Annotated in this window: 48 protein-coding genes and 3 pseudogenes (1 of these 51 running past the window's edge); 25 read left to right on the forward strand and 26 right to left on the reverse strand. The window is 68.4% G+C overall.

From position 1 onward, the window contains the following. Positions 1–134: 134 nt before the first annotated feature. From ACIBK3_RS08210 to ACIBK3_RS08250, 9 genes are all read right to left on the reverse strand, one after another. Positions 135–830, reverse strand: coding sequence for a DUF402 domain-containing protein (locus tag ACIBK3_RS08210; RefSeq protein ID WP_399363079.1), 696 nt, complete (start codon positions 828–830; stop codon positions 135–137). Between the two features lie 83 nt (positions 831–913). Then, positions 914–2,299 (reverse strand): class II fumarate hydratase, encoded by a 1,386-nt coding sequence (locus ACIBK3_RS08215; RefSeq protein WP_399363081.1) that lies wholly within the window; start codon positions 2,297–2,299, stop codon positions 914–916. Between the two features lie 243 nt (positions 2,300–2,542). Continuing rightward, entirely contained in the window at positions 2,543–5,002 is a 2,460-nt protein-coding gene (locus ACIBK3_RS08220; protein WP_399363084.1) for a glycosyl hydrolase family 95 catalytic domain-containing protein, read from the reverse strand. A gap of 116 nt (positions 5,003–5,118) precedes the next feature. Next, complete coding sequence (locus ACIBK3_RS08225) at positions 5,119–6,786, reverse strand: ABC transporter substrate-binding protein (protein WP_399363086.1); 1,668 nt, start codon at positions 6,784–6,786, stop codon at positions 5,119–5,121. Between the two features lie 75 nt (positions 6,787–6,861). Beyond that, positions 6,862–7,869: a carbohydrate ABC transporter permease gene (locus ACIBK3_RS08230; RefSeq protein ID WP_399363088.1), complete on the reverse strand. Its 1,008-nt coding sequence runs from the start codon at positions 7,867–7,869 to the stop codon at positions 6,862–6,864. After that, the gene (locus ACIBK3_RS08235) at positions 7,866–8,825 is read right to left on the reverse strand and encodes an ABC transporter permease (protein WP_399363090.1); all 960 of its coding nucleotides are present in this window, start codon (positions 8,823–8,825) and stop codon (positions 7,866–7,868) included. The genes ACIBK3_RS08230 and ACIBK3_RS08235 overlap by 4 nt, the downstream gene beginning before the upstream one ends. Before the next feature lie 340 nt (positions 8,826–9,165). Next, positions 9,166–9,369, reverse strand: a complete 204-nt coding sequence (locus ACIBK3_RS08240) for a hypothetical protein (protein WP_399363092.1) — start codon at positions 9,367–9,369, stop codon at positions 9,166–9,168. Next, on the reverse strand, positions 9,366–10,673 hold the full coding sequence (locus ACIBK3_RS08245; RefSeq protein ID WP_399363094.1) for an enolase C-terminal domain-like protein: 1,308 nt from the start codon (positions 10,671–10,673) through the stop codon (positions 9,366–9,368). Before ACIBK3_RS08245 ends, ACIBK3_RS08240 begins: the two co-directional genes overlap by 4 nt. A 429-nt stretch (positions 10,674–11,102) precedes the next feature. Further along, positions 11,103–12,767, reverse strand: coding sequence for a fumarate hydratase (locus tag ACIBK3_RS08250; RefSeq protein ID WP_399363096.1), 1,665 nt, complete (start codon positions 12,765–12,767; stop codon positions 11,103–11,105). A gap of 190 nt (positions 12,768–12,957) precedes the next feature. On the opposite strand from ACIBK3_RS08250, the gene ACIBK3_RS08255 reads away from it, so the two are divergent. Both ACIBK3_RS08255 and ACIBK3_RS08260 read left to right on the forward strand, forming a co-directional pair. Then, a complete protein-coding gene (locus tag ACIBK3_RS08255; RefSeq protein ID WP_399363098.1) occupies positions 12,958–13,665 on the forward strand; it encodes a DUF1707 domain-containing protein in 708 nt (235 codons plus the stop codon). 174 nt (positions 13,666–13,839) lie between these two features. Then, positions 13,840–14,217, forward strand: a complete 378-nt coding sequence (locus ACIBK3_RS08260) for a WhiB family transcriptional regulator (RefSeq protein ID WP_399363100.1) — start codon at positions 13,840–13,842, stop codon at positions 14,215–14,217. 208 nt (positions 14,218–14,425) lie between these two features. Here the strand turns inward: ACIBK3_RS08260 and glpX are convergent, their stop codons facing one another. Then, positions 14,426–15,460: a class II fructose-bisphosphatase gene (gene glpX / locus ACIBK3_RS08265; protein ID WP_399363102.1), complete on the reverse strand. Its 1,035-nt coding sequence runs from the start codon at positions 15,458–15,460 to the stop codon at positions 14,426–14,428. 126 nt (positions 15,461–15,586) lie between these two features. Between glpX and ACIBK3_RS08270 the strand changes: the two genes are divergently transcribed. Continuing rightward, positions 15,587–16,108 carry a DUF4245 domain-containing protein gene (locus ACIBK3_RS08270; protein ID WP_399363104.1) on the forward strand — a complete coding sequence of 174 codons (522 nt, stop codon included), beginning with the start codon at positions 15,587–15,589 and terminating at the stop codon, positions 16,106–16,108. A gap of 166 nt (positions 16,109–16,274) precedes the next feature. Here ACIBK3_RS08270 and ACIBK3_RS08275 read toward each other — a convergent pair whose 3' ends face one another. The 3 genes from ACIBK3_RS08275 to xseA all read right to left on the reverse strand — a co-directional run bounded on the left by ACIBK3_RS08275 (position 16,275) and on the right by xseA (position 18,515). Beyond that, complete coding sequence (locus tag ACIBK3_RS08275; RefSeq protein WP_399363106.1) at positions 16,275–16,865, reverse strand: malonic semialdehyde reductase; 591 nt, start codon at positions 16,863–16,865, stop codon at positions 16,275–16,277. Between the two features lie 141 nt (positions 16,866–17,006). Then, positions 17,007–17,297, reverse strand: coding sequence for an exodeoxyribonuclease VII small subunit (locus ACIBK3_RS08280; RefSeq protein ID WP_399363108.1), 291 nt, complete (start codon positions 17,295–17,297; stop codon positions 17,007–17,009). A 9-nt stretch (positions 17,298–17,306) separates the two neighbouring features. Next, positions 17,307–18,515, reverse strand: coding sequence for an exodeoxyribonuclease VII large subunit (xseA, locus tag ACIBK3_RS08285; RefSeq protein WP_399363110.1), 1,209 nt, complete (start codon positions 18,513–18,515; stop codon positions 17,307–17,309). Positions 18,516–18,801: 286 nt separating this feature from the next. Between xseA and ACIBK3_RS08290 the strand changes: the two genes are divergently transcribed. Beyond that, positions 18,802–19,839 (forward strand): 4-hydroxy-3-methylbut-2-enyl diphosphate reductase, encoded by a 1,038-nt coding sequence (locus tag ACIBK3_RS08290; protein WP_399363112.1) that lies wholly within the window; start codon positions 18,802–18,804, stop codon positions 19,837–19,839. Between the two features lie 29 nt (positions 19,840–19,868). Continuing rightward, on the forward strand, positions 19,869–20,612 hold the full coding sequence (gene ppgK, locus ACIBK3_RS08295; RefSeq protein WP_399363115.1) for a polyphosphate--glucose phosphotransferase: 744 nt from the start codon (positions 19,869–19,871) through the stop codon (positions 20,610–20,612). 207 nt (positions 20,613–20,819) lie between these two features. On the opposite strand, the gene ACIBK3_RS08300 is transcribed toward ppgK, so the two are convergent. Then, positions 20,820–21,446 (reverse strand): DUF6542 domain-containing protein, encoded by a 627-nt coding sequence (locus tag ACIBK3_RS08300; protein WP_399363117.1) that lies wholly within the window; start codon positions 21,444–21,446, stop codon positions 20,820–20,822. 221 nt (positions 21,447–21,667) lie between these two features. Here ACIBK3_RS08300 and ychF point away from each other — a divergent pair, with 221 nt between their 5' ends. Then, positions 21,668–22,756: a redox-regulated ATPase YchF gene (ychF, locus tag ACIBK3_RS08305; RefSeq protein ID WP_399363120.1), complete on the forward strand. Its 1,089-nt coding sequence runs from the start codon at positions 21,668–21,670 to the stop codon at positions 22,754–22,756. A gap of 445 nt (positions 22,757–23,201) precedes the next feature. Here ychF and ACIBK3_RS08310 read toward each other — a convergent pair whose 3' ends face one another. The 6 genes from ACIBK3_RS08310 to ACIBK3_RS08335 all read right to left on the reverse strand — a co-directional run bounded on the left by ACIBK3_RS08310 (position 23,202) and on the right by ACIBK3_RS08335 (position 28,469). Further along, positions 23,202–23,393 (reverse strand): hypothetical protein, encoded by a 192-nt coding sequence (locus ACIBK3_RS08310; RefSeq protein WP_399363122.1) that lies wholly within the window; start codon positions 23,391–23,393, stop codon positions 23,202–23,204. Beyond that, on the reverse strand, positions 23,390–24,490 hold the full coding sequence (locus ACIBK3_RS08315; RefSeq protein ID WP_399363123.1) for a PDR/VanB family oxidoreductase: 1,101 nt from the start codon (positions 24,488–24,490) through the stop codon (positions 23,390–23,392). The genes ACIBK3_RS08310 and ACIBK3_RS08315 overlap by 4 nt, the downstream gene beginning before the upstream one ends. 23 nt (positions 24,491–24,513) lie before the next feature. Next, positions 24,514–25,425: a metal-dependent hydrolase gene (locus ACIBK3_RS08320; RefSeq protein WP_399363125.1), complete on the reverse strand. Its 912-nt coding sequence runs from the start codon at positions 25,423–25,425 to the stop codon at positions 24,514–24,516. A gap of 71 nt (positions 25,426–25,496) precedes the next feature. Further along, complete coding sequence (locus tag ACIBK3_RS08325; RefSeq protein ID WP_399363127.1) at positions 25,497–26,420, reverse strand: alpha/beta fold hydrolase; 924 nt, start codon at positions 26,418–26,420, stop codon at positions 25,497–25,499. Then, on the reverse strand, positions 26,417–27,553 hold the full coding sequence (locus ACIBK3_RS08330; protein ID WP_399363128.1) for a hypothetical protein: 1,137 nt from the start codon (positions 27,551–27,553) through the stop codon (positions 26,417–26,419). Before ACIBK3_RS08330 ends, ACIBK3_RS08325 begins: the two co-directional genes overlap by 4 nt. 4 nt (positions 27,554–27,557) lie before the next feature. Further along, positions 27,558–28,469: an SDR family oxidoreductase gene (locus tag ACIBK3_RS08335; protein ID WP_399363130.1), complete on the reverse strand. Its 912-nt coding sequence runs from the start codon at positions 28,467–28,469 to the stop codon at positions 27,558–27,560. A gap of 153 nt (positions 28,470–28,622) precedes the next feature. On the opposite strand from ACIBK3_RS08335, the gene ACIBK3_RS08340 reads away from it, so the two are divergent. The 7 genes and pseudogenes from ACIBK3_RS08340 (at position 28,623) to ACIBK3_RS08370 (ending at position 35,510) form a co-directional block, all read left to right on the forward strand. Further along, the gene (locus ACIBK3_RS08340) at positions 28,623–29,264 is read left to right on the forward strand and encodes a TetR/AcrR family transcriptional regulator (protein WP_399363132.1); all 642 of its coding nucleotides are present in this window, start codon (positions 28,623–28,625) and stop codon (positions 29,262–29,264) included. A 474-nt stretch (positions 29,265–29,738) separates the two neighbouring features. Further along, positions 29,739–29,819, forward strand: a pseudogene (locus ACIBK3_RS08345) (ATP-binding protein); the annotation flags it as partial. 498 nt (positions 29,820–30,317) lie between these two features. Next, positions 30,318–31,130 carry an oxidoreductase gene (locus ACIBK3_RS08350; protein ID WP_399363134.1) on the forward strand — a complete coding sequence of 271 codons (813 nt, stop codon included), beginning with the start codon at positions 30,318–30,320 and terminating at the stop codon, positions 31,128–31,130. Between the two features lie 50 nt (positions 31,131–31,180). After that, a complete protein-coding gene (locus tag ACIBK3_RS08355) occupies positions 31,181–31,693 on the forward strand; it encodes a nuclear transport factor 2 family protein (protein ID WP_399363136.1) in 513 nt (170 codons plus the stop codon). A gap of 297 nt (positions 31,694–31,990) precedes the next feature. Next, positions 31,991–33,148 (forward strand): L-dopachrome tautomerase-related protein, encoded by a 1,158-nt coding sequence (locus ACIBK3_RS08360; protein ID WP_399363138.1) that lies wholly within the window; start codon positions 31,991–31,993, stop codon positions 33,146–33,148. Between the two features lie 315 nt (positions 33,149–33,463). Beyond that, complete coding sequence (locus ACIBK3_RS08365) at positions 33,464–34,762, forward strand: DUF3533 domain-containing protein (RefSeq protein WP_399363140.1); 1,299 nt, start codon at positions 33,464–33,466, stop codon at positions 34,760–34,762. Positions 34,763–34,940: 178 nt separating this feature from the next. Beyond that, complete coding sequence (locus ACIBK3_RS08370) at positions 34,941–35,510, forward strand: TetR/AcrR family transcriptional regulator (protein WP_399363142.1); 570 nt, start codon at positions 34,941–34,943, stop codon at positions 35,508–35,510. An 86-nt stretch (positions 35,511–35,596) separates the two neighbouring features. On the opposite strand, the pseudogene ACIBK3_RS08375 reads toward ACIBK3_RS08370, so the two are convergent. Continuing rightward, positions 35,597–36,155: pseudogene (locus ACIBK3_RS08375) on the reverse strand (TetR/AcrR family transcriptional regulator). Between the two features lie 354 nt (positions 36,156–36,509). Here ACIBK3_RS08375 and ACIBK3_RS08380 point away from each other — a divergent pair. From ACIBK3_RS08380 to ACIBK3_RS08395, 4 genes are all read left to right on the forward strand, one after another. Next, complete coding sequence (locus tag ACIBK3_RS08380) at positions 36,510–37,211, forward strand: SDR family oxidoreductase (protein WP_399363144.1); 702 nt, start codon at positions 36,510–36,512, stop codon at positions 37,209–37,211. 147 nt (positions 37,212–37,358) lie between these two features. After that, positions 37,359–37,574, forward strand: a complete 216-nt coding sequence (locus ACIBK3_RS08385) for a hypothetical protein (RefSeq protein WP_399363146.1) — start codon at positions 37,359–37,361, stop codon at positions 37,572–37,574. Next, a complete protein-coding gene (locus tag ACIBK3_RS08390; RefSeq protein ID WP_399363148.1) occupies positions 37,555–37,911 on the forward strand; it encodes a hypothetical protein in 357 nt (118 codons plus the stop codon). Before ACIBK3_RS08385 ends, ACIBK3_RS08390 begins: the two co-directional genes overlap by 20 nt. Positions 37,912–37,977: 66 nt before the next feature. Next, on the forward strand, positions 37,978–38,958 hold the full coding sequence (locus ACIBK3_RS08395) for an NmrA family NAD(P)-binding protein (RefSeq protein ID WP_399363150.1): 981 nt from the start codon (positions 37,978–37,980) through the stop codon (positions 38,956–38,958). Positions 38,959–39,627: 669 nt separating this feature from the next. Here ACIBK3_RS08395 and ACIBK3_RS08400 read toward each other — a convergent pair. Together ACIBK3_RS08400 and ACIBK3_RS08405 are read right to left on the reverse strand one after the other, a co-directional pair. Further along, positions 39,628–39,798, reverse strand: a pseudogene (locus tag ACIBK3_RS08400) (DNA-binding protein); the annotation flags it as partial. Between the two features lie 122 nt (positions 39,799–39,920). Then, on the reverse strand, positions 39,921–40,577 hold the full coding sequence (locus ACIBK3_RS08405) for a class I SAM-dependent methyltransferase (RefSeq protein ID WP_399363152.1): 657 nt from the start codon (positions 40,575–40,577) through the stop codon (positions 39,921–39,923). 287 nt (positions 40,578–40,864) lie between these two features. Between ACIBK3_RS08405 and ACIBK3_RS08410 the strand changes: the two genes are divergently transcribed. After that, positions 40,865–41,356 (forward strand): nucleotidyltransferase domain-containing protein, encoded by a 492-nt coding sequence (locus ACIBK3_RS08410; RefSeq protein ID WP_399363979.1) that lies wholly within the window; start codon positions 40,865–40,867, stop codon positions 41,354–41,356. 559 nt (positions 41,357–41,915) lie between these two features. On the opposite strand, the gene ACIBK3_RS08415 is transcribed toward ACIBK3_RS08410, so the two are convergent. From ACIBK3_RS08415 to ACIBK3_RS08425, 3 genes are all read right to left on the reverse strand, one after another. Then, a complete protein-coding gene (locus ACIBK3_RS08415) occupies positions 41,916–42,518 on the reverse strand; it encodes a sugar O-acetyltransferase (protein ID WP_399363154.1) in 603 nt (200 codons plus the stop codon). A gap of 202 nt (positions 42,519–42,720) precedes the next feature. Beyond that, on the reverse strand, positions 42,721–43,638 hold the full coding sequence (locus ACIBK3_RS08420; protein ID WP_399363156.1) for an aminoglycoside phosphotransferase family protein: 918 nt from the start codon (positions 43,636–43,638) through the stop codon (positions 42,721–42,723). Positions 43,639–43,924: 286 nt separating this feature from the next. Beyond that, complete coding sequence (locus ACIBK3_RS08425) at positions 43,925–46,483, reverse strand: GH32 C-terminal domain-containing protein (protein WP_399363158.1); 2,559 nt, start codon at positions 46,481–46,483, stop codon at positions 43,925–43,927. Positions 46,484–47,019: 536 nt separating this feature from the next. Here ACIBK3_RS08425 and ACIBK3_RS08430 point away from each other — a divergent pair. From ACIBK3_RS08430 to ACIBK3_RS08460, 7 genes are all read left to right on the forward strand, one after another. Next, positions 47,020–48,027 (forward strand): LacI family DNA-binding transcriptional regulator, encoded by a 1,008-nt coding sequence (locus ACIBK3_RS08430; RefSeq protein ID WP_399363161.1) that lies wholly within the window; start codon positions 47,020–47,022, stop codon positions 48,025–48,027. Between the two features lie 402 nt (positions 48,028–48,429). Continuing rightward, on the forward strand, positions 48,430–49,728 hold the full coding sequence (locus ACIBK3_RS08435; protein WP_399363163.1) for an extracellular solute-binding protein: 1,299 nt from the start codon (positions 48,430–48,432) through the stop codon (positions 49,726–49,728). A gap of 43 nt (positions 49,729–49,771) precedes the next feature. Further along, positions 49,772–50,749, forward strand: coding sequence for a carbohydrate ABC transporter permease (locus ACIBK3_RS08440; RefSeq protein WP_399363166.1), 978 nt, complete (start codon positions 49,772–49,774; stop codon positions 50,747–50,749). 6 nt (positions 50,750–50,755) lie between these two features. Continuing rightward, a complete protein-coding gene (locus ACIBK3_RS08445) occupies positions 50,756–51,643 on the forward strand; it encodes a carbohydrate ABC transporter permease (RefSeq protein WP_399363168.1) in 888 nt (295 codons plus the stop codon). Between the two features lie 247 nt (positions 51,644–51,890). Next, on the forward strand, positions 51,891–54,113 hold the full coding sequence (locus ACIBK3_RS08450; RefSeq protein WP_399363171.1) for a glycoside hydrolase family 3 N-terminal domain-containing protein: 2,223 nt from the start codon (positions 51,891–51,893) through the stop codon (positions 54,111–54,113). A 123-nt stretch (positions 54,114–54,236) separates the two neighbouring features. After that, a complete protein-coding gene (locus ACIBK3_RS08455) occupies positions 54,237–55,709 on the forward strand; it encodes a glycoside hydrolase family 32 protein (RefSeq protein ID WP_399363174.1) in 1,473 nt (490 codons plus the stop codon). A gap of 92 nt (positions 55,710–55,801) precedes the next feature. After that, on the forward strand, positions 55,802–57,529 hold the 5' portion of the coding sequence (locus ACIBK3_RS08460; protein WP_399363176.1) for a discoidin domain-containing protein. The gene runs 1,206 nt beyond the window's last position; the window shows 1,728 of its 2,934 coding nt (coding positions 1–1,728); it begins with the start codon at positions 55,802–55,804; its stop codon lies off the right edge, out of view.

The following is a 57,529-nucleotide window of genomic DNA, read 5'->3' on the forward strand; positions in this document are numbered from 1 at the left end:
TTCGTACCCCTCGCTCACGTCCTGCCGCCCCTCGGTGACGATCGGTCAAGCCCAGCGCGTGCTCCGGTGATTGCCACTGCGCGCCCTTGCGGAGGACGATCCTACGTTTCTTGCCCGGGGGCGCATCAAGGGTCTCACGAGGACAGATGCGCGGGCGTACGGTCCCAGTCCGGCGGCAGAGAGGGGACGGACCAGGACGGATCGGGGCGCCAGTGCTGCCAGCCGTCCGAGAACGGCGACCCCCAGGCGCGGATCACCCGCACCGCCGAGTGACCGGCTTCCCGTACCTTCCGCGCCAGTTGAGGGTCCATCAGCCCGTCCCGCTGGGCCTGCGCGAACTCGTCCTCGTCCCGCCACTGCCACCTGCGGTCCCGGTCCACGGTGATGTCGAGGAAATGGTCCTCGGAGTCGACCCCGCCCGACCAGCGCGCCAGCGGCTCCTCCAGGTTCACGTACCAGTTCTTGAACTGCCAGCCCGACTCCCAGAACAGCCACACCGACCACGGCTCACCGGGCCGCGCCAGTTTCAGCACCCCCGTCCCGAACCAGCGGTCCCGGATCACGGACCGCGGCTTGGTGTAACGGCTCTCCAGCGGCTCGACATGCACCGGCGTGCCGTCCGCCAGCACCGGCTTCACGCACTCGGTGCCCGGCGCCATCCACACGGCGAGCAGCTCGCTGTCGTCGCGTACGACAGTCACGGGGCGCGCGATATGGAAGCGCGCGCCGCCGTTCTCCCGGTAACGCCACAGGATCTGACTCCCGGGCGCCCAGTACACCGCCGACCCGCCCGCGTCCGCTTCGGCTCTCACCGCTCCACCGTCTGCCATGCACAGATATTAGGTGCCGTAGGCATACGACGCTGCGGTGCGCGTCACGGTTCACATGCGGGCCGTGATGACGTCGCCGGCGGTTACGGGTGCGTCATCCGCAGGACATCCAGCGCCTCGTCGAGCTGCTGCTCCGTCAGGTCGCCGCGCTCGACGTACCCGCTCTCGACGACGACCTCGCGGATGGTCTTCCGCTCGGCCAGCGACTTCTTGGCGACCTTGGCGGCCTCCTCGTACCCGATGTACTTGTTGAGCGGCGTCACCACGGACGGCGACGACTCGGCGTACTCCCGGGCCCGGTCCCGGTGGGCGACGATCCCGTCGACGGTCCGGTCGGCGAGCAGCCGGGAGACGTTGGCGAGCAGCCGGATGGACTCCAGCACGTTCTTGGCGATGACCGGCAGCATGACGTTGAGTTCGAAGTTGCCCGCGGCGCCGGCCGTGGCGACGGTGGCGTCGTTGCCGACGACCTGCGCGGCGACCATGAGCACGGCCTCCGGGATCACCGGGTTGACCTTGCCCGGCATGATCGAGGAACCCGGCTGGAGGTCGGGGAGACTGATCTCGGCGAGCCCGGTCCGGGGGCCGGAGGACATCCACCGCAGATCGTTCGCGATCTTCGTCAGTCCGACGGCGATGGTCCGCAGCTGCCCGCTGGTCTCCACGATCCCGTCCCGCGCGCCCTGCGCCTCGAAGTGGTCGCGGGCCTCGGTCAGCGGCAGTCCGGTGGCGCGGCCGATCTCCTCGATGACGGCGGCGGAGAAGCCGGGCGGGGTGTTGATGCCGGTGCCGACGGCCGTCCCGCCGAGGGGCAGCTCGGCGAGCCGGGGGAGCGAGGCGTTCAGCCGCTCGACGCCGTACCGGATCTGCGCCGCGTAGCCGCCGAACTCCTGCCCCAGGGTCACCGGAGTGGCGTCCATGAGGTGGGTGCGCCCCGACTTCACGACATCCGCGAACTCCTCGGCCTTGCGCTCCAGCGAGCCGGCGAGGTGGTCGAGGGCCGGGATGAGATCCCTGGTGACGGCGGCGGTGGCCGCGATGTGAATGGAGGAAGGGAAGACGTCGTTGGACGACTGCGAGGCGTTGACGTGGTCGTTGGGGTGCACGGCCCGCCCCAGCCGCTCGGTGGCGAGGGTGGCGATGACCTCGTTGGTGTTCATGTTGGACGAGGTCCCGGACCCGGTCTGGAACACGTCCACCGGGAAGTGCTCGTCCCACTGCCCCCCGGCGACCTCGGCCGCCGCCTCCTGAATCGCGTCGGCGATGTCCTTGTCGAGCACACCGAGGCCGGCGTTCACCTTCGCCGCGGCGCCCTTGATGCGCGCCAGCGCCTCGATGTGAGCGCGTTCGATGCGCTGCCCGGATACCGGGAAGTTCTCCACGGCCCGCTGCGTCTGCGCCCGCCACTTGGCGTCGACGGGGACCCGGACCTCGCCCATGGAGTCGTGCTCGATGCGGTATTCGCTCATGCCCAGTACAGCGAACGGGACGCCCGGGATGTTCCGGAAGCTGGGCCACCCGGGTGCCGTTTGCCATGTGACCCAGGTCTCAGAGCGGCCGTGCAGCAGAACGCCCGCCACCGACGCGGCCACCGCCCGCGGCCGAAGGGTCTCCTGCGCCGACGGTGACAGCTGCCGTGCTGCGCCACCGGTTCACGGTCCACGGGCGGTCCGCTTCTCCACGGCCTGCCGTTACCGGGGTGTGAGGATCACTCAGGTGTCCGAGGGGCGGCGTGTACCGGCCGTCGGCAGGGAGATCGTGATCCGTGTGCGTTGCCCGGCGGTGAGGGAGATGTTCCGGGCGTGCGGGCCCAGCACGGAGCGACCGACCTGTGCGGAGGTGGTGACGGCGGTGACGCCGCGGCGGCTGATCAGCGTGACGTCCTGGGTCCGCTCCGAGGTGACGGTCACCGTCGTGGTGCCGTCGGACAGATCCCAGTCCAGGCTGTGCGCGCGGATGCCGCCGCGGCCCCGGATGCCGGTGATCGTGCCCTTGTCCCACTGCTCGGGCAGGGCGGGGAGGAGTTCCAGGACGCCCGGCCTCGTGCAGAGCAGTGCCTCGGCGAGTACGGCGGGCAGGGCGTTCGCCGCGTCGGCGTTGTAGATGTGCCGCCCGGGGTTGTGGGAGGTCATCAGCGACCGGAAGAGCATGTCACCGCCGATGATCTTCCGGAGGTTGTCGTACACCTGGGCGCCGTCCTTGAGCCGGGCGGCCGCCAGGGCGCGATGGAGGCTGCCGTGGGCGGAGAGGTTCTGGTCGCCGCGCAGTTCGAGCGCCTTGAGCGCCGGGGGCACCAGGTCGGGCCGTTCCTCCGGGTTGATCTCGTGCAGGGGCCAGGCGCCGTACAGGTGCTGGATGTGGCGGTGGTCGTAGTGGTCGGTCAGTCCGGGCCAGGACCATTCGGCGAGCGCGCCGTCCTCGTTGATCCGGTAGTCGGGGATCCTGTCGAGCAGTGCGCTCCAGCGTTCGACGCCCTCGCCGCCGCCCTGTTCGACGCCGAGGGCGCCCGCCGCGTCGATGGCGGCCTGGAGGGCGTGCCGGCCGGCCGTGATGTCGCCGGTGGCGTTGACGGACAGGGGTTCGCCGGTGCTGCCCGGGGCGTTCTCCATGGAGAAGGACGGCACGAAGACCGCCTTGCCGTTCGCGTCGGTGCGGGTGAGGAAGTCCTCGTAGAACAGGGCCAGTTCCATCAACGCGGGGCCGAGCCTGTCGCGCAGGAACGCCTGGTCGCCGGTGACCTCGTAGTACTCCAGGAGCGGCTGGAGCAGCCAGTCGGCACCGCCTGTCCAGCAGTGGCCGGGGAAGTCGCCGCCGTCGAAGTGCAGCATGTGGCCGTACTCGCCGTCGGTACGGGAGGGGGCGAGGAAGCCGCGGGCGCCGTAGAGGTTCCTGGCGTTGGTGCGCCAGTGGTCCAGCTGGCCGAGGATCAGGTCGAAGTAGCCCTCCATGGCCTCGGTGAGGTCGAGGATGTTGCCGCCCGCGACCTGGAGGTTGACGTTGGCGTCGGTGGTGAAGTCACCGGCCCAGGCGGCGGTCCACGCGCCCGTCCAGATGCCGGTCAGGCGGGGTGGCAGGATGCCGCTGGAGCTGAGGAGGAGATAGCGGCCGCTGTCGTAGAGCCGCTCCAGCAGCGCGGGGTCGATGACGCCTCGGTCGGCGTTCTGGCGGGCGATCAGCTCGGTGGTCGGCAGCCGGCGGTCCGCCTCGGGGACGTTCAGGTCGAGGCGGGAGCGGTCGTACAGTTCCGAGTGGATCTTCGTATGGCGGGCGAGGAGCACCTCGTAGTCGGTTTCCAGGGCGGCCAGCCCCGCGTGCAGGGGCCTGGCGTCCCAGGCCGTGGGCGTCTCGTACCTGTCCAGTCGGGTCAGGAGGGTGAGCCTGGCAGCCCCCGTGACGACGACGGTCGAGCCGCTGACGGCGACCGTGCCGCCGGTCGGCACGACACGGGTGACGCCCTCATAGCCGTAGGCGCCCAGTCCCTCGGGGTAGGTGCCGCGCAGGTTCAGCCACCCGGAGCCCTCACCGACGTCGGCCAGGGTGGTGAACGTCATGCGGGTGTGCAGGGTGTCGCCCCCGCCGTGGTCGGTCGCGGTGTCGTCGAGCGCGGTGTGCACGCCCAGGGTGACGTCGACGGTACGGCCCGGGGCCGGCGCCAGTTCGTGGACGACGACCCGGTCGGCGCGGGAGACGAAGACCCGCCGGGACCAGGCGCCGTGCCCGTCGGTCCAGGCGGAGGTGACCTCACCCGTACGGAAGTCGGTGACCCGGACGTACTCGTCGGCGCCAGGGTCCGCCGCGCTGGCGATCCGGAGCTCGTAGGCGGGGTGGTACGTCTGGGTCCAGCGCAGCTCCCACCCGTCGGCGAAGTCGCGGCTCGCTCCGGCGCAGTCCCCGGCCAGCGCCTTGTCCCGCACCGCTTCCAGCCGGTCGGCGAGGACCGGCGGGGCGACGTCGCGGGTGCCGTTCGGCAGGACGAGGCGGTGGTGGTTGAGGACGATCTTCTCGAGCGCCGGGTCCCCGTACACCACGGCCCCGTGCTCGCCGTTACCGGTGAGGAAACCGTCGGTCCACGAATCGGCGGGGGCGGTGTCATGGATCCCGCGGTCGGGGAGCGCGACCAGGGCCGGCGAGGGCGTGGTCGTGTCGCCCGCTGGGGGGTGTGCGGGGTGCATCGCTTTTCCCTAGTCCTTGTGGTGAGTGTGGTGGAGGGGTCACTGTCGGCAGGGGACGGTTCACGGGTGGGCGGCCGGTACCGTCTGCCGCGCTCGGCGGTACCGGCCATCCCCGATCAGTGTGTCTTGTCGTATGCCTGCTGGTAGATCTCCAGGAAGCGCTTCAGCCCGAGCTGGTCGAGGTTCTTGAGGTACGAGTCCCAGTCGGAGTCGAGGGACTTCTTGCCGGTGATGAACTGCACGGCGCTCTGCTGTACGAAGGTGCCGATGTTCGTCTGGAGCGTGGCGAGTTCGCCTGCCCGCGCCGGATCGATCCACGTCTCCCCGTAAGGGAACGGGATCGACGACTTGGACTCGTGTCCCTCGTAGAGCTTCGTGGCTTCGAAGAGCCGGCGCTCCCATCCGTCCGGCGTCTTGGGGTCCTCGGCCACCGCTTGCGTGTTGCGGAACTGCTTGGTGTTGTTGTACTGCGTCAGAGCCCCCCAGTTGCCGTTGGCGGGTGCGGTGGTTCCGCGCTTGTACCTCGCCTTCACGCTGTCGTCGAGTGCGATGTCCTTCGGGCCGGGCGTGGCCCACCCCGGGCCCTCCGGGCCGAACATGCCGTTCAGCTCACCCTCCTCGCTGAAGATGTAGTTCAGCATCTTGATCGCCTGGATCTGCTTGGTCTGCGAGGCCTTGGTCGTGAGGACGAAGGTCGCTCCGGGCACCGACGACGAGGCATACGTCGCGTAGCTCTTGCCCTCCGGGCCGGTCAGCGGCGGCAGCGCGTCGTACTGCAGGTCGCGGCCGTCCTTCTGGCCCCCGGTGACGAAGATGCCGGGGTGCATCACCGTCGCCGAGCCCAGGATCACTCCACCCGCGTGGTCGCCCAGCTTCATCAGGGCGTCGCCGTTCTGGGTGAAGACGCTGCTGTCGATCAGGCCTTCGTCGTAGAGCGACTTGATGTACTTCAGGCCCTCTCGCCAGCCCGGCTTGTTCGCCTGGATGTCGGCCTTGCCGTCGTTCAGGGCCAGGGTGGGATTGGTGTCGGGGGAGGAGTTGCCGGTCGGGGTGTCGATGAACGCGTTCATCAGGTACGGAATGATCGTGTCCCCGGTGTCCCCGCTCAGCGGAACCTCGTCGGCCTTGCCGTTGCCGTTGGGATCCTTCGTCTTGAAGGCGCGGAGCACGTCGCGGAACTCGTCCGTGGTCGTCGGCTGCTTCAGCCCCAGCTTCTTCAGCCACGCGCTGTTGATCCACAGCTTGGACGGGTACGAGCAGTGGAAGCAGTCGACCCACTGGGGCATTCCGTAGATCTTGCCGTCGGGCGCGGTCGCCATCCGCTTGTACGCGGGGACATCGGCGAATGTCTTCTTGATGTTGGGGCCGTACTGGTCGATCAACTGGTTCAGCGGCTGGATGACGCCCTGGGTGGACAGCTTGAGGAGCTCCGTCTGGCTGAACTGGTCGACCCAGGGGATCAGCAGGTACAGGTCGGGCAGGTCACCGCTGGCCAGCGAGATCTGGCGCTTCTCCTTGGCCGGGCCGCCGTCCTGGGTGGTCGTCTGCCAGTTGATGGTGATGTTGAACTTCTGCTTGATCAGCTGGGTGAACTTGTTGGTCTTGAGGTTCTGGTCCGCGGCCTGGGGGGCGAAGACGTTGAGGGTGACCGGCGGGTTCCCGGTGATCTTGGGGAGCGGCTTGGACGTGTCGTTGCCGCCGGACGAACCACTGGTGCAGGCCGCCAGGGTCGCGAGCAGCGTCCCGGCGACCGCTGCTCTGGTGAGCAGAGGTGAACGAGGCATGGGGAAGTCCCTTCTGGTGACAGGGGGGATGGCTGGGGGGAGGTGAGGGGCGAGCGTGGGTGAGGCGGGGTCTGCTCAGCCCTTGATCGCGCCGATCATGATTCCCTTGGTGAAGTAGCGCGCGACGAAGGGATAGATGAGCAGGACGGGTACGCTCGCGATGACGATCAGGGAGTACTTGAGCAGGTCCGCGAGCTGCTGGCGTTCCAGCATCTGGGTGGCATCCGTCATGCCGCTGGGGCTGGTGTTGAGGATGAGGATGTTCCGCAGCACCAGCTGGATCGGGTAGAGGTCGGCGTCCTTGAGGTAGAGCAGGGCGTCGAAGTAGGAGTTCCACTGGGTGATGGCGTACATCAGCGCCACCACGGCGATCATCGGCTTGGCCAGGGGCAGGGCGACCTTCCACAGGAAGCGCAGATCACCGCAGCCGTCGATTTGCGCGGCCTCGTACAACTCGTCGGGGATCATGGTGCGGAAGTAGGTGCTGGCGATGACGACCTGCCAGACGCCGATGGCCTGCGGGATGATCAGTGCCCAGCGGGTGTTGATCATGCCGAGTTCCTGGACCACCAGGTAGGTGGGGATCAGCCCGCCGGAGAACAGCATGGTGAAGACCACGACGGCCATCACCGGGCCCCGCCCGAACAGGCTCTTGCGAGACAGGGGGTAGGCCAGGGCGATGGTGAAGCCGACGCTGACGACCGTGCCGACAGCCGTGTAGAAGAGCGAGTTGAGGAATCCGGTGACGATCTGCGGGTCGCTGAGGGCGACTTCGTAACCGCGCAGGGAGAAATCGACCGGCCAGAGCAGCACCCGGCCGGACGAGACGGCTATCGGGTCGCTGAGGGAACTGGCGACGATGTTCAGCAGCGGAAGAAGGACGACGGCCAGGAACGTGCACAGCAGCAGGTAGGTGCAGAACAGGAACATCCGGTCGACCCGGGTCTCCTGGATCCGCCGGCTGCCCCGCCGCCGGAGGAGTGGGAGCCGGCGCAAAGAGCCCGCACCCTGGCGTGTGTCGAGCACTGCTGGGCGGTCCTGGCTGTCTGGGCCGGCGACCGCTGCCATCTGGGAGCGGCTCATGACCACACCCCGCTTCCGGTGAGTCGTTTGGCGACGAAGTTCACGAAGACCAGCAAGGCCAGATTGACCGCCGAGTTGAGCAGCCCGATCGCGGTCGCCTGGCTGAAGTCGGCGTTGATCAGACCGGTCTTGTAGACGTAGGTGGCGATGATCTCCGATGAGCTGAGGTTCAGCGGGTTCTGCAGCAGGTAGGCCTTCTCGAAGCCGATGGCCATGATGTTGCCGACGGCGAGGACGAGGATGATCACGGCGGTCGGCATGATGCTCGGCAGGTCGACGTGCCAGATCTTCTGCAGCCTCGTGGCGCCGTCGACGCGTGCCGCCTCGTACTGCGACGGATCGACACCCGAGAGGGCCGCCAGGTAGATCACGGCTGAGTAACCCGCGGTCTGCCAGATGTCCGACCAGACGTAGATGTGCCGGAAGTAGTCCGCGTCCGCCAGCAGGTCCCTCTTCTCAACGCCGAAGAAGCCCGTGACATGGCTGACGAGACCTGTCTGGGGAGAAAGGATCATGATAGTCATCGAGACGACGACAACGGTGGAGATGAAGTACGGCGCGTACGTCACCATCTGCACGGTCCGCTTGAAGACGCCCTGCCGGATCTCGTTCAGCGCCAGCGCCAGGATGATCGGCACCGGGAAGCTCGCGATCACGGCGTAGAACGACAGCAGGAAGGTGTTCTTCACCAGCTGCCAGAAGACCGGGTTGCTGAATATCTGCTGGAAGTTGCGCAGGCCCACCCAGTCGCTTCCCCAGACGCCCTTGATGATGTTGTAGTCCTTGAAGGCGATGACCCCGTTGGCCATGGGGATGTACTTGAAGATCGCCAGGTGGACGAGCGGCACCAGCAACAGCAGGTAGAGCGTCCAATGCCGGGTGACGCTGCGCCGGGCCCTGCGCCGCATGCTCACCTTCGGCAGGCGGAGCGGCTGCGCCGCACTGTTCTGGGACATCTCTAGGCTCCAGATGCCGGGCGGCGCTCGCGGACCGGGCGGCAGGCGCGCCGCGACAGCCCTGCCGGCGGATGGGTCCAACTGCCCATTGCGGTGTCTCCTTGTTGGCGGTGAGGGGATGGGCGCTGACGAAGGCCGGACCCGCGAGTGGATGCGTGGTCCGTGCGTGCTGCCGTCCACGGCGAGGGGGTGCCGGTGAGGGAACGGGACAGCGGGCTCGCGAGGCAGGCGGTGGCCGCGTCGGCGGTGGCCCGGCTCCGTGGGGATGGCGGGCGTGCGGGCGGCGCGCACTGCCTCGGGGTCGGCGGCGCACTCCAGCAGGCGCCCGATCCACGAAGTGTCAGCGGTGCCGGGGGAGGAAACGGTCGACGCGGATGCCGAAGGGTAAGAGGCCGGCGGCGGTCGCCCGGGTGAGGGAGAGGACGGCGCCCTTGGTCGCCGAGGACAGCGCCCGCTCGGGCAGACCCGTGGTCGCCGCGGTGGAGCGGGCGTTGACGGTGGCAACCGCTCTCAGGACCGCGAACTCGGGTGGATCATCGCTCATGCGCCGGCCTCCTCCTGCCACACGGGACCGTCCGGGTAGCGGTGGGCCGCCACGGAGGCCGGGTGCAGTTGAGCGCTGATGCCGGGAGCGGTCGGTGCGAGGTAGTGGCCGTCGCGGATGCGCACGGGGTCGGTGAAGTGCTCGTGCAGGTGGTCGACGTACTCGATCACACGGTTCTCGGTGCCGGCGCTGACGGCGACGTAGTCGAACATCGCCAGGTGCTGCACCATCTCGCAGAGTCCGACTCCGCCGGCGTGCGGGCAGACCGGGACCCCGAACTTGGCGGCCAGCAGCAGGATGGCGACGTTCTCCGTGACCCCGGCGGTGCGGCTGGCGTCCATCTGCAGGACGTCCAGCGCTCCCGCCTGGAGGAACTGTTTGAACATCACCTGGTTGTGGGTGTGTTCGCCGGTGGCCACCTTCACGGGCGCCACCGCCCTGCGGACCGCGGCATGTCCGAGGACGTCGTCGGGTGACGTGGGTTCCTCGATCCAGTACGGGTCGAAGGGGACGAGCGAGCCCATCCAGTCGATCGCCTGCTGAACTCCCCAGGCCTGGTTGGCGTCCACGGCGATCCGGATGTCCGGACCGACCGCCTCGCGGGCCAGCCGCAGCCGGCGGACGTCGGCGTCGAGGTCGGCGCCCACCTTCAGCTTGATCTGGGAGAAACCTTCGGCGACCGCCTCCTTGGACAGGCGTACCAGCTTCTCGTCGTCGTAGCCGAGCCAGCCCGGTGTCGTCGTGTACGCCGGGTAGCCGTGCTCCAGCAGGTGGGCGGTGCGTACGGCGCGGCCAGGCTCGGCGCGGCGCAGGATCTCCAGCGCCTCGTCGCGGGTCAGCGCGTCCTCCAGGTAGCGGAAGTCGACCAGGTCGACGAGCTGCTCCGGGGACAGTTCGGACAGCAGCCGCCAGACCGGCTTTCCCGTGCGGCGCCCGTACAGGTCCCACACGGCGTTCACGATCGCCGCGGCGGCCATGTGGATGGCACCCTTCTCCGGTCCCAGCCAGCGCAGTTGGCTGTCTCCGGTCAACCGCCGGGAGAAGCCGCCGAGATCATCCAGGACCGCATCCACCGGCAACCCGACCACCAAGGGGGCCAGGGCCCGTACGGCGGCGACCTCGACATCGTTGCCGCGCCCCACGGTGAAGGCCAGCCCGTGTCCCTCGTCACCACCGCTCGTACGGATCGTCACGTAGGCGGCCGAGTAGTCGGGTTCGGGGTTCAAGGCGTCGGAGCCGTCGAGTTCGCGCGAGGTCGGGAACCGTACGTCCACCGCTTCGAGGGCGCTGATCAGTTCTGTCATGGTGCCTGGCCATCCCGGCCCGCGGGCCGTGGTGTCGGTGCGGAGTCCAACCACCTGTCGTCAGGCGTCTATTGCGGTCCCTGCAGAACAACAGGTATCGGACATGGGATGGATTTAAAGGCCGACGGAAGGTTCCTGTCCATACCTGCGGCGGAAATTTATGCATGTGCCCGCAGCGCCTGCGGGTTCTCCGCTTCACCGACCGTGGCGGCCGAAGATGAACCTCCCTTGTCTTCGAGGTCATGGGATGTCCTGTCACGGTGCCGCCGCGCACGCGCCATGAGGGGACGGCGACGCTTGTCGTTGGCTGACAAGCCGCAGCGCACGGTCGTGGCGCGCTCGTGCGCGGCGGCTCGTGCACCGCACACAGCAACAGACCCCCCGGCGTCCGCCGAGGGGTCTGTTGCTGGACGGCTTCTGGACGGCGGCTCAGGCCAGGCCAGGACCCCGGACCGGGATGCTGGTGAACGTCGGCTGCGGGGCCGGGTCCTGGAAGAAGTCGTTGCCCTTGTCGTCCACGACGACGAACGCCGGGAAGTCCTCGACCTCGATCTTCCAGACGGCCTCCATGCCGAGCTCCTCGTACTCGACGACCTCGACCTTCTTGATGCAGTCCTGGGCGAGCCGGGCGGCCGGGCCGCCGATGGAGCCCAGGTAGAAGCCGCCGTGCGCGGAGCACGCGTCGGTGACCTGCTTGCTGCGGTTGCCCTTGGCGAGCATCACCTTGGAGCCGCCCGCCGCCTGGAACTGCTCGACGTAGGAGTCCATGCGGCCGGCCGTCGTCGGCCCGAAGGAACCGGACGCGTACCCCTCGGGCGTCTTCGCCGGGCCCGCGTAGTACACCGGGTGGTCCTTCAGGTACTGCGGCATCTCCTCGCCCGCGTCCAGCCGCTCCTTGATCTTGGCGTGCGCGATGTCACGGGCCACGACCAGCGGGCCGGTGAGTGAAAGCCTCGTCTTCACCGGGTACTTGGTCAGCTCGGCGAGGATGTCGTCCATCGGCTGGTTCAGGTCGATCTTGACGACGTCGCCCTCTTCGAGGTGCTCGTCCGTCGTCTCCGGCAAGAAGCGCGCCGGGTCGGTCTCCAACTGCTCCAGGAAGACGCCCTCGGCGGTGATCTTCGCGACGGCCTGGCGGTCGGCGGAGCAGGAGACGGCGATGGCGACGGGGCAGGAGGCGCCGTGGCGGGGGAGGCGGACCACGCGGACGTCGTGGCAGAAGTACTTGCCGCCGAACTGCGCGCCGATCCCGATCTTCTGCGTCAGCTCGAAGACCTTCTCCTCCAGCTCCTTGTCCCGGAAGCCGTGGCCGAGCGGCGAGCCCTCGGCGGGGATCTCGTCCAGGTAGTGCGCGGAGGCGTACTTGGCGGTCTTCAGGGCGTACTCGGCGCTCGTACCGCCGACGACGATCGCCAGGTGGTACGGCGGACAGGCGGCCGTACCCAGCGAACGGACCTTCTCCTCCAGGAACTTCATCATGGAGGCCTCGTTCAGGACGGCCTTCGTCTCCTGGTAGAGGAACGACTTGTTGGCGGAGCCGCCGCCCTTCGCCATGAACAGGAACTTGTAGGCGCCGCCGTCGGTCGCGTACAGCTCGATCTGCGCCGGGAGGTTGGAGCCGGTGTTCTTCTCCTCCCACATGGTCAGCGGAGCCATCTGCGAGTAGCGCAGGTTGAGGTTCAGGTAGGCGTCGTAGATGCCTTGGGACAGGGCCTTCTCGTCCTCACCTTCGGTGAGGACGTTCTGTCCGCGCTTGCCCATGACGATCGCCGTGCCGGTGTCCTGGCACATCGGCAGCACACCCGCGGCCGCGATGTTCGCGTTCTTCAGCAGGTCCAGGGCGACGAACTTGTCGTTGCCCGACGCCTCCGGGTCGTCGATGATCCGGCGCAGCTGGGCCAGGTGGGCCGGGCGCAGATAGTGCTGGATGTCGTGGATGGCCTCCTCGGCCAGCTTGCGCAGCGCCTGAGGCTCCACCTTGAGGAACGTCCGCCCGTCGGCCTCGAAGGTGGAGACACCCTCGGAGGTCACCAGCCGGTAGGGGGTGGTGTCCTCTCCCATGGGGAGCAGATCCGTATACGCGAACTCAGGCATCTCAGCCCATTCCTCACTCGACAGACGACGCCCGCCTCCGTCGGCGGGCGTCCACCAGCGTAGAACCTGCCGGGGACGCCGAGGTTGTGAGGTAGTCCTCAATCGGCGGGCCGGTCGGCAGGCCGCTTGGCGGGGTCAATGTTGTCCACAGGCCTAGTCGCGATCTATCGCGTTTCGGTACGCTGCTGTCGTGGACCTTCAGAAGCACACCGAACCGCAGGTGCAGGACCCCTCCGCTCCGCGCCCCGGCGACGTGCGCGCCTCGGACGCGGAGCGCGACCGTATCGCCGACATCCTGCGCGAGGCCCTCGCCGAGGGGCGCCTGACCGCCGACGAGCACGCGGAGCGCGTCGAGGGGGTGCTGAGCGCCAAGACGGTGGGCGAACTGGAGGTCTTCATACGGGACCTGCCCGCCGCCCACGCGCGCCGGTCCGCCCCCGCCTACACCCCGGCCCCCAGCCGCCCCACGGACACGCTCCCGCACGACCCGGACGACAACGTGGTCGCGGTCTTCAGCGCCGCCGTCCGCAAGGGCCGCTGGCGCGCGGGCCGCCGTATCCACGCCTACGCGGTCTTCGGCAGCGTCGAGATCGACCTCAGTGAGGCGATCTTCGAGTACCAGCAGGTGGTGATCAAGGCGATCTCCGTCTTCGGCAACGTCGAGGTGCGCGTCCCGGAGAACGTCTCACTGCGCGGCACCGGTGGCGGAGTCCTGGGCAACTTCGAGGTGGACACCCTCGACTCGGGTGATCCGGAGGCCCCCGTCGTCTACGTGGACGGCTGGGCGGTGCTCGGCAACATCGAGGGCAAGCCCAAGCGCGGCAAGCTCGTCGCGGACATCCTCGAACGGGTTCAGCACAAGGTCGACAAAAGTTTGCGCAAGCATCTGGATCGTTGACGGTTGTGAATTCGACCCCCGGGGAAAGGTGCGGAGGGCGCCCGGGGTCCGGCCGTACCGGCACCCTCGAGCCCCGGAGTCCAGCGGTTCGGAACTCAGTGCATAGGCGCGCGCACAGCGGGTAGGCCTTGCTGCATCGTCTCTCGCTCGCGAAGCCGTCGTCAGGAGTAGACCGTGCTGCAACCGCCGCATTCGTCCCTGCAGGTAGCTGCCGTTCCGGCCCAGCGGGTGCCAGTGCGGGACAGGGACCAAGACGCACCCTGGCACACCGAGGCGGTGTGCCGGCGCGACGAGGCCGGCCTGTTCTTCGCCCCGTCCAAGGAACCCACCGCCGCCCGTCTCTCCCGCGAGGAGGCCGCGAAGCGTGTCTGCGGCGGCTGTCCCGTCATGGTCGAGTGCCGCGAGCACGCGCTCCTGCAACCGGAACCGTACGGCGTCTGGGGCGGGCTCACCGCCGCCGAGCGCCGCGTGGTCCTGGCCAGGCGCCGCCGCCGCGAGCTGGAACTCAAGAAGGCGGCGAGGCCGGCCGACCGCATAGCGGCCGCGGGCTGAGCCGCGTCAGACACGCCAGAAGGGCGCCCCCACCGCACCGGGGGCGCCCGTCAGACACGCCAGAAGGGCGCCCCCACCGCACCGGGGGCGCCCCTCTTTTCGGCCGCTGGATTCTCGGCCCGCTGGATTCTCAACCTGCTGGATTCCCGGCCCGCTGAATTTCCGGTCTGCGGAATCCTCGGCTACGGAAACGGGCTCCCGCCCGTGCCTACTTCGCGCGGTCGAAGTCGATCGCGCTGTACGCCCGCAGCTTGCTGAGCCGGTGCTCGGAGTCGATCCTCCGCACGGTCCCGGACTTCGACCGCATCACGATGGAGTCGGTCGTCGCGGTCTCCGAGCGGTACCGCACGCCCCGCAGCAACTCACCGTCGGTGATGCCGGTGGCGACGAAGAACACGTTCTCCCCGGACACCAGGTCGTCGGTCATCAGCACCCGGTCCAGGTCGTGCCCCGCGTCGATCGCCCGCTGCCGCTCCTCGTCGTCCTTCGGCCACAGCTTGCCCTGGATGGTCCCGCCCAGGCACTTCACCGCACAGGCAGAGATGATGCCCTCCGGCGTACCGCCGATGCCCAGAAGCAGATCGACACCGGTACCGTCGCGCAGCGCCAGGATCGAGCCCGCCACATCACCGTCGGAGATCAGCTTGATGCGCGCGCCGGTCTCCCGGATCTCGTCGATGAGGCCCTCGTGCCGCGGCCGGTCCAGGATGACCACGGTCACGTCCTCCGGCGTGGACCGCTTGGCCTTGGCCACCCGGCGGATGTTCACCGACACCGGCGCGTCGATGTCGACGAAGTCGGCGGCTTCGGGTCCGGTGACCAGCTTGTCCATGTAGAAGACGGCGGACGGGTCGAACATCGACCCGCGGTCGGCGGCGGCCAGCACGGCGATCGCGTTGGTCATGCCCTTGGCGGTCAGGGTGGTCCCGTCGATCGGGTCGACGGCGATGTCGCACTCGGGCCCGGTCCCGTCACCGACGCGCTCACCGTTGAAGAGCATCGGAGCCTCGTCCTTCTCGCCCTCTCCGATGACGACGACGCCGTTCATCGAGACGGTGTGGACGAGGGTCCGCATGGCGCGCACCGCGGCACCGTCGGCGCCGTTCTTGTCGCCGCGACCGACCCAGCGGCCCGCGGCCATGGCCGCGGCCTCGGTGACCCGGACCAGCTCCAGAGCGAGGTTGCGGTCGGGAGCCTCGGAAGGAACTTCGAGCTCGGACGGCAGATGATGATGCTCGGTCATCGGAGCGCACCTTTCTGATACGACGACGGCCGGATGAGGGTATGAGCCCGACTCTATCGTCAGGCGGACAAAATGAGCAGGGGGCCCCACGGATGAGCGGACCAGGGCACCTGCGACGATAGGGACGTGGCAGGTTCGAACGGTAAGCAGAAGACGGTCCGGGACATGATCCTCTCCCTGGTCCTGATCGGGATCGCGGCGGCGGTCATCTACATCTTCATCCCGCACGACGACTCCGCTCCGGACCTTCCGAAGGTCGACTACCGTGTCGAGTTGCTGACGGCGCGCCGCGCCGCGCCCTACCCGGTGGCCGCGCCCGAGGGTCTGTCCGGCAACTGGAAGGCGACGTCCGTCCGCTTCCAGGGCGACCAGTTCGACGCCTGGCACCTCGGCTTCCAGGCTCCCGACGGGGAGTACGTGCAGATCGAGCAGTCGACTCAGAAACCCTCGACGTTCATCGACGCGGCCAGCCAGGGCGGCAAGGAGACGAAGACCACCCAGGAGATCGACGGCCGGACCTGGACCCGCTACACCGGCGGCCGCTACGACGCCCTGGTGCTCACCGAGAAGGGCGCGACGACGGTGGTGGCCGGCACGGGCTCGTTCGCCCGGCTGACCCAGATGGCCGAGGCGCTGAAGACGGCCTGAGCGGCCGTACAGGAGAGCGAGCCGGGACGGCGGCCGTACGGGGCAGCCCTGCGGGGCGGCCGCAAAAGACAACGAAGGCAGCCGCGAAGGGCAACGAGGGCAGCCGCGAAGAACAACAACAAGAGGCCCCCGGTGTCGGTCCCGGGGGCCTCTCGCACGGGGGCACTCAGACGGTGGTGACGACCTCGTCGTACGCCAGCCGCGGGGAGCGCGGGAACCAGGCGTCGTCGCCCGGCTTGCCGATGTTGACGACCATCAGCGGGGTGTGGTCGTCGTCCAGGAACTCCTTGCGGACGCCCTCGAAGTCCAGACCGGTCATCGGTCCGGCGGCGAGACCCGCGGCGCGGACGCCGATGATGAAGTACGCGGCCTGCAGTGCGGCGTTCAGCGTGGCCGCGCCCTCGCGGGCCGAGCGCTCGCCGAAGAAGAGGTCCTTGGCCTGCGGGAAGTGCGGGAACAGCGTCGGCAGTTCCTCGTGGAACTCGTTGTCCGCGGAGAGGATCGCCACCAGCGGGGCCGTGGCGGTCTTGGGCTGGTTGCCCTCGGCCATGTGCTGGACCAGACGCTCACGGGCCTCGGCGGAGCGGACCAGGGTGATGCGCAGCGGGCTCTGGTTGAACGCCGTCGGGCCGTACTTGACCAGGTCGTAGATGGCCTGCAGCTGCTCATCGGTCACCGGCTCGTCGGTGAAGGTGTTCGCGGTGCGGGCCTCGCGGAAGAGCAGGTCCTGGGCGGCGGGGTCAAGGACGAGAGACATACGTGAACCTTCTCGGAGATGTACGTCGGATCCGGGGGCACCGGACCGGTTGACGTCTCCGACCGTACGCCAATGAAGTTCAACGTTCAACAAAAAGCGGGGCGTGGTGATCCGCTTCACATCCCCGGTCGCCCGGGGCGGCTACTCCTCGCCCTCTGCCTCGCGGTCCGCCCTGCCGCCCTTGCCGCCGCCCGTGTCCCGGCCGTCGCCCTCCTCCTCGGCCAGGGCCGCGTCCAGCCGCGCGCGTGCCCCCTCGAGCCAGCGCCGGCACACCTTGGCCAGCTCCTCGCCGCGCTCCCACAGCGCGAGGGACTCCTCCAGCGTCGTACCGCCCGCCTCCAGCCGCCGTACGACGTCGATCAGCTCGTCCCGCGCCTGCTCGTACCCGAGACCCTCGGTCACCGCGGCCGTCTCCTCCACCTTGCTGGTCATCCGCCCACCCTATGCATCGACACGGACCACGAACTCGCCCTCGGCCACCCGCGCGCGCAGCACCTCGTCACCCGTGACCTCGTCCGGACCGTGGACGACATGCCCGTCGGTCTTCTGCAGCACGGCGTACCCCCGCTCGAGGGTCGCGGCGGGGGAGAGGCCCACCACGCGCGCGTGCGTGTGCGTCAGCTCCGAGTCGGCGCGGTCGAGGAGATGCCCCAGGGTGCGGCGCCCCCGGTCGATCAGCGAGGCCACCTGGTCGGCCCGCTCGTCGATCATCCGGTGCGGATCCTCTATCGACGGCCGGGCGAGCGCATGGGCGAGTCCGCGCTCCTCCCGCTCGATGAACGCCCCGACACACCGCCGTGCCCGGTCCCGCAGCAGCCGCACCCGCTCGTACTCCTCGCCCACGTCCGGTACGACCTTCTTGGCCGCGTCGGTCGGGGTGGAGGCGCGCAGGTCGGCGACGTGGTCGAGGAGGGGGTTGTCCGGTTCGTGCCCGATGGCGGACACCACAGGCGTACGGCACTGGGCGACCGTCCTGATCAGCTGCTCGTCGGAGAACGGCAGCAGATCCTCCACGCTGCCACCCCCGCGGGCGACGATGATGACGTCCACGTCGTCGAGCGCGTCGAGCTCCTTCACGGCCTGCACGACCTGCGGCACGGCGTGCACGCCCTGCACGGCGACGTTGCGCACCTCGAAGCGGACGGCCGGCCAGCGGTGCCGGGCGTTCTCCAGGACGTCCCGCTCGGCGGCCGAGGCCCGCCCGCAGACCAGCCCGACGAGCTGGGGCAGGAACGGCAGCGGCTTCTTCCGCTCGGCCGCGAACAGCCCCTCCGCGGCAAGGGACTTCTTCAGCTGCTCCAGCCGCGCGAGGAGCTCCCCGACCCCGACGGGCCTTATCTCGGCGGCCCGCAGCGACAGTTGCCCCCGCGGCGCGTACCACTCGGGCTTCGCCAGTACGACGACCCGGGCCCCCTCGCTCACCACGTCCGCCACGGCGTCGAACACCTGGCGATAGCAGGTGACGCTCACGGAGATGTCGTACGACGGGTCACGCAGGGTCAGGAACACGACGCCCGCGCCGGGCCGCCGCGACAGCTGGGTGATCTGCCCCTCGACCCACACGGCCCCGAGCCGGTCGATCCACCCACCGATGAGCCGCGACACCTCACCGACGGGCAGAGGAGTTTCCGCGGACGTGTTGAGAGCCATGCCGCGAGAGTAACGGCCGGGTCCGACAACGCCCCGCGAGCGGGCGCCGCCTGGTGAACCCCGGCGGCGGGGTTCAGGGTGCCCGCATCACCCGCGACGTGGGCGCAGGCGGTCTGCGGCCCGCCCCTGCCGCTGAGGTGCACAGGCGGTCTGCGGCCCACCCGTGTCACTGAGGTGCGCAGGCGGTCTGCGGCCCACCCGTGTCACTGAGGTGCGCAGGCGGTCTGCGGCCCACCCCCGTCACTGAGGCGCACAGGCGATCTCGGCCCGCCGAGGCGGCCTTACGATGGGACGCATGACTGCTTCTCCTGGCCGCCGTGTCCTGCTCGCCGCCCCCCGTGGCTACTGCGCGGGCGTAGACCGCGCGGTGATCGCCGTCGAGAAAGCCCTGGAGCAGTACGGCGCTCCGGTGTACGTCCGGCACGAGATCGTCCACAACAAGTACGTCGTGCGGACCCTGGAGAACAAGGGCGCCATCTTCGTCGAACGGACGGAGGAGGTCCCCCCGGGGAACATCGTCATGTTCTCCGCGCACGGAGTGGCCCCTGTCGTCCACGAGGAGGCCGAGCGCGGCCGCCTCGCCACCATCGACGCCACCTGCCCGCTGGTCACCAAGGTCCACAAGGAAGCCGTCCGCTTCGCCGGCGAGGACTACGACATCCTCCTGATCGGGCACGAGGGCCACGAGGAGGTCATCGGCACCTCCGGCGAGGCCCCCGACCACATCACGCTCGTCGACGGCCCCGGGGACGTGGACAAGGTGGAGGTCCGCGACCCCTCCAAGGTCGTCTGGCTCTCCCAGACCACGCTCTCCGTCGACGAGACCATGGAGACCGTCGACGCCCTCAAGGAGAAGTTCCCGCAGCTGATCTCCCCGCCCAGCGACGACATCTGCTACGCCACGCAGAACCGTCAGCTCGCGGTGAAGCAGATGGGCGCGGAGGCCGAGCTGGTGATCGTCGTCGGCTCCCGCAACTCCTCCAACTCCAAGCGGCTCGTCGAGGTCGCCAAGCTGGCCGGCGCCCGCGAGGCGTACCTGGTGGACTTCGCGAGCGAGATCGACGAGGCCTGGCTGCGGGGCGTGACGACGGTGGGCGTCACCTCCGGCGCCTCCGTCCCCGAGGTGCTCGTCGAGGAGGTCCTCGAGTGGCTCGGCGAGCGCGGCTACGGCGACGTCGAACTGGTCAAGACGGCCGATGAGTCCATCACCTTCTCGCTGCCGAAGGAACTGCGCCGCGACCTGCGCGAGGAGGCGGCGTCGCTGGTGGCCCAGCGCGGCGGCTCCGGCTCGGCGTCCGGCCCCAAGGGTGCCTCGGTGGAGTGACTGTCAGTCGTTCGTCGTAACGTAGGGCCATGCAGATCTTCGGCGTGGACATCGGCGGATCCGGGATCAAGGGCGCCCCTGTGGACCTGGACAGGGGCGACCTCGCCCAGGAGCGCTTCAAGGTGCTGACCCCGCACCCGGCGACCCCCGACGGGGTGGCCGACGGCGTGCGGCAGGTCGTCGAGCACCACGGCTGGACGGGACCGGTCGGCCTGACCTTCCCGGGCGTGGTCACCGACGGATCCCATATCCGTACGGCGGCCAACGTCGACAAGAGCTGGATCGACACGGACGCGCGCACCCTGTTCAGCGAGCGCCTGGGCGGCCTTCCGGTGACGGTGGTCAACGACGCGGACGCGGCGGGCGTCGCCGAGATGAACTTCGGCGCGGGCCGGGACCGCCGGGGCACGGTCATCCTGCTCACCTTCGGCACCGGCATCGGCAGCGCCCTCTTCGTCGACGGCGTCCTCGTCCCCAACACCGAACTGGGCCACCTCGAACTGCACGGCCACGACGCGGAGAAGCGCGCCTCCAGCAAGGCCAAGGAGGACGAGGACCTGACGTGGGAGCACTGGGCCCACCGCGTCCAGAAGTACCTCGCCCATGTCGAGATGCTCTTCTCGCCCGAGCTGTTCATCATCGGCGGCGGCGTCAGCCGCAAGTCCGAGAAGTTCCTCCACTACATCGAGGGCATCACGGCGGAGATCGTCCCCGCGCAGCTGCAGAACAACGCGGGGATCGTGGGGGCGGCGATGAGAGCGGCGAAGGCGTAGCTCGACCGAGTAGCTCTTCCCGGGGGCGTCGTGCCGACAGCACGTCCGCACGGGCGGGCCGAGCGGACAGGTCGAGCGGGCAGGCACGGGTGGGCAGGCACGGGTGGACAGGCACGGGCGAGCTGGTGGGAAACCGGTCGGACCCCGGAGCCCGGCCCCGGACCCCGGCCCCGGACCCCGGCCCCGGCCCCGGACCCCGGAATCGAGTTACGCGGGCGGGCGGTTCCGGGCGGACCGGCGGGCCATCAGGCGGATCTTCCGTACCGTCGTGATCAGGCCGGTGATCAGTGTCCCGCCGTAGAGCCACCCCGCCTGGGTCGCGAGGGCGGTGAAGAGGCCCATCAGCCGGTCCCCGAGCCCGCTGCCGCTCTCGGCCACCGGAAGCAGCCCCACGGAGAAGGCGATCGGCACCACGATCGGCGCGGTCACCAGATCGATCCGGCGGATCCAGAGCGCGGTCAGTGCGCACACGGGGAGGAACAGGACGCCATACACCGTCAGCGAGGACCCGAACAGCAGGTCGTCGAGGCAGCCGAGCAGGAACATCAGCGTTCCGCAGAACAGTCCGCCGCCGAGCCCGGTGAGCCGCGGGTTGGGCATCCGCCGCCGGGCCTGGCCCAACGGCGGCCCGGAAGGCCGTACCACCCCGGGCGGACGCAGCGGCACCGCACCGCCCCGGACGCCCGCACCGCCCCGGCCCGCACCGCCCGGCGAACCGGATCTGCCGGGTCGCGCCGGGCGGCCGTTCGCCCCGCGGGCCGCCTGCGGGGGCAGGGGCGGGGTCGTGCCGCGTCGCGGTCCGTACTGCCGGGGGCGCGTCCTGTGTTGCTCCACTGGACCAACTTAGGTCGGTTAATGTGCCGAATCGCTCCTCAGACACGCCGTCGACGGGACCTTGGCCAAGCGTTCGATACGTCGCCGATGCGGGCGCGGGCACGCCGTAGACTGGTGGATCGGCCCAGGGACTGTTCCCGGGAGCCTCTCCTCAGGGGCCTGTCCGACAGACCCAGGCCCCGTCCTCTCACGCCAGCCCTCTCACTCCGGGAAGTCGCACCGTGTCGCTCACGATCGGAATCGTCGGTCTGCCGAATGTCGGCAAGTCGACCCTGTTCAACGCCCTGACCAAGAACGACGTGCTGGCGGCCAACTACCCGTTCGCCACGATCGAGCCGAACGTCGGCGTCGTGGGCGTCCCCGACCCGCGCCTGGCGAAGCTGGCCGAGATCTTCAAGTCGGAGCGGGTCCTGCCGGCCACGGTGGACTTCGTCGACATCGCCGGCATCGTGCGCGGCGCGAGCGAGGGTGAGGGCCTGGGCAACAAGTTCCTGGCGAACATCCGTGAGTCCGACGCGATCTGCCAGGTCATCCGCGCCTTCCAGGACGAGAACGTCGTACACGTCGACGGCAAGGTCTCGCCGAAGGACGACATCGAGACGATCAACACCGAGCTGATCCTCGCCGACCTCCAGACCATCGAGAAGGTCCTGCCGCGCCTCCAGAAGGAATCGCGCATCAAGAAGGACGTCGCTCCGAAGGTGAAGGCCGTCGAGGAGGCCAAGGAGATCCTGGAGAAGGGCGACACCCTGTTCTCGCAGGGCATCGTCCAGGGCAGCGAGCGCGCGGAGCCCCTGCACGACCTGCACCTGCTGACGACGAAGCCCTTCCTCTACGTCTTCAACGTGGACGAGGACGAGCTGATGGACGACTCCTTCAAGAACGAGCAGCGCGCCCTTGTCGCCCCCGCCGAGGCGATCTTCCTCAACGCCAAGCTGGAGGCGGACCTCGCCGAGCTCGACGAGGAGGACGCCATGGAGCTCCTGGAGTCGGTCGGCGCCGAGGAGCCCGGCCTCGCCACCCTCGCCCGCGTCGGCTTCAACACCCTCGGCCTGCAGACCTACCTCACGGCCGGCCCCAAGGAATCCCGCGCCTGGACCATCAAGAAGGGCGCCACCGCCCCCGAGGCCGCCGGTGTCATCCACACCGACTTCCAGAAGGGCTTCATCAAGGCCGAGGTCATCTCCTTCGACGACCTGGTGGAGACGGGGTCGGTGGCCGAGGCCCGCGCCAAGGGGAAGGCGCGCATGGAGGGCAAGGACTATGTGATGCGGGACGGGGATGTCGTGGAGTTCCGCTTCAACGTGTAGCGGGTGAGGTACCACCACGTCGCTGATCTCGCAAACAGCAGGTCAATAGGGGTCTGGCCCTTCAGGGTCAGGCCCCTGATTTTTACCGCGCTGGATAGGTGCTGGATTTTCTGACCTCTCGTCACCTGTCATCACCCCTGCTCATCCCTACCGTGCTGGGTTCGTGCTGGGAGGAATGAGAGCGCCCGTGCTGGAGCGTGCGCTGTCCAGAACGTGGCGGTGGGAAGTGCACGGGCGAACGACCTCCCCACGCCTTCTTCGAGACTCCGAGGCCGAAGCGGATCTGCATCCGTCCGACATCCTCAATCACCTGGCAGAGGAGGGACGTCGGGTTTGCGGGAGCATAGTTCCGGATGAAGACATCGGCTCGTTCGACCAAGCGGTCCATGGTCTCCTTCGAGGCCGGATGCTTCTGAGTCACCGGTTTCGGGCCGCCCGACCTTGATCACTTGCGCCGTTCGTCGCCGACGGCTTCGATGCGGTGCAGCGCGTGCAGGGTCTCCGACTGGTGGGCGGCGGTATGCAGCGTCGGGTTGAAGACGGCGGCGGTCAGTGCCGAGTCGATGCCGACGGCGAAGGTTGCGGAAGATCTTCTTGGCGGCCACTGGCCGTTGACGGGCGCTCGGCCATCGCTCACACCTCCAGCACCAACCGCTCTCCTTCCGGTGCACGCGAGACGCAGGGCAGCATGGCGCCGGCCGCACGTTCGGTGGCCGTGAGCCGGCGGTCACGGTGATCGACTTGGCCCTGGGCCACCCGTATCCGGCAGGTGCCGCAGAACCCCTGGCGGCAGGAGAACGGCAGGTCCGGCAGGGCCTCGTGGAGAACATCCAGGGCGGAGCGGTCGTATGGCACTGGCAGAACCCGTCCGGTGTCGCCCAGTTGAAGTTCGAAGGGACGGCCGTCCGTGATCGGGGCCGGGGCGAAACGCTCGAAGTGCAGGGCTGACGCGCGGCTACCACCGAACGCGCGCCGAACGCCGTCGATCATGGGCGCGGGCCCGCAGCAGTACACCGCACCCGCCGCCGGGCTCAAGCTCAAGAGATCGGCTGCTTCGGGCGCGCCGGACTCGTCGTCAGGGCGGATGGAGACCCGGCCAGGGGCTGCGGCTGCGAGTTCGGCCAGCTCTGCCGCGAAGGGCATCGAGGCGCGGCTGCGGCCGGTGTGCACGAGCCTCCAGTCCAGCCCGCGTCGGGCGGCTTCCCGGGCCATCGGCAGGATGGGGGTGATTCCGATGCCGCCCGCGATGAGCAGGACGGATGCTTCGGCGGCGAAGGGGAAGGCGTTCCGGGGCCCGGTGATGGCGACCCGCATACCGTCTGCGAGGGCGTCGTGTACCTCGGCAGAACCGCCTTTGCCGTTGGCGATGCGACGCACCGCGATGCGGTACCGGTACCGGTCGGCAGGGTCGCCGCACAGGGAGTACTGGCGCTTGCGGCCGGAGGGCAGGTGCATTTCGATGTGGGCGCCGGGCTGCCAGGGCGGGAGTACGCCCCCGTCGGGTGCTGCCAGCCGCAGGGAGACGACATCCTCGGCCTCTTGGTGCTTGGTGGCGACCACCAGTTCCCGGATCACGGGCATCTCGGTGGCCGGCGGGCGCCTGGGAGGAGTGCTGCGCCGCGCGAGGCGTGTGACCGCGTTGTCGCTGAAAGCCGCCAGCTTCTGCATGAAGGAGTCGCTGCGCGGCCTGCCGTACAGGTCCGGCGGCCGGGTGACTGGTGTGCTGATGTCCATGGGATGCCTTGCCGGTTGCTGGGTCATTGGGCAGCAGCTCGGGCAGCGGGGGACGCCGCCAGGTAGGCGACCGCCTGCTGGGTCGAGCCCTCCTGGGTCGGGTGGTAGCCGGGGCGGAAGTAGCGCAGCACCGAGCGGGCGAACGCGCCCGGCAGGGGCAACAGGTCCTTGCGGGCCGCGGCCAGGTAGTCGCGGAAGCGGACCTTGACCCGGTCGTCGAGTTCGGGGTCGGCGCTCATCAGGAAGCGGACTCCGCGGATCCACAGCCGGGTCAGCACCGGAGCGGTGACGAGCATGCCGACCACTCGGCGCCGGTACCGGGGATCGAGGTGCACCAGCAGGTCGAACGCGACCGAACGGTGTTCGACCTCCTCCGCGCCGTGCCAGCGGAACAGATCGAGCATCGCGGGGTCCGCGCCGGCCTGGTCCAGGTGTCCGTTGCTGAGAATCCAGTGACCCATGTACGCGGTGAAGTGCTCGAAGGCCGCTATGAGGGCGAGCCGTTGGAGGAGGTGCGTGTGTGCGGCGGCCGGAGTCAGCTCCGGCCGGTCTCCGAGGACCCTGCGGAAGATCCATTCGGACTGCAGGGTGTACGGAGCCGGGTCCAGCCCCTTGGCGAGTAGGTGCTCCAGGACCTCCTGGTGCGCTTCGGCGTGCATCGCTTCCTGGCCGATGAAGCCGCGTACGTCCTCGCGCAGCCGGTCGTCGGTGATCAGTGGCAGTGCCTGCTCGAAGGTGCGGACGAACCAGCGTTCGAGTTCGGGGAGCATGAGGTGGAGTACATCGAAGGTGTGGGTCGCGAAGGGCTCACCGGGCAGCCAGTGCAGCGGGGTGGTGCTCCAGTCGAAGGTGACGTCCCGGGGTTGCAGTACCAGGTCGTGGTGGTCGATGGGCTCGGACGGACGCTCCCGGTGGGCATGTGCGGCTCGGAACATGACAGGTTCCTCCATCAGCGATGGGTGTGTGCGAAGGGGCGGTCAGGCAGTCGTCCAGTACTGCTGGTCTGTCAGATCGGGTGCGCGGTGTGGTCCGTATTGCGGTGGGAGCCCTCTTCGACGCGGTGGGCGAATTCCGCGATCCGGGACGCGACCTCCTCGGGGTGGCTGAGCTGTACCCAGTGCCCGGCGTCGATCGGGCGCCGTTGTATCCGGCGCGTCCAGTGCTCCACTCCGTACGACAGCACCGGGGTGACGCAGAAGTCGCGGGTGGGAATGATGAGTTGAACCGGGACGGTGGTCGGGCGGTCGCGGGGACGCAGCAGGCGGGGCACCATGTTGGCGCGGTACAGCGCGGTGCCGGACATGGCGTCGCGGGCCAGCGTCGGCGCGGGGTAGGGGGTGTGCCCGGGCACGCCTTGGGAGCCGGTGAGGAAGGCGCGCCAGCGGTGTCCCAGTGCTCTCCAGGTCAGGGCGGGCAGGAGCGGAAGATGGAAGTAGGCGATGTACCAGGACCGTGCGGCCTGCTGCAGCATCTTCGGCAGATCCGGATGCCGCGGCCGGAGGCGGGCACGGATCAGGTGGCCGACGTGGTCCAGGCAGGGTCCGGAGATGGAGGTGAACGAGGCGATCCGCCCGGCCAGGCGGGTGCCGGTTACCGACTCCCAGGAGTGGATCGATCCCCAGTCGTGTCCGACCAGGTGCACCGGGCGGTCGGGGCTCACGGCGTCGAGAACCGCCTCCAGGTCGGCTTCCAGGCGGGACATCCGGTAGGCGCGCAGACCCCTGGGCCGGTGGGAGGCACCGGCTCCCCGCACGTCGAAGGCGGTGACGTGGAAGCGGTCGGCCAGGCGCTCGGCGACCGGGTGCCACACGGCGCTGGTGTCCGGATAGCCGTGGACCAGCACCACCGGAGGAGACGTGGACGCTCCCCACTGGTAGGCGGCCAACTCCACGCCGTCGGCAGCGATCCGGCGGGCGGCCGGGCCGGTCATCGGCCACCACCGGCAGGGGACAGTTCGCCGTAGTTCAGCCCGCCGTGGAAGAAGCTGGGCAGCACCGGCCAGTGCCGCTTGAAGGGGGCCAGCTCCGAGGAGGGCAGAATCTGCAGCCAGCGCGGATCGCGCCGGCTGGGGTCGGCGAGGGTCTTCTCCTTGACCATGGAGTCGTACTGGTCGAGAGAGTCCTCCAGGGTGTTGGCGTTGGGCACCACCTCATGGCCGTAGAACGCTGCGTGGCGGCGCACCCCGGGGATGCGGGAGAGCTCGGGCTGCCAGTTGTCGGCCGAGATGCCGTTCTCGGAGGAGACCCACACGCCGTCGGGGGTGTTCAGCACCAGGGAGTGGTTGCCGTCCGTATGGCCGGGGGTCCACAGCAGGCTGACGCCGACACCGAGTTCGACATCGCCGTCGAAGGCGGTGACGCGCTCGTCCGGTACCCCGTCCATGCCTCCGTCGACGTACCAGGCCCACTGCATCGGATGCACCGATTCGAAGGTGCCCAGCTCCCTGCGGTGCACCAACAGCCGGGCGCGCGGGAACAGGGCTTCGCGGGGCGCCCGCTCGCCCGGAATCGTGCTGGTACTTCCCATGATCATGCGCACGTCCTGGACGTGCAGGTGGTCGAAGCTGACGAAGTCCACGTCCTCGGGTCGCAGACCGCAGGAGGGCAGGACGGTGTTCGGGTCCTGGTAGTAGCGGGCGAAGACGTGGTCGGTGAGAAAGTCCCCCGCCAGCCGCTTGAGCTGGGCGTAGAACGGTGCTTGAGCCGTTCCGGCGGCGACGGTCGGCTCCCACACCAGTGTTTTCGGCTCACCGTCGAAGCCGTCGAACTGCACGACGAGCATCCGGTTGACGATGCTCACGAACGGGTTGACGGCGAGCGCGGCGCCGTGGAAGCCGAACCGGGTCGGGTACGGGGCGGCGGCGATGTCGAAACTGCGCACGGCGTGGATGCGGCCCTGCTGGACGAACCGCTCACGGTAGGTGGCCGCGGCGCTGCGCACGGCGCACAGCCGGTCACCGCGGGGCCATACGTCGTGGACACCTTCGAATTCGGGGATGGGACGCGGAGCGGCGGCGTCCTGGGCCTTCTTCGCGCCGGGCGCCGGCTTGGGCGTGGTGGTCACGGGCTCATCCTTCGGGCAGGCGGGCGGTGCGAGTGCGCTGCTCGTAGGCCGCGCGGACCGACCGGTCGGACAGGGCGGCGAGCTGGTCGGGGACAAGGAGGTGATGCAGGGCGTCGCGGGCACGGCCCGGCAGCACTGCGGCCAACCGGGTCAGGGCGGCTACCTGGCGGGGAATGAAGACCTCGAACCGCGGGCGCAGCACGACATCGAGCACCGCGCCGGCCACCTGATCCGTCGTCAGGCGTCGGGTGGGGCCGGTCGCGGTGCCCACGGCCAGATCGGTGTCCACGACGCCGGGCATCACCAGGGACACGTGCACGCCGGTGCCGCGCAGTTCAGCGCGGACGGCTGTGCTGTAGCCGTGGACGGCGTGCTTCGTCGCCGCGTAGGTCGCCTCGCCGGCCGGGGCGACCTTGCTGGCGGCGGAGGCGATGTTGACCACGTGGCCGCGACCGCGTTTCCGCATCCGCGGGATCACGAGTTTCATCCCACGCAGTACGCCGTGGACGTTGACGTCGAATTGGCGCAGGGCGGCTTCCTCCGGTTCCTCCCCGAAGGGGCCCACCCACATGATTCCGGCGTTGTTGATCAGTACGTCGATCGGCCCCAGCCGGGTCTCGACGGTGCGCAGGAAGTCCTCGAAGGAATGTGTGTCGGTGACGTCGAGAGACAGCCCGAGCAGTCGGCCACCGGAACGTGCGCCGATGGCACCAGCCGTCTCCATGGCGAGCTCCGCGTCGAGATCACCGATCGCCACGGCGGCTCCGGCCGCGGCGAGCCGGGCTGCGACGGCACGCCCGATTCCGCGGCCCGCCCCGGTGACCGCGATCACTCGGCCGGTCAGCGGTTGCGTGCGGGGGAGCCTGTCGCGGTCTCTTCGGCTGAACGTGTACGGGTCTTTGGGCGGTGCTGCCACGGTCGAGCCCTTCCTTCCCTGCCCTGAACATGAGCGGAACGCTGAGCGGCAAGCGGCCCCCGCGCTTCTGACACGATGACGTGTCAGATGAACTGACAAGCTAGAGTGTCAGTTCGGAGCACACCTGTGTCAACACCTCTGCGAAGGGGAGAAATGACCGGCGCACAGACCGCAGGGCGGCGCTACGGCGGACGCGATGCGACGCAACGACAGCAGGAGCGCCGTACCCGCCTCATCCAGTCGGGCCTCGATCTGTTCGGCACGGCCGGATACGCCTCGGTCTCCGTCAAGCAGGTGTGCTCGCATGCCGGACTGACCGAGCGCTACTTCTACGAGTCGTTCCGCGACCGCGAAGACCTTCTCGCCGGGGTCTACAACGAGCTGATCACTACGATCAGTGCCGAAACCGCGCAGGCCGCAGCCGCCGCCGCACCCGATGTCGACGCCCAACTGCGCGCCGGCCTCGAGGTGTTCATCCGCACACTGGCCGGCGACGCCCGCAAGGCCCGCCTGGTGCTCATCGAGGTCGTAGGCGCCAGCCCCCGCCTCGAAGTACGGCGCCGTGAGGTCCTGCACGAATTCGCCGCCATGGTCGGCGCCGTCGTCGGACCGCTCCCTGGTCCGGAAACCTCCTCCAACCGGCTCACCATGACCACGATGAGCCTGGTCGGCGGAGTCAACGAACTCCTCGTGGACTGGACACTCGGCCACCAGAATGCCACCGTCGAAGAACTGATCGACCTGTGCCACACCCTGTACATCGCGGCCTACCGAGCCATCAGCGATCAGCCCTGATCACACAGGCCCGGATCCCCTCAGGAGCCTTGCGTACCGGACGGCAGCCCACGGCCCCCGTTCAACGGCCCGGCGCACTCGGCGGCCCTGTTCCGATCGGGCAGGCCGACGAGAAGCATTGCGCAATGAACGCAAGGTGCGGCGCACCTGCTGAATGTCGACTGCCGGACGGGTTGCATATCGATCATCCATCCGGAAGCGACGCCAGGCGATCGGGCTGAGCGGCCGCGAACCATGACGGGCCCGTCGTGTCGGGGGAGCTGCTGAACGGCGGGGGATCACCCGCCGCCTGCGCCACCCCCCGCTGGCGCACCTGCCCCGGGGTCCGGCCCGCGCGGGACCCGTCCTGCCGCGCTATCGCCGGGTGCCGACAAATGCCGAGGCTCGCTAAGTGCCGGTGTCTCTCGACCCCAGTCACTGTCCGTATTCGCGCGGTGGACGCATTCGGCAGAATCGAGTACCTGCGCCCCGCCAATGATCGTCGTCGCCGACATCGGGCTCCTGCCCGTCTCACCGGACGCCGCAGAGGGCTTTTACCGCCTGGTGGCTGCCGCGACGGCGTATCTGCATCTGAGGCGTTCGAGGTGCGCCGAGATCGGCCGCGTGTAACCGATCGCCATTGGGCTGCCCATGGTGCGGGAGGCCCGCTCGTGCCCGTCATCCTTTTGCCCATGCTCTCGAACGCCAGGCGGGCCTCTTCCGTGCTCCGTGCCATGGCGGCGGCGACGATCGCCTTCTCGCCCGGGAGGAGTCGGAAGAGGTACGGCTGCGTGACACCGACACGCTTCCCAATCGCCTCGGCAGAGGTGCCGTAGTAGCCCTTGAGCGCGAACTCGCGATCGCAGTGCGCGGATGGCGCTCTCACGTCTCTCCTGCCTGCTCATCCGGCGCGTGTCGCCATGCCGGCGGGCACCGGTCAGCTCAACCCGAAGCCGGCCGGTGACGCGGCGCGGGATCAGTTCTGTGCTTGAGCTTGCACATTGGAAACCGATCGGTTTACAGTGAGGGGCAAGGGGAAACTGATCGGTTTCCAGGCGAGTTCGGGAGTGCACGATGACGACAAATCGGCCAGTGGCCCTCGTGACGGGTGCCTCCTCCGGCATCGGCAAGGAAACCGCGCTCGCGCTGGTCGCGGCGGGGTTCGAGGTGGCCGGCACAGGCCGCGACACCTCACGCGTCACCCCGCTCCAGGGTGTGACGTTCCTCGACCTCGACGTGGTCAGTGACAAGTCGGTCACCACCGTGGTCCAGCAGGTGATCGACCGGTTCGGACGGATCGACGTCCTGGTCAACAATGCCGGTATCGGCTCGATCGGCGCGGCCGAGGAGACCTCCCTCGCGCAGGCCCAGAGCGTCTTCGACATCAACGTCTTCGGGGTCATGCGCATGGTGAAGGAGGTCCTGCCGCACATGCGCGCCCAGGGGCGCGGGCGCATCATCAACCTCTCCTCAGTGCAGGGCTTCATCCCCGCCCCCTACATGGCCGTCTACGGCGCGTCCAAGCACGCGATCGAGGGCTACTCCCAGTCCCTGGACCACGAGGTCCGAAAGTACGGCGTCCGCTCGCTGCTCGTCGAACCCGCCTACACCAACACCGGCTTCGAGGCCAACAGCGCCAAGCCCGACACCCCCCTGCAGACCTACGCCGACCAGCGGCACATCTTCGACCGTCTTATGACGGAAGCGATCAAGGACGGCGACGACCCCGCCGTCGTCGCCAAGGCGATCGTCACGGCCGCCACCGACACCAAGCCGAAACTGCGCTACGCCGCCGGCCCCATGGCCGGACGCGCACGCATGCTCCGCTTCGTTCCTGCCTGGGTCCTGGACAAGCAGGTCCGCACGATGAACAAGCTCACCGGCTGACACCCGCCACCCCACGCACCCCGTCGCGCCGCCGAAACCGGGAGAGACCCATGTCCGAGCCCCTGCACTCCGCCGCCGCTACCGTCGCGAGATGGCGCTCCGCCGAGGAGCGCGGTGACGTCGACGCCGCGGTCGCCTGCCTGAGCCGGGACGTCGTGCTCAGCTCGCCGCTCACCGAGCAGTTCCGCTTCGAGGGATCTGACCAGCTGCGTGACTTCCTGACCTCGGCGTTCACGGCGGTCAAGGACGTCCGTTACCACACCCAGACCGGCGAGGGCGACACCTACGCGCTGGTCTACCGGGCGCGGGTGGGGTCCCAGTCGTTCGAGGAGGTGCAGTTGCTGCGGCTCGACGACGAGGCACGGATCAAGGAGATCACGCTCTTCGGGCGTCCGATGCCGGCCCTCACCGCCCTGATGACGACTCTGGGGCCGGAGCTCGCCCGCCAACAGGGCCGCCGGGGCCTCGCCGCGCTCATGCGCGCCAGCACCATACCCATCCACGCGATGGTCACCTTCGGGGACCGCAACATGGTCGCGAAGACCCAGCCGGCAGCCCGGTAGACCTGAGAGCACCAGGTCCACCGGCCGTTTGCCGCCGTTCCCCTTCGAGGAGTTGGCGGCAGCCGCGGGCGATGTCCCCGGCGGACAGCTTCAGGTCGCAGGAACGCACGAGGTACCTGCCGTCCAGGTGGGCTCCGGCTCGCCCTGACCACACGGGCGAAGCCGACTCCCGAGAGCGGCTGCTGGAGGCACCGTGCTCCACCGGCCACGGCAAAGTCCGGCCAATCCCCCCAGGCGCCGAGGTGATGCGGCAACTCGCCGCGTTTCCAGCAACTTGATCCAGCAGGAGACGCTCCCATGAAGCGACGTACGTTCCTTACGGCGACCACCGCGTCGCTGGCCGCCACCCCACTCGCCGTCCCCGCCTACGCCTCCGCGTCCCCCTCCGGCTCAACAGCCGGTCACTACGAGGTCGTTGCCCGCTTCTGGGGCGCGATGCCGACGGGTGTCACCGTCTCGCGCCGCGGCCGGGTGTTCGTCAACTTTCCCCGCTGGGGCGACGACGTCCCGTTCACCGTCGCCGAACTGCGCGGCGGGAAGCCGGTGGCCTACCCCGACGCCGAGGTGAACCTTCAGGACGCCTCCGACCTGGCCGGGCACTTCCAGTCGGTGCAGAGCGTCGTCGTCGACCCGGCCGACCGGCTGTGGATCCTCGACACCGGAAGCCCGCTGTTCGCCGGGTCCTCCTACGGCGGTCCCAAGCTCGTGGCGGTCGACCTGCGCACCGACCGGATCGTACGGAAGATCCTCTTCCCGCTCGAGGTGGTGCCGGCGAACAGCTACCCCAACGACGTGCGCTTCGACCTGCGGCGCGGCGCCGAAGGCACGGCGTTCATCACCGACTCGGGCGGCTCCAACGGCATCATCGTGGTCGACCTCGCCACGGGCCGCTCCTGGCGGCGACTGACCGGGCATCCCTCGGCGCTCCCGGACGCGCAGTTCCTTCCGGTCATCGAGGGCGAGCCCTTCATGGTCCGCCCCGCGGGCGGCGAGCCCACGTACTACGAGACCGGCTCCGACGGCATCGCCCTCAGCGCCGACGGCACGCGCCTCTACTACTGCCCGCTGTCCAGCCGCCGCCTGCACAGCGTGTCCACCGACGCCCTCGCCGACCCGGACGCCACGGACGCCGAGGTGGCGGCGACGGTCGAGGACCTCGGGTTCAAGCCGATGGCCGACGGCCTGGAAAGCGACGACAAGGGGCGGCTCTACGGCGGCGACCTGGAACACAACGCGATCTGGCGCAGGAGCCCGAACGGCACCTACCGCACCCTCGCCCAGGGACGCGATCTGCTCTGGGTCGACACCCTGTCCGTCGCCTCGGACCGGCACCTGTACGCCATCGCCAACCAGCTCAACCGGCTGTCGCCGTTCCACGAGGGCAAGGATCTGCGCCGCAAGCCCTATCTCCTGGTCCGCCTGCCGATCGACGCCGGGCCGGTCAGGCTCATGTGAACGACCGTCAGTAGATCGACGTCCGCCGCCTGTCCCACCCCTTGGCGACGACATCCGGTCCGGGTTCGGTCGCCGCTTTGCGGACACGGGCAGGCTCCTCGGCTTGAAATGTGGAAACCGATCGGTTTACGATGGCCGTGAAACCGACCGGTTTCATCGCCACGGAGTCCGGGCGGGGCACTGAATCCGTACCTCCGGTTCCCCGTCGCGGCGGTGTGTGCCGAGATCGAACGTTCCGAGGGTCGCCGCTCCGCAGCGAAGCTGTCCGGCCGTCTCCGGATGCGAGTGGGTTGACCGAGACCGGAGTAATGAGCCATGAGTGGGATTCCCCCCTTCCGCGTACTGCGCGCCAAACCCCTGTGGATCGCCAACGGCGTGATCACGGGCGTCCTCGCGCTGCTGTTCACCGTGTTCTACGTCGGCGCCAACATCGATCCCGTGGACCACATGAAGAATCTGCCCGTCGGTCTGGTCAACGCCGACAAGGGCGCTGCTGTCGGTGGCAAGCAGGTGAACCTGGGGGCACAGATCTCCGAGTCGATCACGAAGTCCACCGTGAGCGGAAACAAGATCGACTGGAAGGTGATGGACGAGAAGGAGATGAAGGAGGAACTCGGCAAGGGCAAGCTGTTCGGCGCGCTCGTCGTTCCCGCCGACTTCACCTCCGCCACCACCGCACTCACCGGCACCGCGACCGCCGGGGCCCCGACCCGTCCGACGCTGACGGTGCTGACCAACCAGTCCGCCGGCAGCGTGGGATCCAGCCTGGCCCGTACGGCAACAACGCAGGCGGCCGAGAACGCCTCGCTCCAGGTGGGCAAGGAGCTCACGTCCCAGGGCGGGACCGGGCAGGCGAAGCTGCCCGCCGCGGCACGCCTCCTCCTGGCCGACCCGGCCGCCATCACGGTCAAGGACGGCCATCCCCTCGACTCACACAGCGGCCTGGGCCTGACGGCGTTCTACTACGCGCTGGTCCTGGTGGTCTGCGGCATGCTCTCCGCCAACGTCATCAGCGGCCAGGTGGACCACGCCCTCGGCTACACCCACAACGACATGGGCCCGCTGCGCCTGCACCGCCCGCTGATCCGGGCCACCCGAGCGCAGACCCTCGCCATCAGCAGCACCCTCATGGTCGGCCTGTCCCTGCTGATGGGCACGCTGGTCATGGCGGGCGCGGTCGGCCTCATGGGCATGGACGCCTCCCACCTGCCGCTGCTGTGGTTGTACTCGGTGTGCGCCATCGCGGTCTCCGGGATCGGTGCGCTCACCCTCCTCGCCGTGTTCGGCACGCCCGGCATGCTGGTGGTCACACTGGTCTTCATCGGGATGGCGGTGCCGACGGCCAACGCCACCACGCCGATTCAGGCACTGCCCGGCTTCTACCGCTTCCTGGCGGAGTTCGAGCCGCTGCGGCAGATCACCGGCGGCATCCGCTCGATCCTCTACTACGACGCCCAGGCCGACGCCGGCCTGACCCGGGGCTGGATCATGATGGCCGTCGGCCTCGCGGCAGCCGTCCTCTTCGGCTTCGGCATGACCAGCTGGTACGACCACAAGGGGCTGCACCGCATCCCCGCCGGGACGGAGCCCGAGAAGACCGCCGCCCCGGCGTAGCGGAAGGCGGCTCACCCAAGAGAGGCGCGTGCACCATCAGGGCTCGGCAGCGGTCTCGCCCCAGCCGTCACCGAGCCTCTGAGGGGCCATCAGGCGTCCGCCCGGCGGCGGGCGTCTCCCCGACACCCTTGGAAACCGATCGGTTTCTATTTCGTCCGATTCGAGTTAACCTCGCGATATGACTACCGAAGTGAAGCAAAGCCCCCGGGAGCGGCTGCTGGAGGCAGCAGCCACGCTCACCTACCGCGACGGCGTCGGCATCGGCGTCGAGGCGCTGTGCAAGGCGGCGGGGGTGTCGAAGCGCTCCATGTACCAGCTGTTCGAGAGCAAGGATGAACTGCTGGCGGCGAGCCTGAAGGAGCGTGCCGCTGCCTTCGTGGCGAGGGCCCTGCCACCGGCAGATGATGGCCGTTCCCCACGCGAGCGGATCCTGTACGTCTTCGAGCGGGTGCAGTCGCAGGCGGGTGCGCCCGACTTCCAAGGCTGCCGGTACCTGGCTGTGCAGATCGAGCTCAAGGATCAGACCCACCCCGCGAGCCGGGTGGCACACCAGATCAAAGCCAACCTGACGGCCTTTTTCCGTTCCGAGGCCGAACGGGGTGGGGCGAGCAACCCCGACCTGCTGGCCCGGCAGCTCATCCTGGTCTTCGACGGAGCCAGCGCCCGCGCGGGGATCGGCGCCGACAATCTGACCGGGCTCGTCGCGCCCACTGTGACCACCCTGCTCGATGCGGCAGACATGCAGTGATCCACCCGTCTTCGGGCCGGATCTGCGACCGAAGCGCTCCTTCGGGTTGATGCCCGTCTCCGGCAGCCAGAGCAGCGCCTATGGCCTCACGCCCCTGTATGCCGACAATCGGAGAGGAGCTCGATGGCCGTAAGAGTGTTTGCCGAGCATGCCGCAAGCAGAGAAACTTGCGGTCTCGTGGACATCGGCACCCGGCGACAGGTGCACGGTTTCCCACAGTCTCATCCAGCCGGCCCGGACGAGCTCGCCCGTCTGGTCATCGCCCTTTGCCTCAGCGGCCGCGACGACGGCGTATCCCTGCATCTGCATCAGGAGCGTTTCGGGGAGCGCCGAGATCAGCTGCGCGTACGCGTCCTCCATGGCGCCCAGGGCCTGCTCGCTGCCCTCCACCCCGTCGGCCGGGCCGCTCGAAAGCCAGGCGGGTGTCTTCCATGCTCCGCACCAAAGCAGCGACGAAGATTGCCTTCTTGTCCGGGAACAGCCGGAAGAGGTACGGCTGCGTGAGCCGACGCGTTTGGCGATCGCCTCGGTGGAGGTGCCGTAGTAGCGCTTGAGCGCGAACTCGGCGATCGCTGCGCGGGTGACGCGCAGGGCTCTTGTGGCGGCCGACCGCCATGAGCCGGGCTCCTGTCTGCCGCGCGTCACAAACAGCGCTGCGCCCCACCTTGGGCGAGACGCCGCAGCCGCCGCCGCGCAGCCCGATCGGCCTCGGCGTCCAGACGGCGCCACTCCTCACGTCACCCCGCTGACCTCCGCCTGACGCCCAGGCAGGCCACGTCGATCACTGTCGGTGGGCTCACGGCTTCACCGGCCTGCGGCGGGCGAGTACGGACGTCGCCGATGGACACGCGGCCGGCCAGTCCCTGAAGCCTGGGCGCCGCCCGACTCCACTTCGACCCGGCGTGCCGCAGTCACCCGGTGCTCAACCCGACTTGCATGACAAAACCGATCGGTTTACGGTGATGAAACCGATCGGTTTTCATCTTCGTGGAGGCAGTCATGACAGCAATCAAGGGCGCCAACGTCTTCGTCACCGGAGGCAGCCGCGGCATCGGCAAGGTGCTGGTCGAGGAGCTCTACGCACGCGGTGCCGGCAAGGTCTACGCCACGGCCCGTGACCCGCGCACGGTGACGCACCCCGGTGCCGTTCCGCTGGCGCTCGAGGTCACGGACCCCGCGTCCGTGGCGGCGGCCGCCGAGCAGGCCCAGGACGTCACCATCCTGATCAACAACGCCGGCGCCTCCGTCCGCGCCTCGTACCTCAACTCCCCGATGGAGGACGTGCGCAGGGATCTGGAGACCAACTTCTACGGGCCGCTGCTGATCACCCGGGCCTTCGCGCCGGTCATCGAACGCAACGGCGGGGGCCACATCCTCAACGTCCACTCCGCTCTGTCCTGGCTGGCCGACGGCACCCCATACGGCGCCTCCAAGGCCGCCCTGTGGTCGCAGACCAACTCCCTGCGCCTGGAGCTGCAGCCGCGCGGCATCGCGGTGACCGGGCTCCACATGGCCTATGTGGACACCGACATGACCTCGGGTGTCGACGCGCCCAAGGCCGACCCCCGCGACATCGCCGTGGCCGCGCTCGACGGCATCGAGACGGGAGCGCACGAGGTGCTGGCCGACGACACCACCCGCTGGGTCAAGTCGCAGCTGTCCGCCGACCTGGAAGCCATGTACGCCCAGCTGGCGAAGTAGTAGCACGCACCTACGCATTTACCGCACTTGGGCACTTCAAGGAGATCCGCGTGGTCTTCCGCCGCCTCCTGGTCGGGGCCTCCGGCAACAACCCGCTCGGCAGGGAGCCCCGCCCGGATACCCGACGGTTTGGGCCTCCTGGACACCATGCCGGATTCGCCCGTCATCCCGGCCTGGCTGACGGAGGACGACATTCCGGCGTACGTCGAGGACTTCGCCCTGCACGGCGAGCCGGCGTTCATCGGAGCCTTCAACTGGTACCGGAACATCGAACTGCTCGCTTCCTTCGGGGGCGCGGGATCGACGTCCCTGCGCTGTACGTGGTGGGGTGGGGGAGCGCGACATGGTCACCGCCCTGCGTAGCCCGGGCGGGAGCAAGCCGCTGAGCGCCGTAGCGCAACTGCACGGCCCGGTGGTACTGCCGGGCTGCGGCGACTGGACACAACAGGAACGTCCCGCCGAGGTCAACGCCGCATTCTCGACTTCCTCGCTCGCATCGACGGCCCGGCACCACAATGACGCTCCGCAGAATCCGCCCGGCGGGCACCGTCCGGACAGAGCAGGGGCCGCGGCCCACGCGCACGTGGCCGCCAACCTTGACCGCTTCGCTTTCACCGACGGGTTCGCCATGTTCAAGAAGGGCTTCCAGCGGACCGCCGTAACCACGCAGGGCACTGCTTGCACCCCAAGCAGCCCATGACGGTCACCGACCGCCTCCCGGGCTTTCCGTACCGCTGATTCACCCCAACCAGAAGAGGACGCACTGATGCCACAGCGCAAGCCCATCCTGATCACCGGTGCCGCCGGCGCGGTCGGTGGTGTGAGCCGCACGATGGTCGACATGCTGCTCGAACAAGGGCACCCGGTGCGCGCGTTCGTGCGCCAGGACGACGAACGCGCCGATGCGCTCCGCCAGACAGGAGCCGAGGTCTTCGTCGGCGACCTGCTCGACATCGCCGACGTGACCGCCGCGTTGAATGGCGTCCGGCGCATCTACTTCAGCATGAGCCTGTCGCCGTACTACACCGACGCCGTCGGCCTGATGGCCGCGGCGGCGAGGGCTCAGGGCGACATCGAGGTCTTCGTCAACATCTCCGAGTACGAGCAGTCCTTCATGACGTTCGAGAGGATGACCGCGTCGGAGGAGGAACGGCGTGCCTGGCTCGGCGGGCTGATCACGCAGTGGTCGCCGCAGCAGCGGGCGCACTGGGTCGCCGAGCGGATGCTGGAGTGGTCCTGCCTGCCGACGGTGAACATCCGGGCGGCCATGTTCGTCGAGAACCCCCTGATGACCTGGCTGGCCCTGGGTCCGCTGAGCGAGGGTGAACTGCGCCTGCCCTTCGGCCCTCACCGGCTCGCGCCCATCGCGGGTTACGACGTGGCGGAACTGTGCGTGAAGATCCTGGCCGACCCGGAACCGCACATCTCGAAGTCCTACGAGCTCAACGGCCCGGAGCTGAAGGACATGCACGGCTTCGCGGAGGACTTCTCGGCCGTGCTGGGACGCCCGGTCACCTACGTCCCCGTAGAGGTCGAGACCTGGAACGAGACCTACATCGACAGCGCCGACGCGCTGGCCGCGGTCCCGCACACCGTCGAGCACCTGAAGACCCTGACCCGGCTGATGGGCTGCGGAGCCTACCGCGGCGTCACCGACCAGCTGGAAACCCTCCTCGGACGCCCGCCGAAGACCGTCCGCTGGGCATTGCGGAACCACCCGCTCATCCAGAAGCTGGCATCCGCCTGAGCCGCTGAATGATCCGGGCCCCCTCTCGCTCCCGGATTCCACCCTTTTGTGCGATGGCTCAAGGCAGGAGCGACATGCTGTCGCTGGCTCATGTGCCTGATGCGGCCTGCGCGGAAGGCTCGCAGACTTCATACATGTGCGGGCGCTGTCGGGTACGTTTGGTGATCTTGACTCTTTTCGCACTTCGCCGTGGCGCCCGTGCTGGATCAGTGCTGGATGCGCGGGCATTTCCGCAGGTCAAAGCCTTATGGTGGAGTTCCGCTTCAACGTGTAGCGAGTGAGGTACCACCACGTCGCTGATCTCGCAAACATGCAAGTCAATAGGGGTCTGGCCCTTCAGGGTCAGGCCCCTGGATTTTTACCGTGCTGGATGGGTGCTGGATTTTCTGACCTCTCGTCACCTGTCATCACCCCTGCTCATCCCTACCGTGCTCGATGTGTGCTGGGAAGGATGAGAGCGCCCGTGCTGGGGTGTGCACTGCCTAGGTGTGCTGTCCGGGCAGGTTGGTGATGGTGGCCAGCCCGCTGTCAGCCACCGGGTAGCCGGACTTGCTATCAGTTGTGATCTTGAGCCGCGAGCGAAGTGCTCTTGGGCGGAGACGATCTCCTTCTCGTTCGCCTGGTCCCAGCCGACCAGCACGTCAGGCACCGAGCGGAAGCCTGCGTACGTCGGGGATGGGTCACCTCCACCAGGGTGGCCGCAGCCTTGATGACCCAGAGGTCGTCGGCTCGGGCCAGCGCGAGCCATCCCGTGACGGACCGGTCACGCAGCACGGCCTTGGAAAGCCCCTCACTGTCCAGGACCAGCGTGCCGCCGGGAATGGCGGGGGAGCGGGTCACGCGGCGCTCGCCCCGCCTTGGGACTGCTGCTGCCGGGCCTGGTGGAGCTGATCGCGAGCGCCCGGATCTCCGACCCGCAAAAGCCCCCGCACCGACAGCTGATCAAAGAAGGCCCAGGCCGCTCAGGAGTGATTCCAAACGAGCGTATAGCGCCAGAACAGCCGTCGTCGGAGCCGCGCTCCGGGGAGGACGTCTCTGGCTTCACGGACAATGTCGTCGAAGGTCATGTCCGCTGAGCGAGTAGAGGCAGTCATGGATGCTGGCCGGGGCGCTGGACGCCCCTTGTTCTTCAGCCAGCCCATGGCGGCGTTGGCCGGAATGGCGGCGACACCGAGCAGGTGATCCACAGGGGTCTGGGCGCGGGAGAGGCCGACGATCACCAAGGTCCCTCCCGGCGCCAGGTGGCGGCGGAAACAGGTGAGGGCCTGGGCGAAGGGCATGTGGTGGATCGTGGCGACGCACGTGATGACGTCGTAGGAGCCGGCAGGGAACTCGGCTACCGCATCCGCGACGGTGAAGGTCACGGGAAGCACATCAGGAGTCAGCTCCTGGGCCTGGGCGGTGATTGCCGGATCAGAATCGACTGCCGTCACAGCGGCGGCGCGTCTGGCCAGGAGCCTTGCGAGGTCACCGCTGCCGGAGCCGATGTCGAGGGCGTGGTTGAAGCGTTTCGGCAGTTGCCGAAGGATCCAGCGGTGGTAGTGGGCGTTGTGATCCCACGGGTAGGCGGCATTGAACCGTTCAAGAGCACACAGGAGACGAGGCGACAGGATCTTCACGCACCCAGTCCACCAAGTCCCGGCAGTAAGCACGCCCCGTTCCGGAACAAAGATCAACCGCTTCACGGACTGCCGGACTCGGCCCAAAGAGGCGAGTTGCGTCAGGCGGTACATGCCCTTCCTGCTGCCGCCCGCGAGCCGCTCGCCGCTCGACCGCCTCCAGCCGCCGCCCGCCACCCAGCGCGGCCTGCGCTGCCGGGCTCGGCCGCATGTGCCCCAGGCTCGCCCGGCGGCCGGAGGAATTTCGTTCGCCGTCTCAGGTAATCGCTTCTAGCCTGCGTTGGGTGATGACAGCTGAGGATGTGTTGTCTGTCTTGGCCCTGCTGCAAAGCGCGCGGGTTGACGTCTGGATCGGCGGAGGCTGGGGGATCGATGCTTTGATTGGCGAGCAGACCCGGGGGCATCGCGACCTGGACTTGATGCATCGGAAGGATCATGAAGCCGCAGTCATGGCGGCCCTGTCCAGGGTGGGTTTCGAAGAGAGCCTGGACTGGCGGCCTGTCCGGTTCGTCGTAACGGATCTGGGCGGCCGAGAGATCGACCTTCACCCGCTGGTCTTCGCCGAGGACGGCTCAGCAGCGCAGGCATCGTTTGAGCCGGAGCGACCGTTCATGTATCCCTCCTCATGCTTTGTGACGGGCGTCATCAGCGGAACGACCGTCCCGTGTCTCTCAGCTGAGCAGCAGGTTTACTTCCACCAGGGTTATGAGCCATCCGATCGTGATCGTCACGACATGGCCCAACTCCGCCGAGTCTTCGGGATCTTCACTCATTTTTGATCCGGTCAGCGAGACGAGCATCGCTTTCCCAGCGCCTGGCGCTATTCCATTTCGGCCCCGGACTTCCCTCAGCGAGGCAACTTCGGTGAGGGATCGCCATGGCGTCGGTCGTACGCAACGTGCAGGCTTCACGGAAGTTGATCCAGGCCCGAGATGTGACAGCGCCCGATCCTCGTCGGCACGGATTCCACCGGCAGGCCCTGCTGACCGTTCGGTGGCATGCTGTGCCCTTGTCCTCGTAGGCGGCTTCCGCTTGTAGGGGGAGGCTGGCATCGGTCAGGCGGTCAGGCGAAGCGGGTCAGACGGTCACGCGGTCATGATTGCTGAAGGTGTTGAGTCCGGTGACAAGGCTGTGATGTGTGGAAGGAGGTCGTGGACCCCTTCAACGAGGAGCAGCTCTCCGTGGTCAGCCTCACCAACTGCTTCAACCGCATTCGCACCACCATCGAGGAGCTCCTCGGCACCACCTGGTGACCGGCGCTGCTGATCTGCCGTCAGGACCAAGGTGCTTGCCCGTCCGAGCGACGGTGCTGGTGGTCGTGGTCCGCCGCCACCGGCACTAATGCCCGGCGGTACGTGTGGTGAGGTCCTCGTCCGTGATGGGGCGGACCACCCGGCAAGGGGTTCCGACCGCGACGGTCATCGGGGGAATGCTGTGGCTGACGACGCTGCCGGCGCCGATGACCGATCCGTATCCGATACGGACGCCGGGCAGGACCACCGCGTTGCTGCCGATCCACACCTTGTCCTCGATCACGATCGGTTCCGAGAACCGCCCGAAGTCCGCGCGTCGCGAGGGATGCACCGGGTGTCCCGTCGTGGTCAGTGTCACGCTGGGCGCGATCATGACACCGTTGCCTATGCGGATGTCCACGTCGTCGACGAAGGTGAGGTTCACGTTCCCGAAGAAGTCGTCGCCGATGTGGACGTTGCTGCCGAACCCGGCGTGGAACGGCGGCAGCAGCACCGTGCGTTCACCGACCGAGCCGAAGATCGCGACAAGCAGCGATCGGCGTTTCTCCGTGTCGCCCGGTGGTGTGTGGTTGTACTCGAAGATCTGCTCGGTGCGGCGCCGAGGGGCCTGGAAGGCCGCTTCCGACTCCGTGTAGACCAGCCCCTTGGCGATCCGGGCCAGGACTCCTTCCTCGTGAGCATGCGTCACAGCGGAACGCTCCCTTCGTCCAATCCCTTGGGCACAAGCTCAGCGTGCCCTGCTTGACCGTGCGTCAGGCACAAGATCATCTGGCACTCGCAGAAGTCTGCCGCACTTCACTCCGCAGCCAAGCCGTTTCACCGAAGTCATTCAGAAGGTGATCAGTTAAAGCACTGCGGGGCGCCGTTACTCCCGACGGTGGACAGCGCGTTCATCGGCGGATCGATGCGATGAGGCGTCGTAGCGCGGCGTGGGCGGGTGGGCCCCACGTGGCCTTGCCGCCGGGGCGGCCATGAAGGCCGGCCTCTCCGATGAGGATGCCGCTGAGGGCTGACAGCACCGCCCAGCCGCGGGCGCGGCGCAGCGTCGCGGCGTCCACCACCGGCTGGTAGGCGTCATGGAAGCGGTCGGCGGCCCCGTCCGGCAGCAGTATCCAAGGGGCGGCGAGATCGCAGGCCGGATCGCCCGCGCAGAGGTCGCCGAAGTCGATCACGCCGCAGAAGGTGCCGTCCGCGGTGAGGACGTTGGCCGGATGCAGGTCGCCGTGGAGCCACAGCGCCGGGCCCGCCCACTCGGGCGCGGTAAGGGCGTCTTCCCAGACTGCGCGGACGGCATCCGGTTCGGGGAGCAGCTCCAGCTCGATGGCCGCGGCGAACTGCTCGGCGAATTGCTCGGCACGGTCGGCCAGTGGCCCCCCGCGGCCACGACCGGCGGGTGCCCCGCCGGGGGCAGGTCGGTGAAGGGCCGTCAGGAAGGCGGCCAAGGTGCCGGCCGCCTCCGCGGCACGTGTGGAGGGAGTGCGGTCAGCAGGCGAGCCGGGCACCCAGGTGGTGACGATCCAGGGTCGCGGAAACCGTTCGGAGGGCTCGCCGAGGCGCTGCGGGACGGGAACGGGCAGGGGAAGGCGCGGGGCGAGAGCGGGTAGCCAGGCGTGCTCCTTACGCAGCAGGGCGTCCGCGGACTGCGTCGCCCAGGGCAACCGGACGGCAAGGTCGTCGCCGAGCCGCCACAGCTGGTTGTCCCAGCCACGCGCGCCGAGCTTCAGGGGACGACCGGCCAGGTCAGAGTGCTGGTCGAGCAGCAGGTCCCGGACCAGATCTGCGGTGATGTCGATCTCGGTATGGGTCATTCGGAGCCACGGTAGTCGGACGCTGGCCCGGGCGTTTGTGCCGCCCAGCACGCAGTGCCGCTCACCATCCTCACTTCCTGAAGTGGGCACCGCACGGTAATGCCCGTCGGCGGCTGGTTCCCTCTCGGCCGTCCTGCGAAGGGAGGAAGAGACACAGGCTGGCATTATCGGGGCGGGCCAGGTTTGGTGAGGATTGCTTCCATTGCCCCTTTCTTGGCGCCTGCCTTGCCGAGAGCCGCGCGCCGGAGGCCGCCCCTGGGCGACCGGCGCGCGGACCTGCGGCTCGTCACCGCCAGATGGACTTCAGCTGCCACGCCTGCATGTGGTCGAGGGTGGCGGTGCCGTCTTCGGCGAAGACCTCGACGCCGGTGCTGGAAGGGTCGGGGAAGATCTGGTCCGTGATCACCGCTTCGCCGTTGCCGCCGAAGACCTCGACGGACGACCAGTCGACCAGGATCCGCAGCTTCACCTTGCCGTTCTTGGCCTTCAGGGGGGCGGTCTGTATGCCGGGGAAGGTGCTGTTGAAGTCGCCGACGCCGGAGCGGGTGCGGTCGACGTACAGCTCCTGGGTCGTGGTGTCGTAGCCGATGACGGTCTCCTCGCCTCCGGCGCCGGTGCGCACTTTCAGGCCGAAGCGGTCGGCGTCCTTGAGGGAGAAGGTCGCCTCGATGTCGAGTGCCTTGCCCTTGGCCGTGGGGCCGATCAGGGGCTTGGAGGTGCTCTCGACGGTGACGCCGGACGCCGTGGCCGGGCGCTTGTTCCGGAGGGACTCCAGGCTGCCCACCGGCTTGCTGGTCAGCCGGATCTGGCCGTTGATCGTGCGCAGTGCCATTTCCCGGGGAACACTCTGCGCGCTGCGCCAGGGGGAGGTGGGGATGGAGCCGGCGTAGTCCCAGTTGTTCATCCAGCCGATCATGTAACGCTTGCCGCCCGGTGCGTTCTCCCAGGAGACCGCCGCGTAGTAGTCCTTGCCGTAGTCGGTCCAGTCGGCGCGCTGTACGACGGAGAGGGCGGGCTTGTCAGCGGCGGTGAACTGGTCGGCCATGACGTGGCCCCAGCCGGTGGTGTTCATGTCGCGGATCTGGATCTGTGCCTTCTTGCCGAGGTAGGGGCGCATGTCGAACGACGCCCAGTCCAGGGTCTCGCTGTCGGCGCCGGTGGCGCTGCGGACGACCTTGCCGTCGACGATCAGATTGACGGACGTCTCTGTGGAGACGCGCTGGGCCTGGGTGTCGGACAGCACGATGTGGTCGACGTTGAGGTGGCCCCAGCCGCCGGTGTTGTCGTCGACGATCCTGATCTGTGCCTTCTTGCCGGTGAGGTCACCGACGTCCCAGGAGGCCCAGTTGAGCGCCTCGGCGTCCTTTCCGGTGGAGCTGCGGACGACTTGGCCGTCCACGAGGAGCTCGACGGCGGTGGGGTTGTCGGAGCCGGCGGGGTGGTTGCCGCCGCCGATGAGGAAGTTGATGTGCTTCTTGTCGATGGTGAACTCGGGCGACGTGAGGGTGCCGGTGGTGGAGTCGCCGTTCAGGAAGGTGTTGACCAGCCCGTCTCCCAGGAAGCCGGAGACCTGCCCCTGGCTGGGGAGGGTGCCGGTGGCCGGTGCGGTGCCGAAGGCGTCCCCGGTCGCCGTCCAGCCGCCGTACGTTCCGCCTTCGAAGTCGGCGAGGACCGTGCCCTCGGGCGGAGACACGTCCAGGACGGTTCCGGCCTCGTGCTCATGCCGCCCGCCACCGACCTTGAAGTTCAGGTAGGGGCTGTTGACGGTGAAGGAGGGGGAGGTGAGGGTGCCGGTGGCGCCGTCGCCGCCGTGGAAGCTGTTGGCGAGACCCTTGCCGTCGAAGCCGGTGACCGCCCCCTGCCAGTCCACCGCCCCGGTCGCCGGCCCCTGACCGAACGCGGTTCCGGTCGTCGTCCACGAACCGAAGTCGGTGCCCTCGAAGTCCTGCACCACCGTGCCGGTGGGCGGGGTGTAGGTACCCTTGTCCTCGGCGCTGAACGTCTTGCCGTCGAAGTCGCCGATGAAGTATTGCGAGCCCGAACCGCCCGCGAAGCCACCGGGGTTGATGTTGACGACCAGGACCCACTTGATGTTGTTCTTGTCCCCGTCGACCGCGAGGGGGAACAGGTCGGGGCACTCCCACACGCCGCCCGTCGCACCGGCCGGCCCGAACTCGCTCTGAAGCTTCCAGTCCTTGAGGTTCTTGGACGAGTAGAACCGCACCTTGTGCTCGGCGGACAGCGACACCGTCATCAGCCAGCTCTTGGTCGGCGCGTACCACTGCACCTTGGGATCGCGGAAGTTGTCGGAGCCGATGTCGATGACGGGATTGCCCTGGTACTTGGTCCAGGTGCGGCCGCGGTCGGTGCTGTAGGCGAGCGACTGGGCCTGCTTGCCGCCGTTCTTGTAGGCGCTGGTGTAGATCGCCACCATGGGCGGGTTCTTCTTCGTGCCGAAGCCGGTGGTGTTGTTCCAGTCGACGACCGCGCTGCCGGAGAACACCATCTCCTCGTCGTCGTGCGACAGGGCGAGCGGCAGGTGCTTCCAGTGCACGAGGTCCGTGCTCACCGCGTGCCCCCAGGACATGTCGCCCCAGGAGTTGCCGTTCGGGTTGTACTGGTAGAAGAGGTGGTATTCGCCCTTGTAGTAGACGAGGCCGTTGGGGTCGTTCATCCAGTTCTTCTGCGGGGTGAAGTGAAACTGGGGTCTGTAGGTCTCGGTGTATGTCGGGGTGTCCGCGGCGACGGCCTGGGGAGCGAGCGGGGCTGCGGACAGGGCGCAGACGGTCGCCACCGCCGCCATCATCCGTATGCGGGCATGCCGGGATACGCGTACTGAGCTCATGGTGTCTCCTAGTCCCGCGGCTCGTCGGCGCAGGGCTGACTGCGGCCCCCGCGCGGCGGACCGAAAAGTGACATCCCAGTGGCGTCGACGTCCACGCAGCCGACTGGGGTGTCATGACGACTTGTGTCATCGATGACAGCGAGTGCCCGATTATGAAGCGCAGTCCGGCCAGTGCGTCAACGGTTCGGGCGCGATTGCTCCGGGACGTGCCTGGGGTCTGCAGGGCGTCGTCGGCGGTCGCGAACCGCGTCAACGAGTTCGGCCATGGCGGTCCGGGTCGTCAACCGTGCGGGTCAGAGCGGTGATTGGGTGGCGAACAGGCTGGCTTCCGCGGCATTGCGCGAGAGCGAGATCGGCCTCGTTGACGAGTTGTTTCCGGGGTGTTGACCGGTCGGGCCTCTCGGTGCTTCACTTCCGGAACCGGTACCGAAACCGGTTCCGGGACCGCTTCCGGTACCGGTTCCATGGGTCTCTGTACGATCGCCTTCGGTGCGGGAGGAAGTCTTCCGCCTCTGCATGAAGGGAGGGGAGGTGACATGGGAGTCACAATCGCCGACGTGGCCGAGCGGGCCGGCGTCAGCAAGACGACGGTCTCGCGGGTGCTGAACGGCAAAGGCGAGATCAACGAGAACACCGTCGTGAAGGTCCGCAAGGCGATCTCGGAGCTCGGCTATGTGCCGAGCGCCGGGGCAGTGGGACTCGCACGCGGCACGACCCAGATGATCGGCATGCTGGTCCCTGACATGGCCTGGGCCTGGGCCGGCATCGTGCAGGCGGTCGTCGAAACGCTGGAGACCGACGGCTTCGGACTGCGCATGCTGACCTGGAACCACGGTGAGGAGTCACTGCGCAGACTGGGTCTGCAGGTCGCCGCCAAGTCCTTCGACGGTCTGCTGGTGATAGAGCCTGAGGGGGCCCTCGGATCCATCACGGAACTGCACGAAGCGGGGCTGCCGGTGGTACTGATCGACGACCGCTTCCAGCGGCCGGGATTCCCCTACGTGGCCACCACCAACCGGGAGGGCGGTGAGCAGGCGGCACGCCACCTGCTGGACCTCGGCCGCCGCCGTCCTCTGGTGGTCACCGGTCCCGAGGAGTACGGCTGTACTCGGGAACGGCTGGACGGCTTTGTCGATGTCTATGCGCAGGCCGGGATCGATCTCGACTCGCGCAGCATCATCGGCGGTGACTTCCTGTTCGAGACCGCCCGGAGCGCGGTCGCGCAAGCTCTCGCGGACGGCGTGGAGTTCGACGCGGTCTTCGGGCACAACGACCCCTCGGCGGCCGGTGTGCTCGCGGCCTTGCATGAGGCCGGCCTTCGGATACCGCAGGATGTCGCTGTGGTGGGCTTCGATGACGTCGAGCTGGCGTCGTACACCTATCCGGCGCTGACCACCATCCGTCAGCCGATGCGGGAGATGGGTGAGGCGGCGGCGCGTCTGCTGCTCGACCACGTGCGCAGATCACCGGAGGCCGCACTCTCGCGCATCATTCCCACCAGCCTCGTGGTCCGGGGTTCGACGTTGGAGCCAAGCTCGAACTGACGTGACGTCATCGCGATGCGCAAGTGATGCGCCTCGCAGCCGGGCGGTGCGTTGCCGGTGACGCACCGCCTCCCGTCTCCCTGAAACCCCGGCGAACCTCTTCGGCCTCGCCTTCCTCGTACCCGTAGCGGGCTGCGCCTGCGTTCACGCGGCACCGCCCACCTGCACCTCTCCGCTCGCGCGTTCCCGATCCGGGACACCGAACGGTGCGCCTGGCACACCTTGGCCCGGCCGCTACCCACTCCGAGGCGGATGCTCCAGCCGCGACCTGCGGCCGACCGCCGATGCCGCTTTCACCACAGACGGTCTCCCCTTTGTGGGCCGACCCATCCGGGTGCCGGCCCGCTCCCACCTTTCGCCGCCCCCCGCGCCTGTATCGCTCAAATGGCAAGGAGCCGCACGATGCGTACCACCACCCGTCACGCTGTCAGAACCGTCCAGACCCTGTGCGTCACCGTCACGGCCGCCCTGGTGGCCACCGGCTGCGGCCGGAGCGAGGATTCCGGCCCCGGCAAAGACGCACCCGCCGAGATAGCCGCGGGCAAGGCCAAGGGGACAGTGGTCATGTGGTCCATGGGTGACCCCGACGCCGACCTGAAGAAGCTGGCCAAGAAGTTCGAGCAGGAGAACCCGGACGCGACCGTCAAGATCACAGCGGTCCCGTGGAGCGCCGCCCACGACAAACTGACCACTGCGGTCGCCGGCGGCAACACCCCGGACATGTCCATGGTCGGGAGCACCTGGATGGCCGAGATGGCCGCCATGAACGCCTTCCAGGCCACTCCGTCGTCGATCAAGTCGTCGGACTTCTACCCCGGCCAGTGGGACACCACCAAGTACAAGGACACCTCCTACGGCGTCCCGTTCATCGCCGACACCCAAGCGATCTACTACCGGACCGACATCACCACGAAGGCCGGCATCAAGGGCGCCCTGGCGGGCGACCGGGCCGGATTCCTGAAGGACCTCAAGGCCATCCAGGCCACCGCCGGCAAGGAGAACCCCAAGCTTCGCCACGCCAGCGGGCTGGTGATGGGCTTCAACTCCTGGATTTTCTGGGTGCCGATGGTCTGGCAGCAGGGCGGTGACATCTACGACGCCAAGACCGGGAAGTTCACCTTCGACTCGCCCGAGGTCGCCAAGGCACTGGAGTACTACGCGAGCGTCCCGAAGCAGGGCCTTGCGCCGACCGACAGGGCGGACAACGTGCAGGGCTTCAGGGACGGGCTGATCGCCGTCTACCAGGAGGGTGCGTGGGCAGGCGGCAGCTTCCACAAGGACGCCCCGGAACTGGACGGCAAGTGGAAGACCATGCCGGTGCCGTACTCCGAGCAGCCCTCCGGGTTCTCCGGCGGCAGCGACCTGGCGGTGTTCAAGGACGCCAAGAACCCCGACGCGGCTTGGAAGTTCGCCCTGTTCCTGACCGAGCCTGCCAATCTCGCGGCCTATTCCAAGGCCACCGGCAGCCTGCCCCCTGCGCCCCAGGCGTGGACTGAGGGCAAGCTGACCGAGGACGAGAACATGAAGGCGTTCGCCGAGCAGCTCGAGGTCAGCAAGGCGCCGCCCGCCATCACGACCTGGCAGCAGATCGCCGACGCCATCGACTCCGAACTGGAGAAGCTGATCCTCGGCAAGGCCACCGTCGCCGAGGTGCAGAAGACGCTGCAGTCCAAGGCCACCAGCATCGGCACGGGCCGCTGAGCGCCACCGCCATGAGCACCCCTCGTAGGGACGGATGACATCCATGTCCACGAATACGCTCCCCGGGCGGGGCGACACAGGCAAGCGGAGCACCGGGGGGCCGGAGCGGAGTGCCGATCGCCGACGCCTCACGCTCCGGAGCCCGGCGCGCGGCAGGCAGGCCCGGGCCGCCTGGATCCTCGCCGGGCCCTTCCTCGCGCTGTTCGCGGCCTTCATGCTGCTGCCGGTGGTGTGGTCGCTGCTGATGAGTTTGACCGACACTCAGAGCGCCGACCTGCGCACCCCTTTGAGCGTGTCGTTCGTCGGCTTCGACAACTACGTCCGGCTCTTCCAGGACGATCAGTTCTTCACAGCTCTGCGCAACACCGCCGTGTTCGTCCTGGTGGCGCTGCCCCTGACGCTGGCCGCCGGGCTCGCGGCGGCGGTCGCACTCAACAGCGGCATCCAACGCTTCCGGGCCGTCTTCCGGGTCGGCTTCTACCTGCCGGTGATCACCAGCATCGTGGCCGTCGCCGTGGTGTGGAAGACGCTCCTCGAACCTCGCGCGGGACTGGTTAACCTCGTTCTGGGCTGGTTGGGGATCGACGGCCCGGCCTGGCTGGCGGACACCCGCTTCGCCCTGCCCGTCATGATCCTGATGGCCGTATGGCGCAACCTCGGCACCGTCATGATCATCATGCTGGCCGGGCTGCAGTCCGTGCCCCAGTCCCTGATGGAGGCGGCCGAACTCGACGGCGCCGGACCCTGGCAGCGGTTCTGGCGCGTCACCTTCCCGCTCCTGCGTCCCGCCCTGCTGCTGACCGCCGTCACCACCGGCATCGGCTACCTGCAGTTCTTCGACGAACCGTTCGTCATGACCGACGGCGGCCCGCTGGACTCCACCCTGTCGGCCACGTTGTACGCCTACAAACAGTTCGGCAACGGCAATTACGAGATGGCGTCGGCCGCCAGCTACGTCATCTTCGTCCTCATCGTGGCGCTGACCGTGCTGCAGTTCCGCGTGCTGCGAGACAAGGACTGACGACCCATGAGCACCCTCTCCACCCTCCCCACGGCACAACCGGGCACGGACCGCATCCTCAGGCGCCGCCGCATCCGCCAGACCTGGGGCCAGCCCTGGCTGTATCTGCCGCTCGCGGGCGCCCTGCTGCTGATGATCGCGCCGTTCCTGTGGATGCTGTCCGGCTCCTTCAAGCCCGAGGCCGACATCCGCAAGGTGCCGCCCGTCCTGCTCCCCACGGCGCCCACGACCGCCAACTACGGTGAGCTGTTCAGCACGCTCGACTTCACGAGCATGTTCGCCAACTCCGTGATCGTGGCCCTCGCCGTCACCGCCGGGAACCTCATCTTCTGCTCGATGCTCGGATACGCCCTGGCCAAGCTGGAGTTCCGCGGACAGCGCGCCGTTTTCCTGCTGGTCATGGGGACGCTCATGATCCCCGGCCTGGTCACCTTCGTTCCCCTGTACGTGCTGGTGTCCAACATGCAGCTGACCGGTTCGATGCTCGGGCTGATCCTGCCGTTCCTGGCCGGCCCCTTCGGGGTGTTCCTGATGCGGCAGTTCATCTCCACCCTGCCCGACGAGCTGATCGACGCCGCCCGCGTCGACGGCTGCGGCGAACTGGCCATCTTCGCGAAGATCATCCTGCCGCTGACCAAGCCGGCCCTCGCCACGCTGGGGATCATCACCTTCCTCGGCTCCTGGAACAACTTCCTGTGGCCGCTGGTCGTGGCCCAGAACGAGAGCCAGTACACCCTCCCCGTCGGCCTCGCCCTGGCCAGCAGCGGGCAGTCCTTCACCCGCTTCGGCATCCTGCTTGCCGGCGCCGTGGTCGTCCTGCTGCCGGTGATGATCGTCTTCCTGCTCTTCCAGCGCCAGTTCGTGGCCGGCATCGCCACCACCGGCCTGAAGTGACACCCCGGCTTCCGCCCCGCCGCCCCGTGCCGTGCCTGCCCCGCCCAGGGCGGCGGGCGGACGGCACGCGAGCCCCGCCGCGCAGGGCGGCAGCGTTCGCGCGACGAAGCACTCACGTCGCCCAGCAACTCTCTGATCTGTGACGACTCATCTCTTGGAGAACACCGTGGGACAGCCGGTCCACTCTGCCGTGTACCTGGATCCGGAAGCGTCCGTGGAAGCGAGAACCGACGACTTGCTGTCATGGATGACCTTGCCGGAGAAGGTCGGGCAGTTGCTGATGCTCGACGCACAACACGGGGACCTTGCGGACATCGTGTCGGCCAAGCTGGCCGGATCGGTCCTGCATGTGTCTCCCGCGCTGATGCCTCAGGCCATGGAACTGGCCCGGCAGACACGGCTCGGCATTCCGTTGCTGACCGCCGAGGACGGCATCCACGGCCACTCCTTCTGGCCGGGCGCGACCATCTTCCCGACCCAGCTGGCCATGGCCTGCACCTGGGACCCCGCCCTGCTCCACCGGGTGGCCCGCGTGGCCGCCACCGAGATCGCGGCGACCGGAATCCACGGGACGTTCTCCCCGGTGCTGTGCATCACCCGGGACCTGCGCTGGGGCCGGATCAACGAGACGTTCGGCGAGGACCCGTTCCTGATCGGCGAACTCGGCGCGGCGATGGTGCGCGGCTACCAGGGCGACGGCCTCGGCGACCCGACAGCCGTACTGGCATACGCCAAACACTTCGCCGGCTACTCCGAAACCCTGGGCGGGCGCGACGCGAGCGAAGCCGATCTCAGCCCCCGCAAGCTGCGCTCGTGGTTCCTGCCCCCCTTCGAGCAAGCCGTTCGGGCCGGCTGCCGCGGCTTCATGCTCGGCTACCAGTCGATCGACGGGGTGCCCATCACCGCCAATGAGTGGCTGATCAACGACGTGCTCAAGGGCGAATGGGGCTTCACCGGGACGCTGGTGACCGACTTCGACAACGTCGGCCGGATGGTCTACGACCAGCGCACCTGCGCCGACCACGCCGAGGCGGCGGCGGTCGCCGTCAACTCCGGCAACGACCTCGTCATGGGCACCCCGGCCTTCTTCGAAGGCGCGCAGGAGGCGGTCGCCCGCGGCCTGCTCGACGAGAAACAGATCGATGACGCGGTACGGAGGGTGCTGCGGCTGAAGTTCGAACTCGGGCTCTTCGAGGATCCACGCGCTCCCGACCCCGAGCGGCAGGCGCAGGTGATCGGCTGCCGAGCACACGCCGACCTCAACCTCGAAACCGCCCGACGCTCCCTGGTGCTGCTGCGCAACGACGGCACTCTACCGCTCGAAGGCGGGCTGACCTCGGCCTCGGACGGAACCGGCCGCGCCGTGAGCCAGGGCACAGCGCGGACTATCGCGGTCATCGGCCCCAACGCCGACAGCCCCGAAGCCATGCTCGGCGACTGGGCCGGCGCCTCCGGACAGTTCTCATGGATGCCCGAAGGACATCCACGCGAGTCGGTGGAGACGGTGCTCGACGGTCTTCGCGCCGTCGCACCCGCCGACTGGACGCTCACGCACGCCCGCGGAGCCGACATCGCAAGCCCCGCCTACCACCCCGAGTGGTCCACCGGCCCCGACGGCCAAGCGCTGGCGCCCGTGTTCACCGCCGCCCCGGTCGACCCGGCACAGCTTCGGGAGGCTGTTGCCGCCGCAGAGGCCGCCGACTACGCCGTCGTGGTCGTGGGAGACACCATCGCCCTCACCGGCGAGGGGCGCTCCACGGCCACGCTCGACCTCCAAGGAGGTCAGATCGCCTTGCTGGACGCGGTCGCCGCCACCGGCACACCGATGATCGTCGTACTGGCCCAGTCCAAGCCGAGCACACTCCCGGACTCGGCACTGAACGCGGCGGCACTCGTCGAGGCGTTCAACCCGGGCATGCGCGGTGGCCGCGCCCTCGCCGAACTCCTCCTCGGGCTCATCGAACCCAGCGGCCGGCTCCCGCTGTCCTTCGCCCGCCACGTCGGACAGCAACCGGTCTTCTACAACCAGGTGCGAGGCCAGCACGGCAACCGCTACGCGGACCTCACGCAGGACCCCCTGTTCGCGTTCGGCGAGGGCCTCAGCTACACCACCGTCACCTACTCCGACCTTGTCGTGCACGACCCGGAGGTCACCGCCGACGGCACCGTCGACGCCACGGTGCGGCTCACCAACAGCGGCAGCCGTCCGGTCCTGGAAACGGTCCAGGCATACATCAGCGACCTGACCACCAGCGTCACCTGGGCCGAGCAGGAGCTGAAGAATTTCACCCAGGTCGAAATCCCTCCCGGCGAAAGCCTGGACGCTCGTCTCAGCATCCCTGCCTCGCAGTGCTCACTCGTCACAGCCGACAACCGGCGCGTGGTCGAACCCGGTGAGTTCCTGCTTCGTGTCGGCCCCAGCTCACGACGAGAGCAGCAGCTGAGCGCGGGATTCCGCATCCGGACCTGAACCCCGTATCCGCACCTGAAAGTCCGCATACGGGCTTGAAGACCCCCGCCCCGCCGGCCCGCCGCCCCGCTAACCCGAAGGCCGGCGGGGCGGGCCCCCTCAGAAACACCGAAAGGCACGCGTGTGTCCACCACAACCCGCGATCCGCACCGCCCCGTGGCGCACCTGCGCCCGCCCCGCAACTGGATCAACGACCCCAACGGGCTGGTCTTCCACGACGGCTATTACCACGTGTGCTACCAGTACAACCCGTCCGGAGCGACCCACGCGAACATGCATTGGGGCCACTTCCGCAGCCCCGACCTGCTGACCTGGGAGCCGCTGCCGATCGCCCTGTCCCCGAACCCCGATGGCGTGGACGCCGACGGCTGCTTCTCCGGCAACGCCGTCTCCGACGGCGACCGGCTGGTCGCCTTCTACTCCGCGCACCGCGAGGACCGCTCGTTCCAGCACCAGCCGGTCACCTGCGCCGTCTCGCACGACGGCGGCAACAACTTCCAGCCGCGGGGCGAACTGCTCATCCCCGAGCTGCCCGAGGGCTGCACCATGTACCGCGATCCGTACGTCTGGCAGGACGGCGGCGGCTGGCGGATGCTGGTCGGCGCCGCCCTCGCGGACGGCCGCGCCGCAGCCCTCCTGTACGACTCACCCGACCTGGAGACCTGGACCTACCGGGGACCCTTCGCGGCCCGCCGTCCGGAGCCCATCGGTGGCACCGACCTGTTCACCGGCGAGGGCTGGGAATGCCCTCAATACCTCCCGGCAGCCGACGGACCCGGCGCCCTCATCCTCAGCACATGGACCGAACCCACCGGCCCGCAGAGTGTCGCGGCCCTGATCGGCGAAGAGCACGACGGCCACTTCCAGGCCGGCCCCGCGGTTCCTGCCGACCACGGCCCCGACTGTTACGCGCCCGCCCTGCTGCGCGCACCGGGCAACCGGTGGCTGCTGTGGGGCTGGTCATGGGAAGCCCGCGACGAAGCCTGGGCCGTCGCGGACGGATGGGCCGGCGTCCTCACCCTGCCCCGCGAGATCCATGTCGACGATGACGGCACCCTGCGCCAGCAGCTCGCCACCGAACTGCTCGCCCTGCGCGGCGACCACAGCATCCATGCCGCAGGGCAGACGCACGGCCCGCAGCCGGTGGAACTCGGCCGCGTGGGCAGCGCCTTCGACCTGACGGCCCGTCTGGAGCCGACCGGAGAAGCCGGTCTGCGGCTGCTCACCACCCCGGACGGCTCCGAGTACCTCGACATCCGCCTCGACGTCGATGCGGGCGAACTGGTCGTCGACCGCGACCACGCCTCACTGGACACCCGGGCCCGTGGCGGCTCCTACCGGATGCCCTGCCCAACCGACGGGCCTGTCGACCTGCGCGTGGTCGTCGACCACTCCATCGCCGAAATCTTCCTGACCACCACCGGCCAGGTCCTCACCCTGCGCTTCTACCCCACAGGGCAGAGCTCCTGGCGACTGCAAGCGCTCACCGCGCCGGGTACGCGCCTCAGCTACGCGGTCGACGCCTGGGAACTGCACCCGCTCGTGAGCAAGGAGCCGAGCACCAGCGCCGCAGAGCCGGCGCCGACGTCGCCGTAGAACCGACTCCAACCGGTCGATCCCCCACCTCGGCAATGTGTTCCACCCCCTCTCCCAAGTACTGACCAAGCAGGTCCGAAGGAGGATCTTCCATGAGCTCATACGGTTTCGGACGACGCCAGTTCCTGGCCACCGCCGTCGGTGTCGCCGCCGCCTGGACCCAGGTTTCCGGGAACGCCATCGCCGCCCCGCAGCTGAAGCAAGCCTCACGTGACAATTTCGTCCGTGTGTGGCTGACGGACGTATCGGCCGACAAGTGGGTCGCCGGCCAGGACGATGTGCTGTTCAAGGCGAAGAGAGCGGCCAACCCGCTGACGATCAAGATCGACGACAGCGTCAAGTACCAGAAGGTCCAGGGCTTCGGCGCGGCCATGACCGACTCCTCCGCCTGGCTCATCGACAAGCTGTCCACCGCCGAACGGACCAAGCTGATGAAGAAGCTGTTCGATCCCTCGAAGGGAATCGGCCTCAGCCTGCTCCGCTCTCCGATGGGCGCCACGGATTTCAACGCGTCCGGGAACTACTCCTACAACGACATGCCCGCGGGCCAAACGGACCCGACACTGTCCAACTTCTCCATCCAGCACGACGTGCCATACATCATTCCGGCCCTGCGGCAGGCTCTCTCGCTTAACCCGTCAATCAAGATCATGGCCAACCCGTGGAGCCCGCCAGGCTGGATGAAGACCTCCGACTCCATGATCGGAGGCACCCTCAAGAGCGAGTACACCTCCGCGCTCGCCACCTACTTCCTCAAGTTCATACAAGCCTGTGGCGAAGCCGGCGTGCCCATCTCCTACATCTCGCCGCAGAACGAACCCATGGGTACGCCCACCTGGCCCGGCATGTTCCTGTCCGCGTACCAGGAAGCCGAGTTGATCCAGGAGATCGGCAAGGCGTTCGAAGCCAACGGAATCTCCACAAAGATCCTGGCGTGGGACCACAACTGGGACGTGCCCTCGTATCCGGAGACGATTTTCAGCGACCCCGCGGCCTCCAAGTACACCGCGGGAACCGGGTGGCACATCTATAGCGGAAACCCGAACTACCAGACGCTGGTCCACAACGACTACCCGAGCAAGGAAACGTTCATCACGGAGGCCACAGGAGGCGTCTGGCAGGACAGCGACCAGACGGCGTTCAGCGAAGCACTGGGTACGTGGATCATCAACGGCACACGCAACTGGGCGAACGGGGTGATGCTGTGGAACATCGCACTCGACCCCGACCGGGGCCCGCTCAACAGCGACACCGCCGGCATACCCATGCTTCGGGGCTTGCTCGCGATCGACCCAGCCGACGGGCGGGTGACCTACAACGTGGACTACCACGCCCTCGCTCACGCCAGCATGTTCGTCAAGCCCGGAGCACACCGGATCTACTCGAACACCTTCGGGGAAGACAGCATAGAGAACGTCGCGTTCCAGAACCCGGACGGATCGAAGGTCCTCATCGCGCACAACTCGGGCAGCGCGGCGAAAACCTTCAGCGTCGCGGACGGTACACACTCGTTCGACTACACCCTGAACGCCGGTGACGCCGTCACCTTCACGTACTCCGGGCCTGCGCAGAGCGGCCACACCCCCGCAGCGACCAAGGTCTCCGACCCGACGCACGACTTCACCTTCACGTCGGCATCCGGCCCGGTCACCGTCACGTACGACCCGGCACTGCTGCCCTACCAGAACTCCATCCGCACCGGAAGCAAGCTGGTCACGTACTCCCTGCCGATCGGAGCTTCCGTCCAGACGACAGGAAGGGCACTGAGCCGCAGCAAATGGACCGCCACGGCTTCCGCGCAGCCGGACTGGGGCGTGGCC

This window comes from Streptomyces sp. NPDC050287 (assembly GCF_044459385.1).
GTDB lineage: Bacteria > Actinomycetota > Actinomycetes > Streptomycetales > Streptomycetaceae > Streptomyces.

Excerpts from the sequence above, each read along its gene's own strand:
- ACIBK3_RS08210 (WP_399363079.1), bottom strand. The coding sequence starts at position 830 with ATGGCAGACGGTGGAGCGGTGAGAGCCGAAGCGGACGCGGGCGGGTCG.
- ACIBK3_RS08215 (WP_399363081.1), bottom strand. The coding sequence starts at position 2,299 with ATGAGCGAATACCGCATCGAGCACGACTCCATGGGCGAGGTCCGGGTC.
- ACIBK3_RS08220 (WP_399363084.1), bottom strand. The coding sequence starts at position 5,002 with ATGCACCCCGCACACCCCCCAGCGGGCGACACGACCACGCCCTCGCCG.
- ACIBK3_RS08225 (WP_399363086.1), bottom strand. The coding sequence starts at position 6,786 with ATGCCTCGTTCACCTCTGCTCACCAGAGCAGCGGTCGCCGGGACGCTG.
- ACIBK3_RS08230 (WP_399363088.1), bottom strand. The coding sequence starts at position 7,869 with ATGAGCCGCTCCCAGATGGCAGCGGTCGCCGGCCCAGACAGCCAGGAC.
- ACIBK3_RS08235 (WP_399363090.1), bottom strand. The coding sequence starts at position 8,825 with ATGTCCCAGAACAGTGCGGCGCAGCCGCTCCGCCTGCCGAAGGTGAGC.
- ACIBK3_RS08240 (WP_399363092.1), bottom strand. The coding sequence starts at position 9,369 with ATGAGCGATGATCCACCCGAGTTCGCGGTCCTGAGAGCGGTTGCCACC.
- ACIBK3_RS08245 (WP_399363094.1), bottom strand. The coding sequence starts at position 10,673 with ATGACAGAACTGATCAGCGCCCTCGAAGCGGTGGACGTACGGTTCCCG.
- ACIBK3_RS08250 (WP_399363096.1), bottom strand. The coding sequence starts at position 12,767 with ATGCCTGAGTTCGCGTATACGGATCTGCTCCCCATGGGAGAGGACACC.
- glpX (WP_399363102.1), bottom strand. The coding sequence starts at position 15,460 with ATGACCGAGCATCATCATCTGCCGTCCGAGCTCGAAGTTCCTTCCGAG.
- ACIBK3_RS08275 (WP_399363106.1), bottom strand. The coding sequence starts at position 16,865 with ATGTCTCTCGTCCTTGACCCCGCCGCCCAGGACCTGCTCTTCCGCGAG.
- ACIBK3_RS08280 (WP_399363108.1), bottom strand. The coding sequence starts at position 17,297 with ATGACCAGCAAGGTGGAGGAGACGGCCGCGGTGACCGAGGGTCTCGGG.
- xseA (WP_399363110.1), bottom strand. The coding sequence starts at position 18,515 with ATGGCTCTCAACACGTCCGCGGAAACTCCTCTGCCCGTCGGTGAGGTG.
- ACIBK3_RS08290 (WP_399363112.1), top strand. The coding sequence starts at position 18,802 with ATGGGACGCATGACTGCTTCTCCTGGCCGCCGTGTCCTGCTCGCCGCC.
- ppgK (WP_399363115.1), top strand. The coding sequence starts at position 19,869 with ATGCAGATCTTCGGCGTGGACATCGGCGGATCCGGGATCAAGGGCGCC.
- ACIBK3_RS08315 (WP_399363123.1), bottom strand. The coding sequence starts at position 24,490 with ATGGACATCAGCACACCAGTCACCCGGCCGCCGGACCTGTACGGCAGG.
- ACIBK3_RS08320 (WP_399363125.1), bottom strand. The coding sequence starts at position 25,425 with ATGTTCCGAGCCGCACATGCCCACCGGGAGCGTCCGTCCGAGCCCATC.
- ACIBK3_RS08325 (WP_399363127.1), bottom strand. The coding sequence starts at position 26,420 with ATGACCGGCCCGGCCGCCCGCCGGATCGCTGCCGACGGCGTGGAGTTG.
- ACIBK3_RS08340 (WP_399363132.1), top strand. The coding sequence starts at position 28,623 with ATGACCGGCGCACAGACCGCAGGGCGGCGCTACGGCGGACGCGATGCG.
- ACIBK3_RS08350 (WP_399363134.1), top strand. The coding sequence starts at position 30,318 with ATGACGACAAATCGGCCAGTGGCCCTCGTGACGGGTGCCTCCTCCGGC.
- ACIBK3_RS08355 (WP_399363136.1), top strand. The coding sequence starts at position 31,181 with ATGTCCGAGCCCCTGCACTCCGCCGCCGCTACCGTCGCGAGATGGCGC.
- ACIBK3_RS08360 (WP_399363138.1), top strand. The coding sequence starts at position 31,991 with ATGAAGCGACGTACGTTCCTTACGGCGACCACCGCGTCGCTGGCCGCC.
- ACIBK3_RS08365 (WP_399363140.1), top strand. The coding sequence starts at position 33,464 with ATGAGTGGGATTCCCCCCTTCCGCGTACTGCGCGCCAAACCCCTGTGG.
- ACIBK3_RS08370 (WP_399363142.1), top strand. The coding sequence starts at position 34,941 with ATGACTACCGAAGTGAAGCAAAGCCCCCGGGAGCGGCTGCTGGAGGCA.
- ACIBK3_RS08380 (WP_399363144.1), top strand. The coding sequence starts at position 36,510 with ATGACAGCAATCAAGGGCGCCAACGTCTTCGTCACCGGAGGCAGCCGC.
- ACIBK3_RS08385 (WP_399363146.1), top strand. The coding sequence starts at position 37,359 with ATGCCGGATTCGCCCGTCATCCCGGCCTGGCTGACGGAGGACGACATT.
- ACIBK3_RS08390 (WP_399363148.1), top strand. The coding sequence starts at position 37,555 with ATGGTCACCGCCCTGCGTAGCCCGGGCGGGAGCAAGCCGCTGAGCGCC.
- ACIBK3_RS08395 (WP_399363150.1), top strand. The coding sequence starts at position 37,978 with ATGCCACAGCGCAAGCCCATCCTGATCACCGGTGCCGCCGGCGCGGTC.
- ACIBK3_RS08410 (WP_399363979.1), top strand. The coding sequence starts at position 40,865 with ATGACAGCTGAGGATGTGTTGTCTGTCTTGGCCCTGCTGCAAAGCGCG.
- ACIBK3_RS08420 (WP_399363156.1), bottom strand. The coding sequence starts at position 43,638 with ATGACCCATACCGAGATCGACATCACCGCAGATCTGGTCCGGGACCTG.
- ACIBK3_RS08425 (WP_399363158.1), bottom strand. The coding sequence starts at position 46,483 with ATGAGCTCAGTACGCGTATCCCGGCATGCCCGCATACGGATGATGGCG.
- ACIBK3_RS08430 (WP_399363161.1), top strand. The coding sequence starts at position 47,020 with ATGGGAGTCACAATCGCCGACGTGGCCGAGCGGGCCGGCGTCAGCAAG.
- ACIBK3_RS08435 (WP_399363163.1), top strand. The coding sequence starts at position 48,430 with ATGCGTACCACCACCCGTCACGCTGTCAGAACCGTCCAGACCCTGTGC.
- ACIBK3_RS08440 (WP_399363166.1), top strand. The coding sequence starts at position 49,772 with ATGTCCACGAATACGCTCCCCGGGCGGGGCGACACAGGCAAGCGGAGC.
- ACIBK3_RS08445 (WP_399363168.1), top strand. The coding sequence starts at position 50,756 with ATGAGCACCCTCTCCACCCTCCCCACGGCACAACCGGGCACGGACCGC.
- ACIBK3_RS08450 (WP_399363171.1), top strand. The coding sequence starts at position 51,891 with ATGACCTTGCCGGAGAAGGTCGGGCAGTTGCTGATGCTCGACGCACAA.